The sequence below is a fragment of the Prauserella sediminis genome (genome assembly GCF_014195435.1).
Lineage (GTDB): Bacteria > Actinomycetota > Actinomycetes > Mycobacteriales > Pseudonocardiaceae > Prauserella > Prauserella salsuginis.
This window is the reverse complement of the sequence record NZ_JACIBS010000001.1, coordinates 1,638,974-1,695,318: the sequence shown is the minus strand read 5'-3', so window position 1 is coordinate 1,695,318 and position 56,345 is coordinate 1,638,974. Positions and strand designations below refer to the sequence as shown.

Here is a 56,345-nt window from a genome sequence, read left to right as displayed (position 1 = left end):
TTTCGCCATGGGTGCGCATTGCGCGAGCTCGGCGATCGATCCGTGCGTACACGGCCGATGCTCGTTCCGCCGGCAGATAGGCGGACACGGTCGCCATCGCGTCTTCGCGATGCCGCAGAGTCACTTTTCGATCAGCACGTCGTTGACGTGCGCGTGCTGCCGTGCCATCGGGGTCCACTCGGTGTACGGCTCTGTAGGCACACCGGCGGATGGAATCGGCACTGCGAACCTTGAGCTTGTCGGCGACGAGCTGGTCCACCTCTGCGGCGTTCGTGTCGGACAGCGGACGCGTTTGATGGACCACTTTGGACGCTTTACGTAGGTCGATGTCGCCGCGTGCGAGGACGCTCAACGTTTCGGGCAGACGTGAGGTCAGCTGGCGGGCCCACTCGAGCTCCCGTCGGACCACGTGTTCCGACTCTCCTAGGCCGAGCGCCAGCTCGGCGGTCACATCGACGGTGTGTTCGTGTTGTACCGAATACTCGGCGAGTGCTCTCAGGTACGCCGCCTGTGCCTGACCGATTCGACGCCAGGCGTGTACGACATCGGTGATTTCCATCGATCCCCCTCGGCTCGTGGTCGGCAACGTTACACACGAATCAAGGCAAGGGTCAAACCTTTGTTCGAATCACTCGATCGGGCGACGGGACGGCACGGGACCATCGTGGGACCCTTGGTCCTGTGCACGACGCGGCCGCGGTCGGTCATCGCGTCCGCGTCGTGCACAGTCCCGCTCCGTGTCTTCTCAGTTCAGAGTCACAGGTGGAGCGCCGTCCCGAATCCGACGCGCGCCCCGGTCAGCCGCAAGTTCGACGGATCAGTCCTGCAGCGATGCGAATCATGCGAACCGGGCGGGCTCTTATCGGCGCGATACAGGCGGGAGGTTCGGGGTGTTGTTGCGTTCATGCAGCACGCGATGCGCTTCATCGACAGAAGCACGGTGCCGCGGTCCGGCCAGTCGGGCCGACGGGGGTCGACGGTGCCGGTTACCCGAGTCGTCGGGAACGCATTTCGCCCCCGAAACGTCGTCTCGGGGGCGAAATGCGACTGGGTGCCCGCGAAATGCGGGGATCGATGCGAGGAATACCGGCTCGGTCACCCTGTGGCCGACGCGAAGCCGGTGCAGTGGATCGCGATCGTCGGGGCGTGCGAGGTTAGCGAGGAGCCATCCGAAGGGAGCCGTCGAGGCGGATGACGTCACCGTTGAGGTAGTCGTGTTCGACGATGTCGACCGCCAGCTGGCCGTACTCGTCGGGCCGACCGAGTCGCTTCGGGAACGGCACGCCCGCGGCGAGTCCGGCACGGAACTCGTCGCTCACGGTCGCCAGCATCGGCGTGTCGATGATCCCCGGTGCGATGGTCATGACGCGAATGCCCTGCGAGGCCAGGTCTCGCGCAGCCGGCACCGTCATGCCCACGACGCCGCCCTTCGACGCCGAATAGGCGATCTGGCCGATCTGCCCCTCGATCGCGGCGACCGACGCAGTGTTGATCACTACGCCGCGCTGGCCGTCCTCGAGCGGCTCGTTGCCGGCGATGGCCTCGGCCGCGAGCGTCATGACGTTGAAGGTGCCGACCAGGTTGATGTTCACGACCTTCTGGAACAAATCGAGGTCATGCGTGCCCTTCTTCGACAGGATCCGGGCCGACGGGCCGATGCCCGCGCAGTTCACGACGATGCGCAGCGGCACACCGCTGGAGGAGGCCTGGTCGACGGCCGTCCGCAGGGCTGCGCCGTCGGTGACGTCGGCCTCGACATAGGTGACACCTTCGACCTGCTCCGCCTTCTCGATCGAGGCAGGCAGGTCGAACGCGAACACACGGGCACCCTTGGCGGCCAGTGCCTTCGCGGCAGCGCCGCCGAGTCCGGAAGCACCACCCGTCACGATGGCTGCGGTGTCCTTGATCTGCATGCTCTTCCCTTCTCACACGTCTTCGAGCAAGCAGAGCGTACGTGGTCACACGGTCGATTCGTTGATGAATGTCCGCCTGCTGGTTCCCTCGGCGTTCGCCCGCAAGTCACCGGCGACTGTGACCGTGCCTTCATGAACCCTGCGCGGATCGTCGTGGTCGGAACGGGATACGTCGGACTCACCACGGGCGCCTGCCTCGCCAGCCTTGGCCATCAGGTGACGTGTGCGGATGTGGACAGAGTGAAGGTCGCCCGGCTGTCGGCCGGCCGTGTGGACATCGTCGAGCCCGGGTTGCCGGAACTGGTGCGACGCGGGCTGGCCGACGAGACGCTCGCCTTCGTCGTGAGTGCCGCGGACGCGGTGGCGAACGCGGATGCCGTGTTCTTGTGTGTACCGACCCCTATGGGTGCGGGCGGTGCCGCCGACCTACGAGCCGTGGAGGAGGTCGTCACCGAGATCGCCGACCGATTGCCGTCCGGATGTGCCGTGGTCACCAAATCGACCGTCCCGGTCGGGACGACTCGTCGGATCAGTGCCCTGCTCGGCAGGCCGGACGTACCGGTGGTGTCGAACCCGGAGTTCCTGCGCGAAGGAACCGCGGTCGACGACTTCCTGGGCCCTGACCGCATCGTCGTCGGGTCCGATACGCCGGAGGCAGCGCGGGCGGTCGTCGACCTGTACGCCGCTCTGGGGGCGCCGTCGGTGGTCACGGACGCAGCCAGTGCCGAACTGGTGAAGTACGCGGCGAACTGCTTTCTCGCCATGAAGCTGTCGTATGTCAATTCGGTCGCAGAGCTGTGCGACCGATTTGGCGCCGACATCGCGTCGGTCACCGAAGGTATGGGATACGACCGGCGCATCGGACGCTCGTTCTTGGCACCAGGTCCGGGATGGGGAGGTTCGTGCCTGCCGAAGGACACGAGTGCGTTGTTGCGGATGTCCGAGTCGGTCGGTTTCGGCTTCGATCTGCTCGGAGCGGCGATCGCCGAAAACCTCGCCCAGCGCGAGCGGGTCATCTCGAAGATCGCGCGTGCGGTCGGCGGGGACCTGTCCGGCGCTCGTATCGGTCTGCTGGGTCTCACGTTCAAGGCCGGTACGAACGATCTGCGGGATTCGCCGGCACTCGGCGTGGCGTCCGTGCTGTGCGCTCACGGGGCGGAGGTCACGGCCTACGACCCGGCAGTCGCCGAAGAGCAGCCCGGAATGCTCGTGGTCGACAGCGCGTACCGAGCCGCAAAGGGCGCCGACGCCGTTGTCGTGCTCACCGAATGGCCCGAGTTCCGACGACTGGACTGGCACGTCATGGCCGAGGCGATGCACGGTGACACCGTGTTGGACACGCGGAACCTGCTCGACCCGGGCACGGTTCTCGATGCGGGACTGAGTTGGCAGGGCATCGGCAGACCGCGTGTTGTCGAGTACGCCACGTCGGCTGTCGGATGACCACACCGTTAGTTGAGGTAACTACCTGACTGGCCGTAGGGTCGTGGCGTGTCTGCTGCGAATCCTTCCGCGTTCACCACCAGGCCCGAACTCGCCGGAACTCACGGCATGGTCGCGTCGACGCACTGGCTGGCGTCAGCGTCGGGCATGGCCGTGCTCGAGGACGGCGGAAATGCGTTCGACGCCGCAGTTGCCGCCGGGTTCGTCCTCCAGGTGGCCGAGCCGCACCTGAACGGACCCGGTGGGCAGGTGCCCGCAATCTTTGCGCCTGCCGGCGGGGGTCCGCGCGTGCTGTGCGGCCAGGGAGGGGCGCCCGCAGCGGCCACGATCGGTCATTTCGACGACCTCGGTCTGAAGTTGATCCCTGGCAGTGGTCTGCTGCCGGCCACCGTGCCGGGCGCGTGGGATGCCTGGCTGCTGCTCCTTCGTGACTACGGCACGAAGCCGCTTCGGGACGTGCTCGGGTACGCCATCTCATACGCCTGGAACGGGATCCCTGTCCTGGGCCGGATCGCTTCCACGATCGATACGGTGTCCGACCTGTTCGCCACCCATTGGCCGACATCCGCACAGCTGTGGTTGCCGGATGGTGATACGCCGACGGTGGGTTCGCTCCACTCGAATCGCGTCCTGGCCCGAACCTGGCAGCGGTTGCTCGGCGAGGCCGAAACAGTGTCGGGTCGGGAGGAACAGATCGATGCCGCCCGGCGGGCCTGGGCACAGGGGTTCGTCGCCGAGGCCGTCGACGCCTTCAGTCGTACGGCGTTCCGGGACGATTCCGGACGCGATCACGCCGGCCTGCTCACCGGAGACGATCTGGCGTCCTGGGAAGCGTCCTATGAGGACGCGATCGTCGCAGATTTCGGCGAATGGAGCCTGGTCAAATGCGGTGCGTGGACGCAGGGACCGGCCCTCGTGCAGCAGCTGCGCATCCTGGAGGAACTCGATCTGTCGTATGTGGATGGTAAGCCGACGGCGCGCACGATCCACCTCGCCACCGAGGCGGCGAAGCTGGCCTTCGCCGACCGCGAAGCCTGGTACGGCGACACCGGTGACGTTCCGATCGAGCGCCTGCTTTCGCGCGAGTATGCCGCGCAGCGCCGGGCGCTGATCGGTGATGAGGCGAGCGATCGGCTGCGCCCCGGGGGTGACGACGCCCGTATGCCGAAAATGATCGAGCGTACGCGTAATACGGCTGCGGGTTCGGGAGCGATCGGCGAACCCACCGTCGAACCACAGGGACGAACCCGTGGCGACACGGTGCACATCGACGTTGTCGACGCCGCGGGCAACATCGTGTCCGCCACGCCGTCCGGCGGCTGGCTGCAGTCCTCGCCCACGATTCCCGAGTTGGGCTTCTGTCTGGACTCGCGGGCCCAGATGTTCTGGCTCGAAGACGGTTTGCCCAACTCGCTGGCGCCGGGGAAACGGCCGCGGATCACGCTTTCACCGTCCATGGCGTTGCGCGACGGCGAACCGACGCTCGCGTTCGGCACACCCGGCGGGGATCAGCAGGACCAGTGGCAGCTCTGCTTCTGGCTTGCACATGTCGGTGCCGGGGTGAACCTGCAGGAGTCGATCGATGCACCGGCATGGCACACGACGGCGTTCCCGAGTTCGTTCTATCCGAGGGCGTGGACGCCGAAGGAGCTCGTCGTCGAATCGCGCGTGGGAGAAGGAGTGCTCGCCGAGCTGTCCGATCGTGGGCACGACGTGGTTGATGCCGGACCGTGGGCATTGGGACGTCTTTCGGCGGTGTCGCGTGATCCGAACGGCGGAATCCTTCGTGCGGCGGCGAATGCGCGCGGTATGCAGGGTTACGCCGTCGGCCGCTGACCGGTGCAAGTTGCAGATTCTTGTTCTGTCACAAGGGTTTGCATTGATAACATGAGATGATGCTCTCGTGGGGGTCGGAGCTCGTCGATTCCGGTGTAGCGGTGGTATCGCACTTTGCCGGTATCGCCGATCTGCTCGGTGCGATCGTCGGTGTGCTCAGCGGTGCCGCGTCCGCTGTGCTGTACATGCTGGCGCGGCGGAACAAGGCGCGGGTCATGGCGATTCACGTCGGCTGGCAGATCGCGCACGACGCAGGCGAGACCGGCGCGGTTGTCTACAATGGATCGAACGTGCCGTTGCAGCAACTGGTCGTCACGGTGGTCTGCGGAGCTCGCCGCCGAACGGCTCGCCGCGAGATCGCGGTACTGAGGCCGCAGGACACCCATCTGTGGCCCAGCGGTGATGTACACGACGCGCTCGTCTCCGACGAACACGAAACCGACCAGCACAAAGTCCAGGTGGTGTTCCGCAGCGGCCGCGAGTGCTGGCTCCGCGACGAACGCAGCGCCGAACGGATCCGTTCCCTCGTGCTGTGGACGGAACGGACGATGGCGGAACCACTGAAGCGGTACTTTCGCCGTGACGGCCACTTCCGCAAGAACTACTCCGTCCGAATCGAGGTCGAATCCTTCGACCGAACCGAGACCTTGGAGACAGCGTTCGGCCAGGTCGCGTCGACCGGACACCCACCGGCCGGCTACCGCATACCGGACGTCGTCGCCGGCCCGCACGACTGGCTCGGCCGCGCCGTCGCCGAGGACTGGGTCGAACAGCCACCGCCGACCGTCGAGGACCGTGCGGGTATGTCATCCGTCGCGGTGGACGCGCTCAGTCACGGCGACCCGATGTATGCGGTGCCGTACGCCATGGACAGCGTCGCGTTGATCCGCAACAACGCGCTCACCGGCACGGGGCCGATGCCCTCCACCTTCGCCGAGGCCGTCGCCGACGGCCAGAATGCGTTGCGCGCCCACGGAATTCCCGACGGAGCCGCGGTCGCGTTGCAGGTCGGCGCCCCAGACGGAGATCCGTACCACGTGTGGCCACTCCTCAGCAGCGTCGGCGCCTCGTTCTTCGGGCTCGGCCACGAGCCGGGCGGTCAGCACGGAACCTGCTGGCGCGACGATTTCGTCAACGCGTTCGAAAGGTTGGCCACCCTCGGCAGAGCGCACAGCGGCGTCCTCGACCCCGAGCTGGACCACCGCGGATCGTTGCGATTGTTCCTCGGAGGCAGGGCGCCGTACCTGATCTGCTCCGCCGTGGCGTTGCACGAAATCCGCCGGCGAAGACTGAACGTCACCGCCGCACAAGTGCCCCGGCTCGGTACGCTCCGCCCGATCACGCTCGTGTCCGTCCACGGTCTCTACCTCAACCACCGCTCCCGCAACCCGCCTGCTGCGCGCGACCTGCTCACCACCTATCAGGCGTCCCCGACCGCGGGTGAGGACCTCAACCGGATCCGCCGGATCGTGCCCGCACACGACGACGCGATGGACACACTCCGCCGCGACGATCCGCTCCTGCGGACGTACATCGACCAATGCCGAACCGGCATGCTGATGCCGTCCGGTCCCGGAATGCGCACCGCGTGGCGACTCCTCGGCCGCGCCGAGTATCAGGTCCTCGCAGGGCACGGCGATCCGCGCGCCGTGGCCGAGGCCACCGCCGACGAAGGGCATGCCCTGCTGTCAGGAGCGTGACGGACACGCCCGCAACGACCGCACGTCCGCAACACCGCACGTCCCTCGAGCGGCACGACGCCCCTGGTCACGGCGTTTCGGCGATCACCCAGTACTCGACGAACAGTCGGCCGTCGTGGCGGAGGATGTCGTGGCCGTGGAATTCGGCCGGCGTCCCGTTTCGGTGACCGCGGGCGACCCACCTCGCACTGATCAGGTCGCCCTCCGCGACGGGCCCGACGTCGACGGCGAACGACAGGTCGTCGAACAGTCCGCGACCCTCCCGGATCACGGCAGCCAACTGATCCGGGCCGGTGACCAGCGCCGGACGTCCCGGCCAATGACCGACGAAATCGTCGGTCACAACGTCCCGGGCGATCGACTCCAGAGCTGCCAGCTCGCCGTTCCACAGGTCGTCGAGCCACCGCTCGTACAGGTTCATGATCACCTCGTTGTTCGTTCCGTTCCCGGTCGTGCGTCAGCGCGTGGCTACACCGGTTCGCCGACCCGTGGCTACGACCGGCCCGCCGACGACCGACGAGACGCCTGCTGCACGAGCCACCGCTGGCCGAACGGGTCGCGAATGCGGCCGCTCCGGCCGTAACCGTCGTCGCCGATGTCGCCGAACACCTCAGCGCCGAGCGCTGTCGCCTTCGCGACCGCATCATCCACGTCGGCTACTTCGACACGGACTGCCGGCCCTCCCGACGTCACCGCGACGTGGTCGATCTCGGGGAACTCCTCGGCCATCATCAGCACGGAGTCACCGATCGCGACCTCGGCGTGCCCGACCCTGCCGTCATCCATCACGATCGGCTCGCCGTGCCGGACCGCGCCGAACGTTTCGACGTAGAACTCGATCGCACGCCGAGCATCGGCGACGACCAGGTACGGCGTCAGTGCGTGTGTCTCGGCCTCGGCCGTGGGTCCGGTCGGGTCCGCGTGGTCGTTCATGACTCCTCCTTCGGTCGGTATGCCGGACGAGTCGGGTGCCCATCATCGCCAGGGGACACCGGTTCGCGACGGCTACGATCCGGCCCGTCTCGCCCGCTGGGGTGAGGAAGTGGCTCGTTCGGCGGGCGGGAAGGAGGTGTCAACGTGCGTGTCTCGGGCCGTCCTCCCCGCCGGAGCGACGAGGTTGCCGTTCCTGCGGCCACTGCTCGGGAGGCGGCTGTCCAGGGGAGTGCTGTCCAGGGGAGCGCTGCTCGGAGGAGCGCTGTGGCGTCTGTTCCACCGGTCGCCGGCGTTGCCTCCGCGGCTGCTCCGGGTCGGGGTGTTCGGTACCCGGGCGCGCCGAGCGCCGCTGCCGGTCCGGGCGTTCGCCAGGGCCGGGCTCGGCCGGATTCGACGTTTGCGACGGCTCCCTGCGCGGGTCGACACCTGCTTGGGGCGGTCGGCCTTCGCGCGGCTGTCGATACGGGCGCGGCGGCGGCTGCGCGGGGCGACCTCGGGGAGGCTCTCCCTGGCGGTCGGGGACGGATTCCGCGCTGTGATTCCGGGCAGGTTCGGCCCGATCGGGGTGTGGTCGAGGACGGTCACCGGGGCGGTTCGGTTGGTCACCGTGTCCGTTCAACAGCGGTTCGGCGACACCGCCGCCACGTTCCGGGCGCGGTTCTGGTGCGGGCCGCCTCGGCCGATTCCGCGGTGGCAGGGGTTCCGAACGCCGGGGCTCCGAACGGGACGACTCCGAACGGGGCGGCTCCGGACGCGGGTGATCCGGACGTCGCGGCGCCGCTTCCGGACGTGGCGGTGGCAGCGGCTCCGCACGCGGCGATTCCGAACGGGGCGGCTTCGACCGGGGCGATTCCCCACGTCTGGGTGTCGAACGGACCGGCTGGGAACCTGCCGGATCGGCCGGCAACGGTGCCGAACGCGTCGGTCGGAGCGGCTCGGACCGCGTCGCATCGAACCCGTTCGCTTCGGGAGGCCTCGTCGTCGACGGACCGGGCTCGGAGGCGCCGGCCGTCGACGGACCGGCCTCGGGCGGACCGGCCTCGGGCGGAACGGCGCCTGGCGGAACGGCGCCTGGCGGAACGGCGCCTGGCGGAACGGCGCCTGGCGGAACGGCGCCTGGTCGAACAGCGCCTGGTCGAACGGTGCCGGGTGGTGGTGCCGCTGCCGGATCGGCGGGAATGCACACCGTCGACTCCCCGGCACTCGCCTCGTGGTCCGCCGCTACGTGGTCCGCGTCGCCACCGGGCTCGCCGGTGCCGGCGCCACGCGAACCGTCGGCACCGGACCCGCCTCCGGGCGCATCGGCACTACCCGTACCGGCACCGCGCTTGACCGTATTGCCCACGCGCCGGGACAGACTGCGGGCCAGTTCGTGACTCGGCCGTTCCACGCCTCGATAGCTGATCTCGACCAGTGCCGCCGTGACCAGCAGTGATATCGGCAGCGCGATGGCGAACGGAACCGTCGGGCGCAGCAGGCCGAGCGTGACGAAAATGCCGAGGCCGTGCAGCAGATAGATGGAGTACGAGCGTTCCGACATCGCCGTCCAGAAGCGGAACTGCCGCAGCTTCGGCTCGGCGAAATAGCCCATCAGGAAGAACATCACGGCGATCGACATCGCGAGGTTGTACGAGTCGTCGATGCGCCCGACGTCGATGATGTCGGCGTACACGTACAGCATCCACGCCAGCGCGCCGAACACGCCGCCCGCCCACAGCGGGATCTTCTTCGACGTCGTGGCCCAGACGATCTGGCCGATTATCAGGATCGGCAGGTACGACACGTTGACCGCGAACAGCGACCACGACTCGTTCAGCTCGCTGCGACTCGACAGCACCACGAACACGAACGTCAGCTCGATGCCGATCGCCAGCCACACCGCCCGCCGCAACACCGGCAACAGCGCCAGCAGAATGAGGTAGAACAGGACCTCGATGATCATGGTCCAGGCCACCGGCATGAGGACGACCTGCGGATACAGGATGTAGTTCACCAAGGTCCAGTTGGTGAACATCGTCCACGGCGTCAGCTCCTGCGACTGGCCCGTCGACTGCGGTTCGAGGCCGGCCCACAGCGCGGCCGACGTCAGCAGCAGTACGAACAGCAGTGGCGCGTACACGCGGATGAACCGGTTGAGCGCGAACTTCCGGTACCCCTGGCGGATCGCGATCGGCGTCACGATGAACCCGCTGACCAGGAAGAAGAACGGCACCGCGATCTGGCCGATGCCCTGCGTCGCCATGCGCATGGGTTCGCTGCTGAACGTCTCGACGAACCCGATGACCGGGGCGTTCTCGCCTTTCACCTGCACCCAGGGGTGGGCGATGTGGGAGTAGACCACCAGCAGTGCCGCGATGGCACGGCCCATGTCGACGAACGAGATGCGGGTCTTGTCGTCGCCTTCGAGCGGCTTCGGTCGAGAGCGTGACGTCTTGTCCAACGCACTCACCCCCTCAGACCGGCCGCCTGCATACCTGCCGATTCGTCCGTGACAGGCCACCCCTACGGCCTGGTAGTGCTTTGGTTCACTCCAGCGATGAATCGGGCAAACGGCAGCGTATCCGCAGTTAGCATGGCCGTGGAATCCCGTCCGCCCGATGATCTGTGACACCTGCGCATGACCGAAACGACCGCCGAGCCGTTGCCGGCGGCGCCCGCGACGCTTCGCCGGCGGGTGTGGCACGCACTCCGGCCGGTGCTGCCCGCACTGACGGCGTTCTACGCGGTCCAGGTCGTTTCGTACCTCGTCATAGGCATCGTCGCCGAGCGGGCGGGTGCCTCCTTCACGGAGCTGCTCGGCAGCTACGACGTCCACTGGTACGCCGAGATCACCGAGCACGGTTATCGCCAGGACGTCCCCCTCGACGCCGACGGCAACCCCGAACCGGTCAGCCTCGCGTTCTTCCCGCTGTTACCGGGGTTGGCCTCGGTGTTCGGACTGTTCGGCATGCCCGCGGCGGCCGCACTGCTGTTGGTGTCGCTGCTCGCGGGTGGGGTCGCCGCGTGGGGGCTGCACGAGTTCGGCACCCGCCTCGGCGGCCCGCGTGTCGGCAACCTCATGGCCGTGCTGTGGGCGGTCGCGCCCGGCGCGGTCGTGCTGCGCATGGGCTACTCGGAGTCGCTGTTCGTGGCCATCGCGGTGTGGACCCTGTTGGCGCTCGAACGGCGGCAGTGGCTGGCCGCTGGCGGGCTGACGCTGGTCGCGGGCCTGTCGCGGAGCACGGCCGCCGCCCTCATCGCGGCCGTCGGCGTGGCGGCGCTGATCGCGATCGTGCGACGCCGCGACGGCTGGCGTCCCTGGGCGGCTGCGCTGCTCGCACCGCTCGGACTGGTCGCATACCTGCTGTACGTCGGGTGGCGCGGCGGGCGTCTCGACGCGTGGTTCTGGATCCAGGACCACGCCTGGCACATGGGCTTCGACGGTGGCGAGCTCACCTGGATCACCCTCGGCAGGGTGGTCGCCGGCGACGAGCCGATGTGGTCGGTGATCCTCGCCGCGGTCGTGGTGGTGAGCGTCGGGCTGCTGGTGGCGTCGTGGTTCGTCCGGTCGATCCCGCTGCCCGCACACGTCTACACCGCGGTGATGATGGCCTCGGCCCTGGGCACGGGTGCATTCTGGAACTGCCGGGCACGGTTCCTGCTGCCCGCGATCACGCTGGCCGTCCCGGTGGCGTTCCTGCTGGCCAGGGCGCCGCGATGGGTGTCGGCCGTCGTGCTGTCACTCGCGTGTGTCGGCGGCGCCTGGTGGGGCGCGTACCTCATGGCGTACGCCGAGCTGAACCCGTAGCGACGTCGACGCGGCGTAATCGACCGCGCAGCTGACCGTCACGAACGTGTGGTCGCACGAAGCCGATCGCGGGAGGGTCACTGCGGGCGGAGCCAGAGTGTGGTGAAGCCGCGCTGGTCCATGCGGGCGTGGTGAATCAGCGTGTCGTCCGGTTCGTCGTCGGCGAGCGTGCCGTCGGCGAGCAGTTCGACCGGCTGGTATCCCCACTTGCGGTAGGCGGCCAGCACTGCGGCGGGATCGTCGCCGAACTCCTCGATCGCCTCCGGCGAGAACTCGCACAGCACGTCCGGCCGGTCCCGTTCGAGCGTCTCCTGCAGCCCGGCGAGCGCGCGGTGGTCCCGGCCCTGCAGATCGGTCTTGACCAGGCCCACCGGCTGCCGCAGCACGTCGGTGCTGCCGTCGAGCCGCACGGACTGCACCATCAGGGCCGCCGTGCCGTCCGGTTCGCGCACCCGGTGGTCACCGCTGTTGCGCTCGTCGGTGTGCGCGAGCACGAGGTTGCCGTCGGTGTCCCACGCCGCCGCTTCCAGCACGCTGACGAGCCCGGAGCGTTCCGTCGGCAGGTTCACGGTCAGGTTGCGGCGCAGGAACTCCGCGTTCGTCGGGTCGGCTTCTACGGCCACGACGTTCGTGACGGCCGACGACGACCGCAGCAGGTTCAGCGTGTGGTAGCCGACGTGCGCGCCGAGGTCGAGGAACGCACCCGGCCGCCGCTGCGCCAACTGCGTCAGCAGCTGTGCCTCGTCCTGTTCCCACGACCGGTGGTGACGGATCCACGGCAGCATCACGTCGTCGACGGGCAGCAGCAGTACGCCCGCGTCGCACACCACGACGTCCCCGCCCTCGGGGATCGGCGCGTGCACGAGCCGCGCGGCCTCCAGTACGGCCTCCAAGTCGCGGCCGAGTCGCTGGATGGCGTGCTCGTCATTGTCGAACCGCTGGTCACGGGCCTGGATGAGCTCGTGCACCGCCTCCTGACGCCGTTCGACATCGGATGCCACGTGTGCGAGCCGGTCGGCGACCTTGCGGATGTCGGCCCTGCTGCTGCGGAACTCCTCGACGCTGACGCTGTCGGTCTGGCGCAGTTCGTCCACCGTGCGGCGCAGCTGGTCGGCCCGCTTCTCCTGCCTGCGGGCGGCTTCGCGCGCCGCAGCGGCCTCGCTCGACGTCGTTTCGACGGACCGTTCGAGCGCTTCGATCCGCCCGAGCAGCCGCTGCATGGTCGCCTCGGACCCGCCCTGCAGGGCGCCGAGCACCTTGCGCTGGTGGACGTCGTAGTGGTCGAGCAACCGCAGTACGGCCTTGCGCAGTGCGGGCGCGATCGGCGAGCGTGCCGCGGCGCCGGTCTCGGGCCGCCACCGCAGTGCTTCGCGGGACTCGCGCATCGGCGTCAACGGGTCCTCGGGAGCGGGTGCCTGTTCGGCGGCCCTGCGGCGGTCGAGCCACGTACGGTGCGCGCGTTCCAACTCGGTGCGCAGCCACGTCGACGCGGCTTCCATCGACCGCGTGCGCAGGATGTGCTCCCGCGCGGCCCGCCCCCGGCGTGCGGCTTCCGCGGGCACGTCGGCGATCTGGCGCATCGCGTCGGCCGCGGCCTCGACGTCGGGTTCGGCCCACAGCGCACCCGGGTGGTACGGCTCGCAGCCGTCACCGACGGGCACCATGCGGTACGGGACAGGCCAGCCGGTGTCGGCGTCGAGGAACTCCGTGGTGCTGGAGTACGCGGTGCTGATCACCGGCATGCCGCGCGCCATCGCCTCGGCGATCGTCAACCCGAAGCCCTCGCTGCGGTGCAGCGAGACGTAGCAGTCGGCGGAGGCGTACAAGTCGGCCAGCTCGGCGGTGCTGACATACCCCTCGACGAGTTCGATGCGGGCGTCGTCGGCGACCATCGTGCGCAGGCGTTCGGCGGCCTGCGGGTGCAGATCGCCGTTGATCGTCTTCAGGACGAGTCGCGCATCGGTGCGGCCCTCGAACGCGATCCGGAACGCCTCGACCGCACCCCACGGGTTCTTGCGTTCGCCGACGCTGTTGAAGTCGAACGCGAACAGGAACCGCGTCGGATCGCCGGCCTTCCGCACGCGCGCGGTCGGCCCGGGGTCGCGCACGGGCACAGGGATCGTCTTCACCGGTACCGGCGAGTGGGCGGCGAACGCGGCGCGGCAGAAGTCGCTGACGGTCCACACCTCGTCGACCATGCCGAACGCCTCGTGCTGCCACTCCGGGAAGTCCTCGAGCTCCCACGCCCACAGCCCGATGCGGTACCGGTCCCGGACGACGTCGGGGTGCGTCGACGCGGCCAGGCGCGTCTGGTCGGCGTTGACGGCGACGATGCTGAGCGGGAACCGCGGATCGCCCGTGGTGGCGGGCCGTTCGACGCCGGTGCGGTTCGACACCGCCTTCTCCTCGACCACCGACGCCACCTCGACGCCCGCGTCGACGATCGCGTCGTGGATGACCCTGCCCATCTCGCCGAGTCCCAGTTCGGCGGTCAGATAGCCGAGGAGGTTGACACCGAAATCCTCGTCCGGTTCGCGCGGCTCCGGCTGCCGGTGCGGCAGCGCCCACTCCGGCAGCACGCCCTCGCCGAGGCCCGAGCTGGTGCACCACGTGCGGAAACCCTCGGCGTCGGCGCCGGTCGGATGCGGGAACGCGAGCTGCAGGTCCGTCCGTTCCCGCCAGACGGCCATGGCCATGCGGTTCAGTCCGGCGGCGGTCTGCGCGTGGTCGGCGGGCGCCGACAGCCACGCGCGCAGCGCCTCGCCGCCGTCCTCACCGTAGGCGTGGGGCGGCATCGGTTCACGGCGGCCGGCGCCCCGGGCGGTCTCGTCGGGCGTCTCGGCCGCGATCCAGCCGTCGCGGAACAGCCGTCGGCAGCCCGCGGGCAGCGGGGTGCCGTCACCGAACGTGGCGAAGCCGTAGGGGATGGCGTCCAGCGTCTCGGCGTACCCGGACGACTTGAGTGCCGCGCCGTAGGCCTCGCACAGGGCGCGCAGGTCGGGGTTGTCCGACAGCAGCACGCGCGGGTTGCGGGCGCAGTGGAACGTCAGCAGCCACGGCTTCTCGGGGCGATAGCCGGAGAAGTGGAAGAACCGCAACGTGTGACCGCCCGCGGTGAGAGTGTCGTCGTGGGCGCGTTCGACGGGGCGTTCGTGCAGGTTCCAGTACGCGACGTTGAAGCCGGGGTCGGTGAGCACCACGTGCCGGAACAGCGCCGGCACCTGATCGACCCAGCGCTGGTCGGTGAACAGTTGCGCCTCGGGCGCCACGATCGCGTCCTGGCGCAGCCTGCCTGCCCAGAACTCGAGGAACTCCTCCGATCCGGGTCCGACGCCGACGAATCCGAGGTTGAAGATGCCGGTGCCCATGATGACCGCGTCGTCGGGTTCCTTGCCGTCACGCGGCAGCGGTGCGGTGAAGTGCGGGGTCAGCACGATGCTGTGGTCGAGTGCCAGCTCGGCGACCTCGGGCATCGGCGAGAACACCTGGATGTCCGGGTCGAGGTAGATCACCACCGACGAACTCGCGCGCAGCTCGCGCAGCAGGTACGGCTTGACCGCCGTCGCCAGCTCGGTGATCGAGTACGCCGTCGCCATGCGCAGGTACGTCTCGGCGTCGATCCCGAACGCCGACGGCCCGACGATGCGCATGCCGTCGATGACCGTCTCGTCGTCACCGGGATCCTCGGCGCCGATGCCGCGATCGCTGTCGATGACGCCGACGACGAACTGGTGCTCCGGATGGTGCTTGAGGTACGACGCCGCGAGCACCCGCGCCGCGGGCAGGTAGTTGCGGGCGACGATGGTGCAGGCGGTGACCACCGTCAGATCACCGCTGGCCTGGCTCGGCTCACTCATCGGCGGGCAGGTTCTCGAGCTGGGTCGTCAACGTCGTCTCGAACTTGTCGCGGATGCCGTCCAGCTTCATCTCCCCGGACACACCCTCGATGCGCACCAGCACGTCGCCGGACAGGTAGTGGCCACGCATCGTCGCGTTCTGGGTGACCTTGCCCTTGTCCTTCTTCTGCTGGATCTCGGTGACCTGCACCGAACCGGGCACACCGTTGATCGACGTGTTCTTCTGGCCGTTCTTGAGCTGGATGTCGCGCAGTTCGCCCACCGCCGCCGATGCGGCGTCCTGGTCGGCCACCTTGACCATGAGCACGACCGTCTTCACCTTCCCGCCGTCGTGCCGGTACACGGCGTACTCGGCCTCGCCGGGTGCGGTGCCCTGGTAGGCGGAGAGTTCGTCGTCGTTGAGCAGGTTGATGTTGGCGATGTCGTCCCACGACTTGAGCGACGCGCTGCTTTCGACCTGGCCCTGCTGGCCGTCGAGCGGCATGTCGTCCTTCGGCTCCGGTGCCTGGCTGCTGCTGTTGCCGCCACCGCCTTGCTGGCCCTGGTTGCCGCCTTCCGCTGTCGGCTCACCGTCACCGGAGCCGAACAGGAAGAACGCGCCCGTGGCGATGCCTGCCAGCAGCACGACCGCGGCGATGATCGCGAAGATCTTGCCCTTGCCGCCCTTCGACTCGTTGTCGAACGAGTCCTCGGGGCCCTGGCCCCATTCGGCGGAGTCGCCGGGGGAGACGGGCGGGAACTCGCCGCCCCACGGCGGGCTCTGGTCGACGTCGGGAGCGTTCCACGGCTGCTGCTGCGCCTGCGCGGGCTGGGGGAAGCCGGCGGCGGGGGAGGCCTGCGGCTGGTACGGCGGCTGCGGCGGCGCCACCGGCTGCACGGCCTGGGTGGCCTCGGCGTCGCCAGGGCGGACGGCCTGCGTCGCCTCCGGGTCGGAAGGCCGCACCGCTTGCGTGGCCTCGGGGTCGCCGCCCGGCTGCGCCGGTTGCGGAGGCGTCTGCGCGCTTCCAGCAGGGGGCTGACCAGTTTGGCCGGTCTGGCCGGGAGGCGGGCCCACCGCGGCGATGACCTGCGTCGAGTTGCCGTCGCCGCCCTGGTTCTGGGGCGGCTGCTGGCCCTGCGGCGGTGGCGGCTGTTGCGGGTTCTGCGACTGCTGGGGCTGCGGCGGCTGCTGCGCCTGCTGGGGCTGCGGCGGCTGCTGCGCCTGCGGCTGGGGCTGAGGAGCCTGCTGCGGCTGAGGCTGACCCTGCTGCTGGGGCTGACCCTGCTGAGGCTGCTGACCCTGCTGGGGCTGGGCGCCGGCCTGCTGGGCGGGGTCCGGCTGGCCGGGCTGCTGGGGCTGAGCAGGTGCCTGTCCGGGCGCCTGCGCCTGCGCCTGTGCGCCCGCGGCCTCGTCACCGTGCGTGACAGCTGACGACAGCACCTGGTCGCGTCGGACGCGGTAGTCGTCCGCGGAGAGTCTGCCCGCTGCAAGCTCCTCGTCCAGCTTGCGCAACTCTTCCTGCCAGGACACCACGTACCCCCTGCTCGATCAGCGCCGCCTGCTCCGGCGACCGCTTCCTGCGATGTGTTCGAACTGCGCTCATTCTGCACGGTGTGCAGGCCGTGAGAAGGCGTGGGTCGTTTTGTGACCTCCCCGATTCCTGCCGGTCACCGAGAAGCTCTCGCGAACCACCGACCGGCGGGTGCGGGTCGCGAAACCGTGGTCGGCCGCCACGCGAGGTGCTGTGTTTCAGCACGTGGGGAGGGGCTTCAGGACGCGGGGAGTGCGTCCTGCATCGAGGTGAGCGTTTCCTCGAGGCGGCGGATCAGTTCCTGCTCGTCACCGCCGTTCGGCTGGGACACGCCGATGCCGACGGCGTGATTGCCCGAGGCGTACCAGACGATGCTCACCCGGCCGCCGGACTGCTGCCCGGTGAACGCGATGAAGCGGGGGTCGTCACGCAGGCGTTCGTTGGCGAACCCTTCCTTGACCAGGGTCGTGTTCATCGCGCGCTGCAGGCCGACGGCCTTCTGCCCGCTCGGCGTGCGCGCCACGACGAGGCTGTGGCCCTCGTTGCCGTTCTCGCCTGCCGCGGAGGCGCGGTAGACGAGGTCGGCGACGCCGAACTTGCGCATCGACTCCGCGTCGACATCGGTGATGAACCCGAGGTCGAGGGCGCGGTCGATCGACATCGTCGAGTTGTCCGGGCTCGGCTCGCCGGGCAGTTCGGGCAGGCGGTCCCCGAGCGGGGCTTCTTCGTCGCCGGGGTTGCCGGACCCGCCGTCGGGGTCGGCCAGCGTGCCTGACGTCGGGGTGGGTGCGGCCTCGTCGTCGCCGGAGCCGCCGCCGAGCCACCATGCGCCGCCGATCACGCCGCCCAGCACGACGAGGATCACCAGCGGCACGACGATCCAGGCCACCTTGCGCTTCTTCGGTGGCGTCGAGAAGTCGGGATAGGCGCTCGCCTGGGCCGCCGCGGAGATGTCGTCCGTCGACGAGGCGTCGACCGCCGGTGCGGTGCCGCCCGAGCCGAACCCGCCGGTGGAACCGTTCGCGGGAACCTGCGGCACGAACAGTGGTGCGGGCGCGCGCCGGGCCGTTGACGGGGCGTGGCTGAGCGGCGTCGGAGCCGGCTTCGTCGACGCGGGCTGCGCTGCGGAGGGTGTGGTGGAGGGTGTGAACGTGCCGGGCTGGACGTCGGCGGCGTCGTTGCCGGCCGACAGCTGTGCCTCGGCGGCGGGGTTGGCGGCCGCCCACGTCGGCCCGTCCTGCTGCGTCGGCCGAGTCGCAGGGGTCGTCGCTGCCGGGCTCGTCGCCGACCCGGCGGCGCTCTGCTCGCGGGAGTCGTCTTGCCTGCCGGAGCCGGAGCCGGAGCCGGAGCCGGAGCCGGAGCCGGAGCCGGAGTCGTCGCCGGAGCCGGAGGTGTCGGTACCGGCGGTGCCGGTGTCACCGGAGGTGTCGGTGTCGCCGACGTAGCCGCCGTCGCCGGAAGCCTCGGCGAGTACCTCGTCACGCTTGCGCCGGTGCTCGGCCTCGGTGAGCGCACCGGCGGTGAGCTGGGCGTCGAGACGTCTCAGCTCTTCTTGCCAGCTCATGACGGGCTCCCCTGTGGTTCTGCCTGCTCGGGTGGGCGGTGGTGCCTGCGCGCCGTCGCCACGCCTTGCACGTACGACGAGCACAGTACTGGCAGATGCGGGGTCGTTATCACGGGTCGGAAGGAGAATGTGTCGCCTACCATGGCCGTATGTCGCTTTTCGGTCGAGACAAGACGCGCCGGGTGTCGGCGGACGAGGCCCTGCCGGGCCGCTCCGAACCGCTGGTGACTCCGGAGCTGCACGCCGTGCATCCGGACCGGCGCATCAAGCCGCCGTTCCCGGAAGGCATGCGCACCGCGGTGTTCGGCCTCGGCTGTTTCTGGGGTGCGGAGCGGTTGTTCTGGATGACCGACGGCGTGTACTCGACGGCCGTCGGCTACGCGGGTGGGCACACTCCGAACCCGACGTACGAAGAGGTGTGCACCGCCCTGACCGGCCACACCGAGGCGGTCCTCGTCGTCTACGACCCGCAGCGGGTGAGCTACGAACAGCTGCTCAAGGTGTTCTGGGAAGGCCACGACCCGACGCAGGGCATGCGCCAGGGCAACGACGTCGGTACCCAGTACCGCTCCGCGATCTACTACGACGGTGACGCGCAGCGGGCCGTCGCCGAGTCGTCGTGGGAGGCGTTCCAGCAGGCGCTGCGCGCGGCGGGTCAGGGCGAGATCACCACGGAGCTCGCGCCGCTCGGCGAGTTCTACTACGCCGAGGACTACCACCAGCAGTACCTGTACAAGGTGCCGAACGGCTATTGCGGGTTGGGTGGAACCGGGGTGTCGTGTCCGGTGGGTCTGGGCGTCGAGAAGTAGGTCGGCCAGTCGGGGTTTCGTCGTGTGCTGCCACCACCGCTGGACGAGGTGAGTTCGTGTTGCGACTAGGAGCGGTTGACTGCGGGCTTGGTGGCAGCAGCGGCGCCACGTAAGAAGTCCTGGACGACATGGATGATCTGGTCACATTGCTTCCCCACAGCCATTAGATCCCGGTGTCGGCGGTTGCGGCGACCACTCCCGGATGGGTCGATGAGGTCGAGCTCGTGGCTGATGTGGTTGCGCGCCACGAAGAAGTCGGCCAGCTCTTCGAGATGTGAGTCGGCCAGACTCTCAACCTTCAGTCCGAGCCCATCTCGGACCCGCATGAGGTCTTTCGGGCTCTGGAGGCTGGCGCCCGTGAGGTCTAGCACGTAGAGCTCGATTAACCGGGTTCGCGGATCGGGATCAGTGATCGCCTCTTTTGTCGCTTTCGACAGCTCGCCCTTGAGCCGGTTTTGTACCAGGTCGCCTTTGAACTTTCCGTCCGCCTGACCCCCGGCGCGGATCAACGTGGGGAGTGCGTCACGGAGGAGCCGACGAAGACATGCGTCTAATCCAGCAGAGGTGAACACGATGGCAGCTCGTACCTGATCCAGTTGATCCTCCGACAAGCGGCCACGCGGATCGCCTTCGATTGCAGCCTTCTGCCGTAAGACATGAAGTGTGTCGAACAGGCCGCTGACAGCCTTGTGAGTGGCCTTCAACTGCGCCCAGCTGGGTACGATCTCAGCTGGGCACGAACGCGGCATTCTGCCGAGTGCGGTCAACTCGACCTTGACGAGCTTGGATTGCCGTTCGACTGGATCGGACATCGTGTCGGCTGCCTCCCTCCTCTTCGATCCTAAAGATTTGCTGGCACGGTTGTCGTCGCTTCCGATGCCACGAGCGTTAGGTGCCCGAAGTTAGTGATTCCCGTCGTGGAGAACCGGCGGATTTCACCAGGGAGGAAGTCGACGCGCCACCTCGTCGTCGAGCGACCTCATCCCGTCACCTATGACGTTGGCGGGGACCTCAAGCTTGCAAGACGCCCAGCTTCCAGCGGGGCTGGAGTCGCAGGGCGTGCTGCCGATGATCCAGTCGTTTGGCACCGTGCCTACGCCATCGATCGTGAGATCGTCGGATAGGCGCACGGTAACCAGGGTCCATCGGGGGTCCCGCAGCATCACGTTGTACTCGTGTCGCGACAGATAGGCGGTGAAGCGGCCGCGCCGCGTTGTGCTTTTTACCTCCAGGTGAGCGTTTACGAGGCCCCTCGAGAAGGCGATGTCGTAGCCAAATCCGTCAGACCAGGTCGACACATGGTCAACACGGCTGCCGCTGATGTCTCGAAGCAAGTTGACCAGTGCCTCCTCGCCAGCAGCGCCCACCCTCTCGCGCGCGGCTGTGTCAACCTTTCCCCAGCTGGAGACGAGCTGTCCGAACACAGCGTCGGGATCCATGCCCAGAGCTTCTCCGGCTGCCACGACGTCGGACGGAAGCTCATCGGGGGACTGAACTAGCTCATCGGCATCTCGAACCCATGGCGGAGCGGCCTTCTCGAAGATCGCGATTAAGACTTGGTTGGCTGCCGGGACCAACGCACTCGCACCTTCCAGAAGCCCGACGTCGCGCAGCCATGTGAGTGCGGCCGCGTACTGGGTCGGCGTCAGGTCGCTGTACTGCGGATGGGTTGTCAGCAGAGCCTGTGCACGAGGGACCCCACCACTAGACGGGAGGGTTTCCAGCCACCGCTTGGCGGCCAGCAGGACTGGCTCAGGTGGAAGGCGCATGCAGGTGGCCCATCAGTGACTTCAAGTCGCCCTGGTCGAGGCCTCCGCCGACGGCCGGTTCTTCGTCGAGATCAGCGAGCTGTTGCACCGCCGGGTCATCGAGGATTCCCCCCATGAACGCCAGCTTGTTCGCGAGCCGAGCTGCCACGACTTCGTCGATGGTGCCTTCCGAGGCAAGGACAGTGATTCGAGTTTGGACGTCGTGGCTGAGTCCGAGTCGGTGAATACGGTCGAGACTCTGCAGGAAGCGGCCCGCAGCGAAGTCTCGATCGACGTACACGGCGTCGTGACATTCGTGGTGCAGACTGATCCCTTCACCGAGCGTTGCTGGGTTGGACAGCAAGACCATGCAGTCGGGGTCAGTCTGGAATCTCTTGATCTGATCCTCTCGGTCCTGTGTTCCCCCGTGAACCATGGCGGGCCCGAACTGCGACAGCATGCGTTGCAGGGTATTGAGACTTCGGATGAACGTGGACCACACGAGAGTCTTGCGACCTTGCGCCGCATTCTCGCGGATGATCGCCAGAACTTCCTGGTACTTCGGCGACATTTCGTACGCAGGCATGTCCTGCATCAACTTGTACAGCGACGACTCCTCCGGCACCGCAAGTGGCGGAACTTGGTAGGCGAGCGGTTCATATCGAGTCGTGCCGACAGCCAGTAGGGCGGGACTCGTGGCCGCCATCAGCATGTAGACCAAAATCCGGCCGAGGGCCTGGAAGTCGCCCTCATATCCGGCAGCCCTGGCGGAGAACTGGCCCACGAGAGCCTTGTAGACCTCCGAGTGAAGCGGTGGAAGTGGGAGGGTGCGAAGGTTCGTCTCCACCGGCGGAAGGTCCAGCTCACCTTTGGTGGTTCGGGTGAAGAGTGGCCGGAGCGCGTGGCTGGCCTGGGCGAGGTCACCGCCGTTTACCGCCCGGAGCACGTTCTGACGACCTGTCCCAGGCCATACAAAGCCAAAGAGGTTCTCGAGGTCTTTGACGCCGTTCGGTGCAGGGGTGCCGGTCAGGATGAGCCGCCGTCGGGCGCGTGGGCCGAGCGCAAGGCAAGCTGCACCGTACGCCCCGTTCGCTCCGAGCTTCATCCGGTGCGCCTCATCAAGAATGATCATGGAAGGCCGCTCCGTGAGCCACCGGCCGAGCGTGTCGACCATGTTTGGCAGGCGCTCGTAGTTGACGACGACTGCGTCAGACGTAGCCGCCGGCGCACCGTCAGCGATCTCCATGGTGAGCGCCGGACGCAGGCACTCTGCGTTTTCATACTGCCAGGCGCTGAAGCACGACTTGGGGCCGACAATAAGAAGCCGTTCGATTCCTTCCGTGTACCGCAGGGCTTGGAACACAGCGAGCCCTACTCGCGTCTTGCCGGCACCGGGCACCGAGAAGTTTGCTCCGTGCCTGAGCGACAGCAGCTTGGCGATGTCTCGGCGCTGAAAGGCGGTGAGATCGCCAGACCATTCGGGTCCCAGGCGTTCGTGGATCGCTTGGGGCTCTGTGGCTGTTGGTGCATTTTCCAGCCGACTAGAAACACTTGCCGCATCGTGGAGTGAGTCGACCACAAGCGCCCGCAGCTGTGGGTCCCAGACAACATCGCCATCCGACTTGTACGGCCACGTGTTGAGGGCATCAAGGTTCATGAGGAGCTCGTCGAGTTGCACCTCGATGCTGCTCTGGGTCCTCTGTGTGGTCGACTGGAACCTGACTGCGAGCCGACGGAGATCAGCTTCTAAACCGGGCCGCGCGGTGAGCCGTGTTCGCGTGACGTCGGGTGCCAGGCCGATCGTGAGGCTCGGGTTTTCTTCCGCTGCCGTCATTTGGTCCGGACAGCCTCAAGAAGCCAGGCGACACCTTCCCCAGGCGCCGTGAACGTGCGGCCCGCCTGACGGGCGAGGCTGTCAAGGCTCTCACGGAGCACCAGGAGAGCGTCGTCGAATGCCTCTTCGTCGAGCGCTCGCTTGGCCTTCGCTTCGGCGAACTCATTGGCACACTGCGTGACGTAGTCGGCGGCGTCGGTGAGACGTTCGGGCACAGCGGTTTGCCGTTTGACGAGCTCTGCGTTCTGGCCGGCGAGCTTTACGGCGACGTCAAACGTCTCACGTGCCTTTTTCATTATCGCGGATGCTTCTGCAGCTTGTCCGGCAGTTGTGCGTGTGCCGTCTGTAGCCACAGCCTTTGCGCGAAGTAGCTGGTTCGCCAGAGCTTCGGTGGTGGCTACGTCGTTGCTCTGGCCCGGCAGGGTCGTCCCAGGAATGCCGGGCACGGAGGCTGGCTCCGAAGCGGTTACCTCGGGCTTGAGCTCCTCTGGGAGGCGGCTTTCAAGGTAGCGCTTGTGGAAATCCTCTGCGGCAAGCCGCAACGATGTCTTCGGGTAGTCGAGCAGCACCATGGCGAGCCGCGAATGCATAAGGCGGTTGGCAGCGTCGGGGTCTGATGTCGCGAGCTTGGTGTAGTCGCGGTGGAGTTCGCGGAGCTTCTCCTGATGCTGTTCGAAGTCGATCAGCCGCAGCGACGTGCCGTCGTCTGTCTTGCTGCGGTCAATCGCGTCGAGGATAAGCCGGTAGACCCATCGGTCACGCTGCAAGGTCGCGAGCTTGATGTTGAAGTCCTTAGCTACATCGGCCTCCGAACGCCCAGCACCGAGTTCCTCGTCGATAGCGATCAGCCTGTTGATGTAGGAGTAGTCGCGTCGGCGGTCCTTCCGGAGCTGGAGTGACAGTTCAACATTGTTGATGTCCCGGCGCGAGGTGTCATCCGGCAGTACGCCGACCCTGATGTTCTCTTCGCCTAGGTCGATCAGTGCTGCCGCACGGGTGTTGCCGTCGACCAGGATTCCATGTGGGCTCACGATGCCGGGCTCACGCTGACCGACATCGTCCAGCTCGTCCATGAGGGCTGTGTAGTCCGGGTCGGTCTGGTCCGGGTTCGCCGGCCGCTTCCTCAGCAGGTCGTGGAGGTATTTTTGGGCTTCCTGCCCCCACGGGTCCTGCTCGATGGCCTTGTTCCGCTCAGGGTCAAGAGTCCTCTGAGCACGGATCCGGTGGGTATCTGGGTTGAAGTAGAGCATCTCGACCGGCATCGAGATCACATAGAGATGGCGCGGCTGGTCTCTCCACGTAATCGTGACCTTTGCTCCATCCTCTGCCATCGCCTGCCTCAGGCGCTGGTGGACGATGGCCTTGATCTCCTCCCCCTTGGGGGGAAGGCCGAAGCCGGACATGTGCTGCTCCTCTTGGACGGAATGCAAGCTGTTACGTGTGCGTGTGCATCATTGCAAATGGCCACGACAGTTCGCTGTGGATCAGTAGGGTGACCACGGATCGCGAGGGAGGAGAGTCAACGTGGAACAGCCTGCCTGGGACGACCCTGAGCTGAAAGCGGGGACGATGGTTCGAGGAGCTCTCTGGCTGCTCCAGGTGGTTGGCGAGGGCAACACCTTTACGAAGAACCAGCTCCGGGACGCTTTCCCTGGGGTTTCGCAGGTGGATCGCCGTATCCGCGACCTCCGTGACTATGGGTGGGTTGTGTACTCAAGCGTCGAGGACGCTTCTTTGCTTGCGGAGGACCAGCGCTTCGTCAGGGCGGGTGCCGCAGTCTGGGACCCGAAGGAACGCCGTAAGGCGAAGCAAGGGACAGTTTCGAGCAGGGATCGTCAGGCCACGCTTGCGCGGGACGGCTACATGTGCACGCTTTGCGGCATCGCCGGTGGCGAGGAGTATCCCGACGACGCAGTAATGACTGCAGTACTTGCCGTCTCTCGGCGAACCGTCCTCGGCGCCGATGGGCACGCGACGAATGCGTTGGTTACAGAATGTAAGCGCTGTAAGGCGGGCCGTGATGACGAGCCGGCTAACGTCACTGATGCCATCGCCGCCGCCAAGCGCCTCGGGGACAGCGACCGCCGTCGTCTCACGCGCTGGGTCGAGCGAGGACGGCGCGGCTCTACGGAACTCGACCGCGCTTGGACAGCGTATCTCCGGGTGCCACCTGAACAGCGAAGCGAGGTTGCTGACCGGCTCAAGGAGATTGATTAGACACGGGCGCAAGCTCTATTGCGTTACAGCAGCGACGTGGTGGTGCTCGACGTTGTCTGGTCGGGTGACGACGTCGAGCACGCTGCTGCCCGGCCTGTGACGGCGTCTGAGACTCGTTGAAGCGCTTCGTCGGGGGGTTCGTGCTCCCAGACGCGAACCACGGCCCAGTCGGCCTCGGCAAGCATCCGGTCCGCGCGCCGGTCCCTTTCGACGTTCCGCCGGAGCTTGGGGGTCCAGTACCAATCGTTGGACGTCGGCGTGCGGCCGTGCTCAGGGCAGACATGCCAGAAGCAGGAGTCGACGAAGACCGCTACCTTCCGGCGCGTGAAAACGACATCCGGCCGCACCCGCCCGCCTGGAAGGTCCAGCCGGTAGTCCTTCCGGAACCGGAAGCCCAGGGCGTGCAAGCGCTGCCGGAGCCTGATCTCGGGTTTCGTGTCCGTGCGCTTGATTGCGCGCATGTTGCGTGATCGGCCTTCGGATGTGGGGTGAGGGTGGCGTCCCGATGCTCGTGCTCGCTCTCGGGCCACTGCCGCCTTGTCGTCAGTCACACGTCTCCTTGCCGGTGCGGTGCCGCAAGTCTGTCGGCCAGCTATGGTCTTATTCTCCTGTCATCGTCTAGAGCCGAGCTTCTACCATCGCTAAGGGACCGCTGACTTGACCGCTTACAGATCCGTCGAGGTGTGCGCCGGGGCCGGTGGCCAGGCTCTCGGGCTCGAGAAGGCTGGGTTCGAGCATGCGGCATGCGTTGAGATGGACCCCGCGGCATGCCTCACTCTGCGCGCGAATCGGCCTAGGTGGAACGTTATCGAGGCTGACCTGCGGGAATGGCAGCCATCGCAGGATGTGCTTGGCGTCGATCTCCTCGCGGGAGGGGTCCCGTGCCCGCCGTTCAGCATTGCTGGCCAGCAACTTGGCAAGCACGACGAGCGTGATCTGTTCCCGGAGGTCATCCGCTTGGCGAGCGAGCTGAACCCGCGTGCACTCATGATCGAGAACGTACGCGGGCTGCTTGCCAAGAAGTTCGACGGTTACCGTGACGAGATCGTCAGGGAACTCAAGGAACTAGGCTACGAGTTTTGCGGCTGGGAGCTGCTCAACGCTGCGGACTACGGCGTACCTCAAGCACGGCTCCGTTCTGTGCTCGTCGCTATGAGGCCGGAAGCAGCGGTCCACTTCATTTGGCCTGAACCTGAGGCACGGCGAAAAACGGTTGGACAGGCACTCAAGAGACTTATGAAGGCCGACGGCTGGGATGGTGCCGACGAGTGGGCCAAGACTGCCAATGACGTAGGGCCGGCACTTGTGGGCGGCAGTAAGAAGCACGGTGGCGCTGATCTTGGCCCAACCCGCGCTAAAGCTGCGTGGAAGACGCTCGGCGTCGACGCTATGGGTGTGGCGGATGCTCCGCCCGGACAGGGCAGTTCTGGTCACCCGCGCCTGACAGTCGAGATGGCGGGCGTTGTCCAAGGGTTCCCGACGTCCTGGAAGTTCCAGGGGCGTAAGACCGCGGCATATCGTCAGGTTGGCAACGCCTTCCCGCCGCCTGTCGCTGAGGCTGTCGGTAAGGCAATCCGGAAGGCTCTGGAACAGGCAGATGCCGAGGTAGCCGACGGCGCCTGACAGTGGACAGCCTGCCCCGGTCCTTGGCCGACTACCCGGCAACCCTGGTCGTGCGCAGTTAGTACGCGGCAACCCATTCGACGCCAGTCGGCCGCTGGTTGGTCCGTAGGAACTGCTCCAGCACTGCCAGCATGTCATCCAGCGGTATTTCTGCCTTTGGTGGGAAACCTCCGGGGTGGGCGCCGCCCAGCTGGTAGTCGACGTCTTCGGCGTTGGTGCCGTGGGCCGGTACGTAGATGCTGTCGCCGGCACCGAACGCCAGGGCGCCTTTGCCGGGTTCGGCGCTGATACCGAACTCGAGCTCGATGTGGTGCTCGTGGGTGGGGTCCTCAGGTCAAGTCTCATGGGGTGAAGGTCGTCCGTGGTGCCGACGTGGCCGCTGCCCTGACTGCTCGGGAACGTGGAGGCCGTGCCGGGAAGAACGGGGATCCATATGGGGACCGGGAGGGGACATGGGGAGTTCTCCCCGGCCGTCTCCCCACTGAACATCCCCCGTATGACCAGCAGGGACACCTTTTGGGGAGTCTGGATAGCTGCACCGGGGACGGCTACGGAGACCTGTCTGGGACGGAGTCTCTAGGGGATGTCTCTGAGTCCCTCCCTACGGGCTGCGCTAACAGTCAGGGCCAGGGGTGCGATGGCTCGTAACCGGCGTGTATCTCGCGGGGCCGACCGGTGTGCTGTGGCCAGTGCAAGGACGGAGACCGCACGTGAATGGGGCCGACGCCTGGCGCAAGAGTCACCGCAGTGGAGCGAAGAGAAGTGGCAGAGAGTAGCGACCCTGCTTGGGTCAGGCTCAGTAACAGTAGGAGGAGTAATGATCTTTCCGAGGAGTCAAAAGGCTGAGGAGCGTCAGTGGGCGTCTGTCGAGGACGCCCACTGTTCGCGGGTCTGCACGTGAGTTGGCGCGTTGAGCGTCGTGCCCTACTCCTCCCTCCAGACCGGCACGAGGAGATCGGCGTTGAAACGGCCGCGGCTCCCGTTGCCCTTGCCAACGGGTAGCACTATGACGGCGTGCAGCGCTTCGCGCACGTAGGCTCGCTTCTGCGAGATATCCAGACCGCCTTCCTCTGGCGGAGTGTGCCAGCGATGCCGGACGTCGGTTGTATCCGCTGCGGCGCGTTCGGCGGCAGCAGTGTGCCGTGCTCGTTCGTTGTGCAAACCGGTCCGTTGCTGCTCGAGGTCGCGGACGTTCGAGAAGAAGAAGTCGTCCGTGACCTGGTCGTCCTTCCACTGGTCGGTGAGGGTCGCCAATTTGCTCTCGACGCGTTCGCGCTCGGCCTCCTTGGCCCACGGCCCGGAATCCTTCGCCACGGCCTGCCGTTGTTCCAGCTTGGCCAGCACCAACTCGGTGATGTATTCGTCGACTTTGTCGCCACGCCGGCCGAGACCGCCGCAGCCACCTCGCCCTTTGGTGGCGCATGCGTAAATGTGCTGCTCGCAGTCCCGTTGACGGGTGACCCTGAGCTGGGCATTGCACACCGTGCCGTCGGGCTTGGTCTTGCCGCACCGCAGGATGCCGCTGAGTAGGTAGCGGTGCTCGCGGTGGTCCACGGGCAGTGCCTCAGTCGGCTCTCCGTCCCGGTCTACACGGTGGCCCGCACGGGGGTGGAAGATCGCGTCGACCGCAAGCCACCGCTCATGAACAGCTGCGCCGACGACAAGGCAGGACATGCGATGGGTGAGATGCCGAAGCGCTCGGTCAGCGTCGCAGGGATCGTCGTCGATTCCGACGACCGTGTCCTCGTGATCCGTCGCCGCGACAACGGGCGCTTTCGCGGTTCGCGTACACGACGCGTTCGACAGCAGCCGCACACGCGCGCACGACGGGGGTGCGGCTCGTAGCGGGGTTGTAACGACCGCCAGTCGCAACACAGGCGCCGGAGCGCAGAACACGCGGTCCCGAACGCAGGACACGCGGACGCTGAGTGCAGAACACGCGGGGCTGAGTGCAGGACACGCGGACCCGACATGCGGGCCCCGGCACGCGGGGTTTATCGCTCGTGGTCGCCGACGGCGAGGGTGATCAGCATCGCGAGGCGTTTGCGTGGTTCGTCGAGGCGTAGGTCGGCGAGTTCGGACATCTTGCGCAGGCGGTTACGGATGGTGTTGGGGTGGACGTCGAGGTGGTCGGCGGCTGCGTTCAGGTCGCCCTGCGCCTCGAGCCACGCGTGGAGCGTGGGCAACAACCGGGTGCCGTGCGCGTCGTCGTGCCTGGCCAGGTGCGCGAGCGGGCCGCGTGAGGGCACCCGTCCCGCGGTGGCCGCGGTGCGGAGCCGCTGCAGCAGGATCTCGTCCCAGGCCTCGTCGTAGCAGACCGGCTCGGTGCCGGCCCGCGCCGCGTGCAGGGCGAGGCTTTCGTCGGCCTCCTGCCTGCTCGCCGGGATCTCGCCGGGTTCGGCGGGGCCGCCGACGCCCGCGGCGAGACTGGCGTGGCGGGGCAGACCCTGTCCGAGTTCGTGCAACCAGTCGAGTGCGGGCGCGGGATCGTCGTCGCAGGGAAGCACCGTGTAGACGGTGTTGCCGAACAGTGTCGTCCTGCCGGGGCGCGACCAGCCGAAGCCGGTGGTGGCTCGTTCGAACGCCAGCAGGATCGCGGCGTTGCGTTCGGCCGCCGTGTGCGCCTGCAGTGCGATGACGCGGTGCCGCCGGGGTGGAAGGCCGAGTTTCCCGATGACGGCGGCCGCATCGGGAGTGCCCTCCAGTAGCTGGATCACCAGTTCCGATTCGACCTGTCGCTCCAGATCGGCGCTCACCCGGGAACGCAGCAGGTGCAGCGCCACGGTGTGGGCGCCGTCGGCGAGCACCCGCGTGCGGACCGGATCGAGCGGGCCGTCGCACGTGACCCACAGCGATCCCAGCAGCTCACGGCCCGCGCGCACCGCGACGACGGTCCGGTCCTGCAAGCCGTGCTCCGGGGCGCCGGTGATGTGAAGCGGCTCGTCGGACATGGCCAGATGCGTGAACACGCCGCGCTCGTCGAACAGTGCCCGCACCCGCTCCGGCACCCGCCTGCCGAGGATCGTGTCGAGCCGGGCCGCGTCGGTGTCGTGCTGCACGCTCGAGTAGGCCATAACCCGGGAGAGCTGGTCCTCGATGGTCACCGGGCCGCCGACACCGGCGGCGATGCTGTCGGCGAGGGTGAACAGGTCGCTCGGTCCCCGGCCGGCTTCCGTCTCCCGGCCCTCCAGCACCAGGCCGTACACGACGCCGGCCACCTGGCTCCAGGACACTTCCGCGGGCACCAGCAACAAGCAGATCTCGGCGGCCCGTGCCGCTGCGACGACGCCCTCGTCGAGGTCACAGTCGGCCCTGATCAGTACGGCCCTGGCCTGCGCGGCGCGTCCCAGCTCGAGCGCACGGGCGGTGTCGGGGACACCGACCGCCAGCAGCGCGTCGCCCAGGACCGGACCGTCGCCTGCCGGGTCGTGCATCGCCACGCTGTGCAGCTCGGCGTCCCTGTCCCGGTTGTGGCCCGAGGCACGCACGTCGTAGCCGCCCAGCACGTTGATGAGGCGATCCAGCCTGACCATCCACAACCAGCCCTGCGCGAATCCGCCGGGGCACCGCCCGGATGAGCCGATCGTACGCTGGCCGATCCGGACAATCTCGCAAGCCGAGGTTGTTGACTTCGCACAACACGGTGGCGGCCCGGTTCGGTCATGCTCACTGGAGTCGGACCAGACACGGGAAGGTACTCATGCTCAACGCCGCAGGCAGCTTCGATCACCCGCGGACGGCGGTCGTCGTCGGAGCAGGCGTGGTCGGCTTGTCGACCGCCTGGTTCCTGCAGGAACACGGGGTCGAGGTGACCGTCGTCGACCGCCGGGGCGTGGCCGCGGGGTCGTCCTGGGGCAACGCGGGCTGGCTCTCGCCCGGGTTGGCGCTGCCGCTCAACGACCCCGGCGTGCTCCGCTACGGGCTGCGCTCGTTGTTCGACCGCACCGCGCCGCTGCACGTGCCTGCCAGGGTCGATCCGGCGCTCTGGCGGTTCCTGCTCCGCTTTGCCGCACGCTGCACCACGAGCGGTTGGGACCGTGTGGCCCGTGCGAACCTGCCGCTCAACGTCGAGAGTTTGAAGGCCTACGACACGCTCGCGGCCGGCGGTGTGGAGACCGGAGCGGTGCAGGCTCCGATCACCGCCGCGTTCGAGAACCATGACCAGGCCGCCGCGCTGATCGACGAGTTCGACCGGCTCGGCGACGCCGGCCAGGATGTCTCGTACGAGCGGCTGAGCGTCGGCGAGCTGCGGGACCGGCTGCCGCAGGCGTCCGACCGGCTCGGCGAAGGCATCCGCCTCGACGGCCAGCGCTACCTCGACCCCGGGGAGTTCGCCGGCAGGCTCGCCGACGCGGTGCGCGAGCGGGGCGGTGTCATCCGCGACGGCTTCGACGTGATCGACGTGCGGCCCCACGATCACGCCGTGACGCTGGCGTCGACGTCGTCGGCCACGGTGTCGGCGCACGTCGCGGTCCTGGCGGGCGGCGCATGGTTCAACCGGCTCGGCCGCCGGTTCGGGATCCGGGTGCCGGTCCGCGCCGGTCGTGGTTATTCGTTCACCGTGCCCACCGACGAGCCGGTGACCGGTCCCGTGTACCTGCCGGGGATCCGCGTGGCCTGCACGCCTTATCAGGGTGCGCTGCGCGTCGCGGGGACCATGGAGTTCCGTAGTGCCGACGATGCGCTCGACCCCGCGCGGATCGACGCCGTCGTCGAATCCGCGCGCCCGCTGCTGGCCGGGGTCCGCTGGGAGGAGCGCCGCGACGAATGGGTGGGCGCCCGTCCGGTCACCCACGACGGCAAACCGATCATCGGCGCGACGAACGCACCGGGCGTGTACGCCGCGGGAGGCCACGGCATGTGGGGCCTGACACAGGGCCCCGCGACCGGGCGTCTGCTCGCGGAGCAGATCGTCACCGGCAAACGGCCGGACGTACTCCACGAGTTCGATCCGCTGCGCTGAACACCGCCGAGAGCTGCAGCCATGACCGAGCACGGGGGCCAGCACTCCGGCGGGCCACATCCGAACGACGACGAACGCGCCGAACTGGAATGGCTGCGCGTCGAGAACCAGCTGTTGCGCACCCAGCGCGACGTCCTCGAACGCATCGCCACCGGATTCGCCGAGGACCTGGGCATCGCTTGGCCCGGCGCCGCCGCCCGGCCCGACGGCTCACCCCGCGGGGACACGCGATGACCGCGGGAGGGACCGGCTCGACGCGCAACCGGCTCCACGGCCCGCTCGCGAACCTCTCAGGGCGGTGTCCAGTCCAGCGTGGCGTCGAACGCGCGGAGTGCCAGGGCGTCCGGGACGGCACCGACGAGCGCGTTCCGGACCGTGGTCGTCGTGCGGCCGCGCATCCCCGCCGCCCTTCCTGCGCTGCGGGAGCGGCGCGCCAGCCGATGCACGCGGGGTAGCCGTCGACGGTCGTAGACCCGCAGCCGCTGGGCGATGTCGCGATCGGCTCCGGCGGCGAGGGCACTGGCGAGCTCGACGGAATCCTCGAGGGCCTGGCACGCGCCCTGGCCGAGATTCGGGGCCATGGCGTGCGCGGCGTCGCCGACCAGGACGGCTCGCCCGTGGACCAGGGTGCGCAGCGGGGCGAGGTCGGCGAGTTCGTTGACCAGCAGCTGCGACGGTTCGACGCTCGCGAGCAGCTGCGGCAGCGGGTCGTGCCAGGAGGCGAACCGGTGACGCAGCCACGGCAGCGCCTCGCCGGGCCCGGACGGGACGCCCGAGGCCACGGGCACGACCAGGAAGACGTAGAGCCGCCCGTCGGGCAACGGCGCGATTCCGGCGTAGTCGCCGCGTCCCCAGCTTTCGCCGCCCTCCACGTCGCCGGGGTCGGCGAGTCGGCCGATGAACCGGGCGGCGAGCATGCCGGTCGAGCGAACCCTGGCGCGTGGCCACAGCGACCCGCGCACCGCGCTCCCCACACCGTCGGCACCGATCACCACGTCGCCTCGCACGGATTCGCCGTTGCCGAGGGTCACGGCCGTATCCGGGTCGGCGGTGTCCGCGTCGACGCCGCGTACCTCCGCCGAGGTGCGAACCCGGACGTCGCGGCAGGCGTCCCGCAGCGTCGCCAGGAGTTCCCCGCGTTCGACGACCACCATGCCGTCGCCGAACCGGGCGGCCAGCGCGTCGGAATCGGTGCGGGCGAGCCACCGGCCGCGACTGTCGCGGATCCCGCCCGAACCCTGCACCAGCCCGAGACCGCGGATCCGCTCGCCGAGGCCGAGTGCGTCGAGCGCCCGCAGCGCGTTGGGCCACAGCGTGATCCCGGCACCGACCTCGGAGATCGACGGTTTCCGCTCCAGCACGGTCACCTGCCACGAGCGGCGCTGCAGCGCGACAGCCGTGGCCAGCCCGGCGATTCCGCCACCCACCACGACCGCGCGTTCCGACATGGGTTCATCATGCCCCGCGCTCGCTTACCCTCCGCGCGGTACCGCCCGAACCCGCTTCGCGCCGCTGCCTACGCCCGCCCGTCTCCCGCCACCGCCCAACCGGACACGCTGCGCGTGACTGCCTAGGGCCCGCCCGTCTCCCACCGCCGCCCAACCGGACACGCTGCGCGTGACTGCCTAGGGCCCGCCCGTCTCCCGCCACCGCCCAACCGGACACGCTTCGCGTGACTGCCTACGATCGGGGCATGCCGGATACGCAGTATGAGAACTTGCTTCAGCACGTGCTGGAGGGCGGTGCCCGCAAGGCGGACCGCACCGGCACGGGCACACGGTCGATCTTCGGTCACCAGCTGCGCTATCGGCTGTCCGACGGGTTTCCGCTGATCACGACGAAGAAGGTCCACTTCCGCTCGATCGCCTACGAACTGCTGTGGTTCCTGCGCGGCGACGCCAACGTGACGTGGCTGCGGGAGAACGGCGTCACGATCTGGGACGAGTGGGCCGCGCCGGACGGTGACCTCGGCCCGATCTACGGCGTGCAGTGGCGGTCGTGGCCGACGCCCGACGGCGAGCACATCGACCAGATCAGCGAGGTGCTGCGCACGCTGCGCGAGAATCCCGACTCCCGGCGGATCATCGTGTCGGCGTGGAACGTGGCCGACATCCCGCAGATGGCGTTGCCGCCGTGCCACGCGTTCTTCCAGTTCTACGTCGCCGACGGCGAGCTGTCCTGCCAGCTGTACCAACGCAGCGCGGACCTGTTCCTCGGCGTGCCGTTCAACATCGCCAGCTACGCGCTGCTGACACACATGATCGCCGACCAGGTGGGCCTGCGGGTCGGCGACTTCGTCTGGACCGGCGGTGACTGCCACATCTACGACAACCACGTTGACCAGGTCCGCACCCAGCTCTCCCGCGAGGCGCGGCCGTTCCCGACACTCAGCCTGAAGCCCGCCGACAGCCTGTTCGACTACACCTACGAGCACTTCGACGTCGACGGCTACGACCCGCACCCCGGCATCAAGGCACCGGTGGCGGTGTGATCGGGCTGATCTGGGCGCAGTCCGCGAACGGCGTCATCGGCCGCGACGGCACCATGCCGTGGCATCTACCGGAGGACCTCAAACACTTCCGTTCGGTGACCGACGGCGCGACCGTGCTCATGGGCAGGCGTACGTGGGAGTCGTTGCCGCCCCGGTTCCGGCCGCTACCCGGTCGGCGCAACCTCGTGTTGTCGCGTACCCGGCAGGAGGGCGCGGAGACGTTCGCGGACCTGTCGGAGGCACTCGACGCGGCGTCGGGAGACGTGTGGGTCATGGGCGGCGCGGCCGTCTACCGGGCGGCGTTGCCGATCGCCGACCGCGTCGTGGTCACCGAGATCAGCGAACACTTCGACGGCGACACGACGGCGCCGGACGTCGGCAGACCGCCGGACTCCGCAGGACCGTGGCTCGAGTCGTCCACCGGACTGCACTATCGGATCCTCGAATGGGAAGGGCCTGGCCGGGGCTGATCCGCAGTGGCCGACGGGAGGAGAGCGATGCAGCCGGGGCAGGTGAGGAGTCCGGCTCACCCCGCGCGGCCGGACGACTGCGTCGCCGGGCCCGCCATCGCCATGACCGGACTCGCGGCGGATCAGGTCGCGTTCGCGGCACCCGTGATGTTGCGGGCCATGCCGCCGAACACGATGTCGTGGAAGGGCGAGATGGCGCGCCAGTACAGCTGGCCGGCAAGCCCGTGGGGTTCGAACAGGGCTCGTTGCCGGTAGCGTGCGCCGTCGCCGTCCGGCTCGACGGCGAGTTCGAGCCACGCGCGGCCCGGCAGCTTCATCTCGGCGCGGAGCCGGAGCAGGTGTGGCCGTTCGATGGCTTCGACGCGCCACCAGTCGAGTGCTTCGCCGAGGTGCAGCTCGTGGGGGTCGCGGCGACCGCGTCGCAGGCCGACGCCACCGGCGATCCGGTCGGCCCAGCCGCGGACCGACCATGCCAGCGGGAACGAGTACCAACCGTGTTCGCCGCCGATGGCTTCGACGACCTCCCACAGTTGTTCGGGCGTGGCGTCGGTGCGGCGCTCGCGGACGTCCCGGTACATGGTCCCGCCGGACCAGTCGGGGTCGGTGGGCAACGGGTCGGACGGCGCGGCCGGCCACGTCGCGTCGGACCACCGAGTCGGGACCTCGCGGTCGCGGATACGGGTGAGCGCGAGTTCGAGCGCCCGTTCGTAATGCAACAGGCCCTCGGCGGGCGGAGCGATGTAGGCGTCGATGTCGTGTTCACGGCGAACGACTTCGTGGACGAGCGATTCGATCAGCGGGATGCCGATGCTGCGCGGTACCGGGGTCACGAGGTTCACCCACTGGGCGGACAACCATGGAGTCAGCACGGGGACAGGGAGCACGACCCGCCGGGGCAGACCGGACACGACCGCGTAGCGGCGCATCATCTCGAGGTACGTCAGCACGTCGGGTCCGCCGATGTCGAACCGGCGGTGGACGTCGGCGGGAAGTTCGGCCGCACGGGTGAGGTAGTGCAGTACGTCCCGCACGGCGATCGGCTGGATGCGGTTGTGGACCCATCGCGGCGTCACCATCACCGGGAGCCGCTCGGTGAGATACCGCAGCATTTCGAAACTGGCCGAGCCGGATCCGATGATCACCGCCGCCTGCAGCGCCACGGTGGGCACACCCGAGTCGAGCAGGATCTGCCCGACCTCGTCCCGCGAAGCCAGGTGCTCGGACAACGGCTCGTCCCCAGCGGGAGTGATGCCGCCGAGGTAGACCAACCTGGACAGACCCGCCTCGCGCGCGGCCGCAGCCACGTTCTCGGCGGCGGCCCGGTCGACCCGCACGAAATCGGACCGATGCAGTGCGTGCACGAGGTAATAGGCCACCTGACTGTCCGCCAACGCGGCGGCCATGTCGGACGGATCGGTGACGTCGCCGCGCACGAGCTCGACCTCGTCTCGCCACGGCACTTCGTCGAGTTTCTCGGGACTGCGGGCCACGACGCGCACCTCGTGTCCCGCCTCGAGCAGTTCGGGCACGAGCCTGCCGCCGATGTACCCCGTCGCACCGAGCACCACACAGCGCATTCATCGACTCCCTTCACAGGCGATGCGATAGCCCTCGCGATAGGTCGGGTAGGCGAACGTGAAGCCGCTCGCGCGAAGCCGCCGACCGTCGCAGCGTTTGCCGGGCCCCCGCGCGGACTGCTCGTCGATGACCGGGGGCTCCGCGACGCCCAGCTCCGCGGCGATGAAACGCAGCACGGCGCCCCGTTCGGCCGGTTCGTGGTCTACCCCGAGGTAGAGCGGATCGGGCCGGGCCACGCGGCTGGTCAGGTGCACGATCGCGGCGGCGGCGTCGTCGCGGTGGATGCGGTTGGTGTACACGGGCCGGGAGTGGACGGTCGCGGTGCCGTCGCGCACCGAGGCGACGAGACGCCCGGGGCCCGGCCCGTAGAGGCCGGCCAGTCGCAGCACGATCGCATCCGGCCGCCACTCGTGTAGGCGTTGTTCGGCGACGCGTAGTTGTTCGCCGGTAGCGGTGTCGGGGTCGGCGGGGGTGTGCTCGTCGACCAGCGTCCCGTCTCCCGCCCTGTAGACCGCGGTCGACGACACCAGCAGCACCCGTGGGCTGCCGGGCACGTCCCGGTCGATCGCCGCGAGCACGTTCTCCACACCGTTGACGTAGGTGTCGCGATAGGCGTCGGCCGTGCGGTCGTCGGCGGTCAGGGCCACGACGACCACGCCGGTGTCGCTGGGCAGGCGGGGTTGCTCCGTCCGCAGGTCGACGGCCTGGCCTTCGACGGTGGCCGGTAGCAGGTCCGGGTGGCGACGCAAGCCGAGTACCCGGTAGCCGTCGCCGGCGAGCCGCACCGCGACGCGGGTGCCGAGGTCTCCGCAGCCCGCGAGCACGGCGGTCGGCGCAGGGCGTGCCGACCCGGACGGGTTCGGTGTCTCGTTCGGTCGGTCCGTCGGCACGGTCAGTCCTCCCGGTCCTGGTCGATGCCGGCGGCGTCGAGGCAGTGACGCCAGGCGCGCCGGACGGCTCGGGGGTCGTCACCACGGCCCGGCAGATAGTGGTCCGGTCGCGGTCTGCGGTCGTGCCAGAACCGGCCGGACGGCGGTGCGGGATGTGTGGCCGCCAGCCACACCGCGGTGTCGGCGCCTTCGGCCGGGCTGCGCAGCAGCGGCGCCATGACGCGCTGGAAACCCGGGAGCGAACCGGTGACACCGGGGGTGTCCACCCAACCGGGATGCAAGGAGTGCACGCCGATCCTCTCGGCGGCGTAGCGCTGGGACAGCAGTGGTGTGAACGCGACCTGGAGTCGTTTGGTGCGGGAGTAGGCCACGGCACCGCGGTAGCGGCCGTGCCGGTATTCCAGATCGTCGGCGGGTATCGACTGGGTGTACATGCCGCCGGAGGAGACGAGCAGTACGCGCGCATCCGTGGACCGGGCGAGGGCGGGTCGCAGCCGCTCGGTCAGCCGCAGTGGCCCCAGCACATGCGTGGCCAGCGTGCTCTCGTGGGATTGCGGCGTCTCGGTGCGTTCCTGCGGCAACACCCCGGCGTTGTGCACCAGTACGTCGATCACCGGGTGATCGCGCCGCACCTGTCCGGCGCACCGGTCCACGTCGTCGAGGTCGGCCACGTCGCACCGGGCGACGTGAACGTCGGCCTGCGGAACGGTCTGCAGGACGGCGTCGCGGGCACGCTCGCCCCGCGACTCGTCGCGCACGAGCAGCAGCACCGTCGCGCCGAGCCGTGCGAGTCCGATCGCGGTGGCCCGGCCGAGTCCGGCGCTCGCCCCGGTCGCGACCGCGGTCCGGCCTGCCAGTGCGTCGGGCGCCGGATCGGCGGGCCAGTGTCGTTGCCGGAGCCGGTAGCCGAGCCGGCTGTAGCCGGGCAGCACGGTGCGGTCGGCGAGTACGTCCGCGAGACGGCTCAACCGATCAGTGCCGGACATGTGACACCACTCCCGAAGTGTGGGGCCTGCGGTTCGGTGCCGCAGTGAACCGCGTCCCTGAACCAGGCCCACTGCTAGAAATTCTAGCTATACCGCCACGCTAGCTGCACATAGCTAGTTTTTCTAGCTATCATGCTGATCGTGGTGGACGAACGGACCGGGCGAGCGGTGGGTCTCGAGCTGCGGCGGGTCCTGCAGGCCGGGCGCGAGATGCAGGCCGCCCTGGCGCGGCGACTCGGCGTGCGGGTGACCGACGTGCAGGCCATGGATCACGTGGCCGCCAGGGACGAACCCGTCGGCACCGTCGAACTCGGTGACCGCCTCGGCATGCGGTCTGCCTCGGCGGCTGCGCTGGTGGGACGGCTCATCGAGGCCGGGCACGTCGTCCGAGAGCCCCACCCTGCGGACCGCCGGCGGGTCGTCCTGACACCGACCGTTCACGGCCGGGCGGAGGTGCGCGATCAGCTCGCACCGATGTTGGACGAGCTGACCGCCGTCATCAGCAGGCTCGACGATTCCGAGGCGGCCACGGTGCTGTGGTTCCTTCAGCAGGCCGGTGCCGTGATGCGGTCCTACGCCGCACTGGACACCGACGAGGCGGATCGCGGGGACTGAGCCGCAGTCGCCCGCCGTCTCACCGTCCGTTGCTCGACAGCGCCACAGGCCGGCAGGCGACACCGGCCTCGAACGTCGCAGGCCGGCAACGGTACGGCCTGAGGTACGGGCCGGAAACGTTCGGACGAAGGAGAGCGCGATGACCACACCCTGCCCGGCCAGGCCCGTGCTGCGTGACGTCGGCGGTGCGGTGGCCTTCCTGGTTTGCGTGGCGATCGTCGCCGCGGTCGGATCCGTGGCGGCGAGCTCGTCGAGTCAGCAGTACGCGGCGCTGACCACGCCGCCGTGGGCGCCGCCGCCGTGGCTGTTCGGTCCGGTGTGGACCGTGCTGTACCTGATCATCGCACTGTCCGGCTGGTTGGTGTGGCGGCGAGCGGGTTCCATCCGCGCCGCGCGTGTCCCGCTCGGGGTCTACGCCGTGCAACTGGTGCTGAACATGGCCTGGACGCCGTTGTTCTTCGGTGCGGGCCGCTACGGAATCGCCTTCGCCGAGATCATCCTGCTCGTGGTGGCCGTCGGTTGCACCATCGGGGTCTTCGCCCGGATACACCGGGCGGCTGCGTGGCTGCTCGTGCCGTACGCGGTCTGGACGCTGTTCGCCGCGGCCCTCAACGGCACCATCTGGCTGCTCAACACGTAGCCCGGAGTCGACACCCGCGCGGTCCGGACTCTCGCGAACGTCGACCTGGAGCGGTGGTTCCGGCTGCGATGAGGTCTCCGCTGGGCGGTGAGGGCTCAGCGGGGCGGTTCGCGCAGGTCGGGGCCCGTGTAGTCGGCAAGCACGGAGCGTGGGACCGGCCCCTTGATCCTGGTTCCGCTCTGCCGCTCCTCCCAGGCATGGGCCAGGATCCCGACCGATCGCGACAGCACGAACAGTCCTCTCGCCAGCTCCGGCGTGAAGCCGAGTTCGCCGTAGATGACCGCCGTCGCCCCGTCGATGTTCATGGGAATGGGCTTGTTCGACTTCCGCGCCAGCTGCCGTTCCAGTTCCACCGCGGCGGCGAGGTGCTCACCGGCCACGACGCCGTCGTCGCGCGCCTGTTCGACGAGTCCGAGCAGCGGGTCGCGGCGCGGATCGCGCGGGTGGAAGCGGTGTCCGAAACCGGGCACGTAGCGGTGCTCGGCCAGTACGCGCTCGACGGCCGTCTCGAGCGATCCCGCCGCGGGGACACGGTCGCGGACGGTCTGCAGCACCTCCATGCACTGCTGGCCCGCGCCGCCGTGCACGTCGCCGAGTAGGTTCACGCCCGTGGCCATCGCGTTGTTCAGGCCGACACCACAGGTGGCTGCCATCCGCGCCGCGGCGATCGACGGCGCCTGCGGGCCGTGGTCCACCGCCGCGGTCAGCGCCGCCTCCAGCAGTCGCGACTCCGGCTGCGTCGGCAGCTGGCCCCGCACCATCAACCACGCGATGTCGACGAAGGAGAACCTGCCGATCAGGTCCTCGATCGGGTAGCCGCGCAGCGCGATCTCGCCTGGCTGGATGCGCACCAGGTTCGTCGCCCAGTAGGCCGCCGCCTCGTGGCGTTCGCCGTCGACCGTCATGGTCACACCACTCCAGAGCTGCGTAGTTCGGTGATCTCGTCGGTGTCGTAGCCGAGGTCGGCCAGCAGTTCGTCCGTGTGCTCACCGAGCAGTGGCGGCGCACTGTCCGGGGCGGCTGCCTGCCCGTTCACCTGCACCCCGCTGCCCAGCACGCGCACGGTGCCGGAGTCGCCGCCGGGGAACGGCAGTTCGTGCACCAGTTCGCGCTCGTGGACCTGGTCCAGTTCGAGGACCTCCGGTACGCCGAGCACCCGTGCCGCCGGAATCCCGGCGGCGGACAACGCCTGCTCCCAGTACTCCGCGGGTTTCGTCCGCAGGCCACGCTCGACCTCCTCGCGGAGCACCTCGCGGTTGGCCTTGCGGTCCTCGCGTGCGGCGAATCTCGGGTCGGCGCTCAGTTCCGGACGGCCGATCTCGACGCACAACGCCTCGAACTGCTCCTGTTTGTTCGCGGCGATGTTCAGGAATCCGTCGGCGGTCCCGAACGTGCCGGACGGCGCTGCGGTGGCGTTCTCGTTTCCCATCGGCCGTGGCTCGACACCGGCGATCAGATAGTTCGACATCGCCCAGCCCATCGCGGTCATCGCGGTGTCCATCATGGACAGATCGAGGCACGTCCCTTCGCCGGTGCGTTCCGCGTTCGAGAGCGCGGCACACACCGCGAACGCCGCCGTCATCCCGCCGAGGGTGTCCGAGATGGGGTATCCGGCACGCAGCGGCGCGGTGTCGGTGGTGCCCGTGGTGCTCATCATTCCGGACAGCCCCTGGATGATCTGGTCGTAGGCGGGGCGGTCGGCCATCGGGCCGTGCTGGCCGAAGCCGGAGATGGCGCAGTAGACGAGCCGCGGGTTGAGTTCACGCAGCCGGTCCCAGTCGAATCCGAGCCGCGCGAGGACGCCGGGCCGGAAGTTCTCCAGTACCACCGCGCTGCCCCGGACGAGGTCGGCGAAGATCTCCTTGCCCTCGGCGCTCTTGAGATTCAGCGTCAGTGACCGCTTTCCGCCGTTCTGGGCGAGGAACGACGTGCCCAGGCGCGCCTGGTTCAGTTCGGCGTCCGCTCCGAGCTGCCGCGCCAGATCGCCGCTGCCCGGCGTCTCGACCTTGACGACGTCCGCCCCGAAGAGGGCGAGCTGGTAGCTGGCGTACGGCCCCGCGAGCACGTTCGTCAGGTCCAGTACCCGCACGCCGTGCAACAGTCCGCCGGTCATGCCCGTCCTCCGATGCCGATCCGCGAGATGCGGCTCGCCGCGTCCCGAACCTTCCCCTCGAAGTCCGCGACCGCCTCGGCAGTGAAGCGCGGCGTGGGCCCTCCGAGCGCCAGTGCGGCGAGGACGGCACCGTCGTCGCCGACGACCGGGGCGGCCAGCCCGGAGGCCCCGACCTCCCGCTCGCCGTGGCTGACGGCGCTGCCGCGGGCCGCAACCTCGGCGAGCTCGGCCCGGAGTTGGTCGATCGTCCGCCCGTGGGGGTCGAGCGCGAGGACCGCCGCGAGCGACCGCTCGTCCGCCCCGCTCAGCAACACCTTGCTCGCCGCCCCGCCCCACAGCGGCAGCTCGTCACCGACACGCACGATGTGCCGGACGCTGCGTCTGCCCTCCTGTTGCTCCACGCAGATCCTGGTCGTACCGGAACGCACGTAGAGGTTCACGGTCTCACCGCAGGCGTCGGACAGTTCGCGCATCACGTGGCGCGCCTGTTCCGGTACCCGCCATGCGGTCTGCGCGAGGCTGGCCCAGCGCAGCAGGCCAGGACCCGCCGAGATCCGCCCCTGTTCGCCGGACCAGAGCAGGCCCCGTTGCTGCAGGGTGTCGACGAGCCGGAGCACCGTGGTCTTGGCCAGGCCGCTCGTCTCGGTCAGTTCCCGCACGGTCCAGGTGGCGTGGTCCTCGGTGAACAGCGCAAGCAGATCCAGCGCGCGCACCACACTGCGGACCGGCGAGGCCTGTGCATTGTCTCCTGCGGCGCCGCCGGCCGGGGGGTCGTCGGTGGTGGGCACGCGAAATCAACTCCTGCACGGACATTGTCGCGGACGTGGTCGGGCTCTATAGTAGCGCACGGTCCGCACTGTGGTCATAAAAGACCGTCTAGTGGACCACGGAAGATGGACCGCGAAAAACGGTCCGCGGACTGGACCGCTGACGCGCCCGACGACGTACGCGAAGGAGCACCATGACCGCGAGTGCCTCCCCGGAGAGCGCGAAACCCGAGCGGCGAGCGATGAGACCACTGACTCGCGTCGTGGCGGCCGTCGCCACCGTCGCACTCGTCGGCGTTGCCGTGGTCGACGTCATGAGCAGCGCGGAGGCCGGTTCCGGACCCAGGGATCGGCTGAACATCACGGTGCCCGCCGCACCCGGTGGTGGCTGGGACAGCGTCGGCAGGGAGATCCAGTCCGTTGTGGACAGCAATGGCTACGTGAACACGACCGAGGTGCTGAACGTGCCGGGCGCGGGCGGTGCCATCGGGCTCGCTCGGGTCGTCAACCAGTCCGGCAGGGGTGACACGCTCATGATGACCGGCACGGTCATGATGGGCTCGATCGCGGCGACAGGTACTCCCCACGACCTCACCGACGTGACCCCGATCGCGCGGCTGGCCAACGACTACGGCGTCGTCGTCGTGCCCGCGAACTCGCCGATCAAGGATCTCGACGACCTCCTTCAACGCTGGCGCGACGATCCCCGATCGGTGGCGGTCGGCGGCGGCTCCGTCGGCGGAACCGATCACCTGCTCGCGGGCATGCTCATGGACGAGGCGGGGGCCGACCCCGGCGGGCTGAACTACATCCCGTACGCGGGTGGCGGCGAGGCCGTGGCGGGTCTGCTCAACGGCAGCCTCGACGTCGGCGTGTCCGGGTACGACGAGTTCGCGGCCCAGATCGAGAGCGGCGAGGTGCGTGCGCTCGGACTGTCGGCCGCCGAACCGGTGGACGGCATCGACATCCCGACGTTCCGGCAACAGAACGTCGACGTCGAGCTGGCGAACTGGCGCGGTGTCGTCGCCCCGCCCGGGCTGTCCGACGGGCAACGTCGCGAGCTGGAAACCCTGCTCGAACAGGTCCACGGGACCGAGCAGTGGCAGGACACGCTCGACACGCAGGAATGGCAGGACACGTTCCTCACCGGCGAGCCGTTCGAGCGGTTCGTCGAACGCGAGACCGCCCGCATCACCGAGATCAGCAAGGAGCTGGGGCTGGCATGACGACCTCGACAACCCAGCGGCCCGCTGCCCGCGGCCGCAAACCACGCGGTGAGTTGATCGTCGCCGGTACGGTCGCGGTCATCGGCGTCGTCGTGCTCACGCGCACGGTGACGATGGACGTCCCGGACAACGGTGCGTTCCTCGGCCCGCAGTTCTTCCCGTACGTCGTCGCCGCCCTGCTGCTGGTGCTGAGCGCACTGCTCGTCCTGCAGCACGTAAGCAGGGAGCCCGTCGACGCGGGCGACACGGATGACGGCGACATGGACGCGGGCGACACGGACGACGGTGACACGGACGACGGTGACACGGACGACGGTGACACGGAGGCCGGCGACGGTGCGGCAGAGCGGAGGCTCGGCGGTCCGTCCGAATCGGACGCGCCGCCCCCGATCGACTGGAAACCGTTCGGGATGGTGGCCGCGACACTGGTGCTGCACGTGGTGTTGCTCGAACCGCTGGGCTGGCTGATCGCCGGTGCGGGGCTGTTCTTCGGCGTCTCCTACGCGCTCGGTGGCCGCAACGTGCTGCGCGACATCGGGGTGGCGTTCGTGATGTCGGCTGTGGCCCAACTGGCGTTCTCCGCGGGACTGGGCATGGCGCTGCCCGCAGGGATTCTCGGGGCGGTGGTCTGAGTGGAAACCCTGTCACTGCTCGGTAACGGCTTCGCCGAAGCGCTCACGCCGGAGAACCTGCTGTGGTGCCTGATCGGCGTGATTCTCGGAACCGCGGTCGGAGTGCTGCCCGGCCTCGGCACCGCCATGGCGGTCGCGCTGCTCGTGCCGCTGACCTTCACGCTCGACCCCACGGGCGCGTTCATCATGTTCGCGGGTGTCTACTTCGGAGGGCAGTTCGGCGGTGCGACGACGGCGATCCTGCTGAACACCCCCGGCCAGAGCTCCTCGATGGTCACCGCTTTCGAAGGCTTCCCGATGGCCAAGAACGGCCGGGCACCGCAGGGACTCGCCGCCGCGGTGATCGGATCGTTCGTCGCCAGCATCATCGCGGTGACGCTGGTCGTGTTCTTCTCCCCGGTGATGGTGGACCTCGCGGTCAGCTTCGGTCCTGCCGACTTCTTCGCACTGGCGATCTTCGCCTTCGTCGCTACGGCGGCGATCGTTTCCGGCAACAAACTGCGCGGTCTCACCTCGCTGGGACTCGGGTTGACGATCGCGCTCGTCGGCATCGACGAACAGTCCGGTGCGGTGCGCTTCACCTTCGGTTCCCCGCAGCTGCTCGACGGCATCAGCATCGTGGTCGTGACCGTCGGCCTGCTGGCCATCGGTGAGGTGCTGCACGTGGCGTCGACCGCGGGCAGGACCCCCGCCACGCAGACGATCACGCCGGGACGGCCGTGGATGTCGCGCCGTGACTGGGGGCGCTCGTGGCGGCCGTGGTTGCGCGGAACGGCCCTCGGCGTCCCGTTCGGCATCATCCCGGCAGGCGGCTCCGAGATCCCGACGTTCCTGTCCTACGGAGCGGAGCGCAACCTCGCGAAACGCCGCGGCGACAGCGAGTTCGGCAGGGGCGCGATCGAAGGCGTCGCCGGTCCCGAAGCGGCCAACAACGCCACCACGGCCACGTCCCTGGTGCCGTTGCTCGGCCTGGGGCTGCCGACGTCGGCTACCGCCGCGATCATGCTCGGTGCCTTCCAGCAGTACGGCATGCAGCCGGGTCCGCTCCTGTTCACCGAGGAGTCGGACCTGATCTGGGCGCTGCTGGCGAGTCTGTTCATCGGCAGCGTGATCCTGCTGCTGATCAACCTGCCGTTCGCGCCGGTCTGGGCCAAGCTGTTGCGCATCCCGCGCAACTACCTCTACGCCGGCATCGTCGTGTTCGCCACGCTCGGCGTGTACACGGCGAAGAGTTCGATCGTCGACGTCGTGTTGCTGTACGTGGTCGGAGCGCTCGGTTTCCTGTTGCGGCGTTACGGATTCCCGATCGCACCCGTGTTGATCGGCGTGATCCTGGGCCCGTTGGCGGAAACCGAACTGCGTCGTGCCATGGCGATCGGACAAGGGGATGTCGGACTACTGTTCGCGAGTCCCATCGCGTTGGTGCTGTACGGGTTGCTCGTGGTGGCACTGCTCGCGGGGCCGGCGGTCAAGCGCGTGCGCAGGCGGCAGCGCGTGGCGAGTTAGTCCCCGGTGACCCGGCTGGTCGGCTGGGCGGGTGCTCGGCCCTCGTCCGTGCTCGATCCGGGCCGGCCCCGGTCAGTCCGGATTCGACGCAGCCGTCCGGAATGTCAGCTCCAGCCCCGCGGCCGCGGTGTCACGGTCGACGACCGTCGTGGTGTGCCAGCCGCGGGGACCGGTGCGCAGGGTGGCCCGCATTCGCGGCAATCGCCGCAGATGCCGGGCGAACGAGCCCTTGCGCACCACGCGGCCCCTGGCGCGCTGCCCGGCCGCCGCGTCGGCTGGCGGGCAGTCGACCCACAGGAAGTGCCGCGGCCGCCGGCTCAGCACGCCGAGCGAGACCAACCACGCGCGCGTCGGCACCCCGGTCGCCGGATCGTGAACCACGACCGCGCCCCGCCGCCGCAGGATGACGGCGCTGACCGCCAACCGGTGCACCAGGTGCACCGCCGGTCGGTAGTAGGAGTACGGCGTGCCGGCAGGCAGCAGTGCCGCGAACCGGTCGCGGGTTCTGTCCGAATCGAGCATGACGAGCGGAGTGTCCGATTCGATGCTGCGCAACAATGTGCTCTTGCCCGAACCCGGCAGTCCGGCAACGACTATCAGGGCTCTCGGTTCGATCGCCATCCGCAGCACGTGCCGTCAACGCCCCCGGGTGATCGAACGTTCCGCGGCATCGGCATTCACGAGTCCCGCACGGTACAGGGCGCCGGGGTGACGTCGATTCCGGAGCGGGGCGCCGCGATCGGGGCCGCGGTGCGTGCCGGTGGGTGGCGTTCCGATGAAGTCGTCGGCGGTGGTGCGGGGAGTAGGTGTCGGCAGTGGCGTGGAGCCGCGATCGTGCAGGCGTGGAGCCGCGACGGTCAGCGGAGCGGGTACTGCGGTCCGTGGTGGTGCTGCGTGCCGTTCGGCGGCTGTTGGTCGTACGGCGGATGCGGGGGCTGCGGTGGATGTTGGGGCTGCGACGGATGCGGGGGCTGCGGTGGATGTTGGGGCTGCGGCGGGTGCTGCGGTGACGCGGCACGCGGCGTTTGCATCGGTGACGGAGCCTGGGTGGGCGCGGGCTGCCAGTGCCCGCCCTGCGTCCGGCCGGCTCGGCGAGCCGTCACCACGGTCGTCGGGTTGAGACCGGCGGCGGCCTCGTCGAGTGTGATGCGCTTCTTCCTGGTGAACGCGGTCGCCGACCAGAATCCGCCGCCGACGACCATCGCCGCGCCACCGCCGGTGAGCAGCCAGCCGGTGAGGGTGTTCTCCTCGGACTGGGCCTCGTAGCCGCGTTCATCGGTGGTCTCGCCGTGGCGGGTCTCCTCGCAGACCTCGCCCTGTTCCATGACCTGTCCGCCGCACGTGACGTCGTCGTCGTTCAGCGCGACGAACCCGCCGGCGATCATTCCCACGCCGACGACCGCGACGCCCACGGCCTGCACGCGTTCCTTGATCACCCGTGCGTTGACGTACCGCGTGTAGCGCGCATGAGCATTCAACGCCGAATCCTTCCTCGCCGGGTCGCATGAGGCAGCGGCAGGATCGTGCGATCGGCCCGTGGTCCCGCGGTGGTTCTCCGGTGGTGCCGTCGGGGTACTCGACGACGCCCGGAGTGTCGGTGCGGGCTGTTAGGTTCGCTGTCCTTCGAACTATGGGAGCTGACATGGGCTGCGGGAGCTAATGTGGGCAAGGTCGCCTGGGGATTCACGTGTTCGATCGACGGGTTCATCGCAGGGCCCGGACACGACATGAGCTGGATGTCGGCCGCGGAACCGCTGGCCGAGGGTGCGGTCGAACGGATGGCGGGCGAGGTCGCCGTGATCATCTCCGGCCGCGACGGTTACGACGCCGCACAGGCTCAGCGAGGCGAACGGGACGAGCTCACGTCCGAGCCCTACGGCGGCGCGTGGTCCGGCACCGAGTTCGTCCTCACCCACCGGCCGGAGGAGCTCGCCGACGACCCGAACGTCACCGCCATGAACTGCGACGTCGTGGAGGCGATCCGCAGGGCGCAGGAGATCGCGGGCGAGGCCGACATCCAGATCATCAGTGCCGACATCGCCAGGCAGGCACTGGAGCACGACCTCGTCGACGAGCTGCAGGTCTTCGTGGCGCCGGTGTTCCTCGGTGACGGCGTGCGGATCTTCGACGTACCCGGCGGCCGCAGGGTCGACTGGGAACTCGTCGACGTCCACGACGACAGCCCGCGTAGCTTCGGCCGCGTCTACCGCCCGAAACGCCCGTCGGCCGGGTCGTGACGCGGGCTCACGTGGCGGCCCTCTCGGGCCCGAGGAACGGCAGCAGGTCCGGGTGTGTGCCGCGGGCTTCCGGCAGCGTGTTGCGGTGCAGGTCGTTCATCTGCCGGTTCGAATGCGCGGACCTTCATGTGGCCGCCCCTCATGTCGGGCCTTCGAGTCGCTCGGCGTGGCGGGTGTTGATGTCGGTCAACGCGGCTGCGATGCGTACCAGCAGTGCGGCCTCGGCGGGCGAGAGCTCGCCGAGTGCCGCCGTCGCGTCCGCGCGGACAGCGTCCCAGGTGGAGGCGCGCAGCCGGCCGTGGCCGGTCGAGACGCGTAGTACGTAGCCGCGACGATCCGCCTCGTCGGTCTGCCGGACGACGAAGCCGCAGCGGACCAGCCGGTCGGCGACCTTGGTGATGGCCGCCGGGCTGAGCCTGCTCCGCTCGGCAAGGTGTTGCGGCCGCATCGGCCCCTCGCGCTCGAGTATCTCCAGGCAGCGCAGATCGTTGCGCCCGATTCCGTACCGCTCGGCGACCCGCTCGAGCAGCACGTCGTGCGAGGCGTGCAGGGCGCGCAGCGCATCCAGGACCGCCGGGCCCGCGACGTCCGGTTCCGACGACTGCCCTGTCGGAACGGTCCCGGCCGCTGCGCTCACCCCGCCTGTCTCGGCCGGCTCCGAGGCCGGTGCCCTCGAGTTCCGTTCCGCTGCGTCCGCCATTCCCGAAATACTACACGATGTGTAATATTCACGCCGTGAAACAACTGAGGTGGTCGGTTGTCGCCACGGGGCTGTACGTGCTCTGGGGTGTGCTCCACGTCGGTCTCGGAGTGTCGATGCTGGCCGGAGCCGGTCTCCTCGCGCCGGCCGCGGAGGCGGCTGCCGAGAGTGCGATGTTCTTCGCGTGCGCCGTCGTGCTCGGCTGTCAGGCCATCGCGGTCGCGATCACGATGAACCGGACGAACAGCCGACGGGGGTACTGGCTGAACCTGCTCGTACTCGGGGCCGTCGACGCGATCTTCATTCCGGTCATGGTCGTCCCGGGGCACGTCGATCCGCTGGGAGGTCTGTCCGGTCCGCTCGTGTGGCTGGCTGCCGCCGCCGCGTCGACCGTTGCACTGCTGCGCGAGCCGATCACCCGCTGAGGGTCACCTGTTTTGGGCTTCCAGCTCGGGTGGTCATTTGCCGTAGTGGTAGCGACAGGCGGCGATGCGGATCTCGTCGCCGATGACCTTGTAGACGAGGCGGTGTTCATCGGTGATACGTCGCGACCAGTATCCCTGGAAGCCGTGTTTCAAGGCTTCCGGTTTGCCGATTCCCTCGTTTCCGTTGCGCGCGATGTCTTGGATGAGCGTATTGATTCGCTTGAGGACCTTGCGGTCCTCGGTTTGCCACCACAGGTAGTCCGCCCATGCGGACTCGTCCCATACGAACTTCATTCGACGAGGTCGTGCGGCTCGCCGCCGCCGGACTCGAGTCGCTCGATGGCCGTGACCAGCCTGCGGGCATTCTCCGGGCTTCGGAGCAGGTAAGCGGTCTCCTTCAGCGACTCGTAGTCGTCGAGCGACACCATCACGACAGGCTCGTGGCCTGCGCGTGTGATGACGACCTCCTCGCGGTCGTCGACCACGGAGTCGAGAGTCTCGGCGTACTTCGCTCGAGACTCGGAGTAGCTCATCGTTCGCATCGGTAACCTCCCGAACCTGTACGGAAAATTGTACGCCTGTCGGCCGGGTGGTCAACCTCGGAGGCGGCAGTCTTTCGCTAACCTCGGCGTAGACGACGGCAGGTGGAGGTTCGGCGGCTCATGAGTGGTGATCGGCTCGCGGCGTTCGGGTACGAACTCGGCGTGCTCAAGCGCATCCGCCGTGCCGGTTGGTGGCAGGCGGGTGTGCGGGACCCGGAGTCCGTCGCCGAGCACACGATGCGCGTCGCCCAGCTCGCGGGCCTGCTCGCCACGGAGGAGGGTGCGAACCCGGAACGTGCCGCCTACCTCGCACTGTGGCACGACACGCAGGAGACCCGCACCGGCGACCTGCCCCACTCGGCGAAACCGTACGTCGACAAGCCGGACCCGCGGCGGATCACCGCCGACCAGACGTCCGCACTGCCGCAGCCCGCCCGTGACAGCGTGCGCGGCGCCGTCGACGAGTACGAGAACGCGGCCAGCGCCGAAGCCCGTTGCGCCCGCGACGCCGACAAGCTCGAAATGTTGCTCCAGGCCGTCGAATACCGTCACATCGGTGTCGCAGGCACCGGCGAGTGGATCGACAGTGCCCAGCGGACCCTGACCACGACCACAGCCCGCCGGGTCGCCGAAGCCGCGCTCACCCTGTCGCCGCTGGCGTGGCGCGAGTGACGAGCCCGCGGGCCGCCCGCGAAACCTGAGTAGTTTCACTCGCCCCGATCGCGGGGTTTCCCTGAAGCCCGGGCGCCCGTGGTCGCGACATCGTGGACGCATGGTCACAGCGCAGCGCCCGGCACGATCCCGACGCCGACACGGTGGGCGGTCGCTTCGCTGAATCCGTGGCCCGGTTCGAGGGGGAATCACGAGGGGGAGGAACCGGGCCGCGGGGACCGGAGGGGAACAGAGGGGGAGCAGTGGAAGAGGCCTCGTGCGCCGCACGGGGCCTCTTCTCATTGTCCTTCACATCGATGTCCTCCACGTCGATCACGGGGTGTCTTCGAGCGAACCGGTACTCCCCGCGCTCGCCGTCGGACCCGGGACCAGGGCTTCCAACTGCGCCCGAAGTGTCGCCCGGATGACATCCGGCCCGAACTCGCTGTGCGGGGTGACCGCCTCGACGGTCATGCCGCTGATCAGTGCCGCCAATCGGGCGCTCTCCGTTCCGGGAGCACGCACACCGAGCGCCTGCAATGCCATCTGCAGTACATCGGCGAGGTCCGTTCCCATGCGTTCCGCCATCTCGTGGAACACAGGTCTGGTCCGGGACGCCATCACGAGTTCGACCACGACGATCGTTTCGTCGCGCCGCTGCTCGTCGAGTGGCAGTACCTCTTCGATGAGCGCCTGAACCGCATCGAGGGCATCGGAGCCTCGCAACTCCCCGAGCTGTTCGACCGGATGTTTCGCGAGCCGTCGGGCCATCCGGTCGCCTGCCTCCTGTGCGGCCGCGGCGAGCAGGTCGAGGTGCCCGTCGAAGTAGTGGCGGACCGAACCGATGTTGAGCCCGGCCTCCTCGGCGACCTTGCGCAGCGACAACCCTTCCAGCCCGGCCGCGACGACGATGCGGAACGCGGCCTCGATCACCTGTCGGCGCCTGTGTTCGGGCTCGATCCGTGGCGGCATGGTCAGGTCCCTTTCCGTTCGGCTGTCGGCTCGTCCCAGACGGCAGCCACGCTTTCGCCGACCGTCCCGTCGGAACCGAAGACGAGGAAACGATCGAAGTCGCGGGCGAACCAGCGGTCATGGGTCACGGCGATCACCGTGCCTGCGAACGCGTCCAGCGCCTGCTGCAGCGCTTCGGCCGAAACGAGATCGAGATTGTCCGTCGGCTCGTCCAGCAGCAGCATCGTCGCCCCGCCCAGTTCGAGCAGCAGGATCTGGACCCTGGCCTGCTGGCCTCCCGAAAGCGCGTCGAAGCGCTGCTCGGCAGCCCTGGCGAGTTCGTAGCGGGCGAGCGCTCTGGCCGCGTCCTCCCGTGGCATTCCCGCACGGTGTTCGTCACCGCGATGCAGAATGTCGAGCAGGCTCCGCCCCACGAGATCCGGCCGCCCCCGGTTCTGCGCGAACCAGCCGGGCCGGACGCGCGCGCCCAGCCGTGCCGAACCGCTGTGTTGCACCGGATCGATCGCCATGCCGCTCACCGGCGCATGCCCCGGCTCCGGGTTGGTGCCGCCCGCGGCGAGTAGCCGGAGGAAGTGCGACTTGCCGGAGCCGTTCGAACCGAGCGCCGCGACACGGTCGCCGTACCGGACCTCCACGTCGAACGGACGCGTCAGACCGGTCAGCTCCAGGCTTTCGCATACGAGCGCCCGTTTTCCGGTCCGGCCGCCGCGCAACCGCATTGCCAGCTGCTGCTCCCGAGGATTCTGCTGAGGTGGTCCGGCCTGCTCGAACCGTTCCAACCGCGTCTGCGCCGCCCGGTACCGGGAGGCCATGTCCGAGTTGTAGGCGGCCTTCTGCTTGTACAACCGCACCAGGGAGCGCAGCTTCTCCCGCTCCTCGTCCCAGCGCCGCCGGAGTTCCTCCAGGCGTTCGAAACGGTTCGCGCGGGCCCGGTGATAGTCGGTGAAGCCGCTCCCGTGCAGCCAGGTCGTGTTGCCTGCTGTACCGAGCTCGAGCGTCACGATGCCGGTGGCGGTCCGTGCCAGCAGCTCGCGGTCGTGGCTGACGAAGAGCACGCCCTTGTCGGTCTCGGACAGTCGTTGTTCGAGCCACCGCTTACCCGGCACGTCGAGCGAGTTGTCGGGCTCGTCGAGCAGCAGCAGTTCGTCGGGCCCTCTGAGCAGCGCTTCCAGGACGAGCCGTTTCTGCTCCCCACCGGAGAGCGTGTCCACCGGTCGATCCCGGGCCTCGTCGAACGACAGTCCGAGCGCTGTCGTCGTGCAGACGTCCCACAACACCTCGGAGTCGTAGCCGCCCGCATCGCCCCAGGTGGTGAGCGCCGACGCGAATGTCAGCTGGGTGTCCGTGGTGTCCCGTTCGGTCATCCTGGCTTCGGCGCGCGCCAGCCGCTCGGACGCGTGTCTGATCGAGGGTGGGGAGACGGACAGCAACAGCTCCCGCACGGTCGTTCCGGTCACGAACTGGCGCATCACGCCGAGCCGGCCTTCGCGGGCGACCGCTCCGGTATCAGGGGCGAGCTCGCCAGTGATGATCTTTAGCAGCGTGCTCTTGCCCGCTCCGTTCGCCCCGATCAGCGCGATCCGCTCGCCGGAGCCGAGATGCAGCGTGGCATCGCTCAGTAGCGGCCTGCCGTCGGGGAGCGAGTAGCCCACGGCTGCGACGTCGAGATGAGCCATGACTCGAAATTATCACAGCTGTGATAAATGCAGGTCGCACGCGGGTGATGTGACGGGCGGTGCCGGAAACCGGGGTGAACGAAGGTCCGGAGACGTGAATCAGCCCGGGTGAAACGAGGCTCACATCGGAAGAGTTCGGCACGAGAGGGTCCGGCTACGGGGAGGTCCCGCACGTGGAGGTTCGAGCACGAGAAGAGGCCCCCGTGCACTGCACGAGGGCCTCTTCGGTGGAGCGGACGACGGGACTCGAACCCGCGACCCTCACCTTGGCAAGGTGATGCGCTACCAGCTGCGCTACGTCCGCATGTGTGGAGTCCGCATGTGGACTTGTCCACTTGATGAAGTTCTCGGTGTATTCGGTTCCGGCGTGCCTTCCCCGTTACGCCCCAGAACTTTACACGTTGGCGTCAGGGGGTTGGCAGAGGGGTGACGTAACGGCTCCACTCTCCGTATCGTGTTCAACATTCAACTGGTGCCTGCGCGTGGCGAGGGGGTCCGGGCAGGCCTTAGGGGGTGGCTGGCTGAATGGAACGCACGGTGTCCGCGACCGACGAGGCGATGCTGCTCGAGCGGCTACGACAAGGTGAGGAAGACGCGTTCGGGGAGTTGTTCGAACTCCATGTGGCTTCGGTCCGGCGGCTCGCCCGCGGGCTGGCACGGGACGGGTCCGAGGCCGAGGACATCACCGCGGAGACGTTCTTCCGGGTGCTGCAGGCGGTCCGCCGTGGCAACGGCCCGAAGGACAACGTCCGTGCATACCTGCTGACCGTCGCGCGCCGCGTGACGTGGGAGTGGCAGGCCGCGCGCCGCGACGTCCCGGTCAGCGACGACGAGCTGACGACCCGCGTCGGCGCGGGTGCGGACACGCAGAGCTCCACCGCCGAGGCGTCACTGATCACGCGTGCGTTCTCGAGCCTGCCCGAGCGGTGGCGCACGGTGCTGTGGCAGACCGAGGTCGAAGGGGTGCAGCCGGCGAACGTCGCGCCCGAGTTCGGTCTCAGCCCCAACGCGACGGCCGCGCTCGCCCGCCGCGCGCGGATCGGGCTGCGCGCCGCGTACCTGCAAGCCCACCTCGCGACCGGGCGCAGCGACAACGGCTGCCGCACGATCGTCGAGAAGCTCGGCGGATACACCGCGGGCAGCGTCACCGGCGCCGAGGCGCGCAAGGTCAAGACACACCTGGCGGCGTGCTCGTCGTGCCGCGCGACGCACGACGAGCTGCGCGACGTGTGCTCCTCGCTGCGTTCGCACGCCGGCGTGCTGGTACTGCTCGTGCCAGCGGCCGGGGTCGTCGCTAACTGGGGCGGCACCGGAGCGGCCTCGGGGGCCGTGTCCTCGGTGGCGGGGTCCGCGGCCGGAGCCGGGTCGACGGCGGGCGCGGTATCCGGCACCGCAGGCGGTCTCGCTGCGCTGAGCGGCCACGTGAAGGTCGGGCTCGCGGTTGCCTCGACGGTCGCGGTCGGCGCGGCGGGAGTTGCCGGCGTCGCCGGGCTTCCCGAAGGGGACGAACGCCAGGTGATCGGACTGCACGGTGGGTCACGCGGCGGCCTGCAGCTCGTCGAACCCGCACCGGCCGCCCCCGACGTCGACCGCATGGCCGAGCACGACGGCGCTGCGAACCGTGGTCCTGCGAACCGTGGCGCTGCCGAACCTGACGCTGCCGAACGTGACGGCGCTGCGCACCGTGGCGAGTTCGGATCCGGGGCCGACCGCGAACGTGCGCCGATGGCCGACACCGACTACACCGTGCCCGCAGCCGATTCCGGGGACTCACCGCGGAGCCGCGACGCTGCGCAGCCCCGGCGTCCGGCGCAGTCCGGGCCCCGCGGCGACCGTGGGAACGAACCGCAGGGGCGCAGCGGTGCATCCAAGGACAGCGGCCGACCCGGGGGCAACGGCGCATCCGAGGGGGCCGCCCGTTCCGACGGCGAGGCGAACACCGCCGACCGGGCCGGAGGCGACACCGCGCGCTCCGACCTGGGCGTGCGCGCAAAAGCCGACCGGGACCGCGCCGACCGGGGCCGCAACGCCGGCCCACCTCGGAAGCAGGCCAGGTCCGGCGGTAACGCTCCGGTGGCGAAGCGGCTGGCGCAGGCGTGGGCCGAGAAGGTCAAGGAGTCTCAGCGGGACCGTGGCGTCGGGTTCGGCCGGCCGACCGAACGTCCAGGAGTCCGCAGCGCCCAGGAGCCCGCGCCGCGCGCCGACCGCGGCAACACCGACCGCGCCAACACAGACCACGGCAACACCGACCGCGGTGACGCTGGCCGTGGCAATGCCGGCAACCACGTCGACAGCCGAGCCGACAACAGTGCGGGCAACAGTGCCGGCAACCGCGCCGACCGCGGTGGGGACGACCGGTCAGGCGGCTTCGACCACCGGCTTTCGAAGTCGGAGCCGGACCACCAAGGCCGGAAACCGGCCGCCGCCCACTTCCGCGGAGAGTGACACTCCCGGTAACGTCTGTTACCGACAGACACCGGCGCTTCCGGAGTCCGGAACTCCCGGACTCCGGCACGTGGAGACACAGGAACTGTCACGGACAGGAACACCGGCGGGCTGCGGAGGAACGTGATGAACCGGCTGGTCCGAGGAAACGACGGCCGGGAATGGGTCATCCGGGCGCACATGGAGTGGCGTCAACCGGCGACCGCCGACGACTTCGAACACGACGCCGCCGCCAACTACACGCCGGGCGTCATGATGGCGGGCGTGGCATTCGCGCTGGCGGGAGCACTGCTGCTGACGATGCCGGACCGCCTGGTCATCCCGCAGTTCGTGCCGTACGGGCTGTTGCTGGTCGCACTGTTCTTCCCGCTCCGATGGGTGCTGCGCAGGCCGTGGACGGTCGTTGCCGAAACCGACGGCGACCCGGCCGGTGACCACCCGTCCGAACGCTGGGTCGGCACGGTCAGCGGCGTGTTCAACATCGGCGGCGAGGTGAAGCGCATCGCCAAGTCGATCTCCCAATACGACCTACCGGACTTCGAGGGTCCGCTGCATCCCGTGGAGTAGCCGCCGTGCCCGAGTTACCCGAGGTCGAAGCGCTCGCACACCATCTGCGCGAGCACGCGGTCGGCCGCGCGGTGACTCGGATCGACGTGGTGTCGCTGAGCGTGCTCAAAACCGTCACGCCCGCCTACACGGATCTGCGGGGACGTGAGGTCACCGGTGCGGGGCGCCACGGTAAGCACCTCGACCTCGAGTGCGGCGACCTGCACCTGATCGTCCACCTCGCCCGCGCGGGCTGGCTGCGGTGGTCCGACGACCTTCCGGCGAAGCCGCCCCGGCCGAGTGGCAAGAACCCGCTGGCCCTGCGCACGCACCTGTCCGCCGACGAGTCCGGCGGCGAGTCGAACGCCGCGCCGAGGCACGTGGGATTCGACCTCACCGAGGCGGGCACCAAGAAGGGCCTCGCCGCGTGGATCGTCGCCGACCCTGCCGACGTGCCGAGCATCGCCGCGCTCGGGCCCGACGCGCTGGAGCTGGACCG

General features: G+C 68.8%; 52 protein-coding genes and 1 tRNA gene (2 of these 53 running past the window's edge). 22 read left to right on the top strand and 31 right to left on the bottom strand.

Annotated features, from left to right (window positions below; translation table 11 throughout):
* Window positions 1-559: the beginning of an HNH endonuclease signature motif containing protein gene (locus FB384_RS07645; protein WP_183780770.1), read on the bottom strand. 761 nt of this gene lie to the left of the window's left edge; only the first 559 of its 1,320 coding nucleotides appear in the window; the start codon lies at window positions 557-559; its stop codon lies beyond the left edge, outside the window.
* Between the two features lie 595 nt (window positions 560-1,154).
* The gene (locus FB384_RS07640; RefSeq protein WP_183780766.1) at window positions 1,155-1,913 is read right to left on the bottom strand and encodes an SDR family NAD(P)-dependent oxidoreductase; all 759 of its coding nucleotides are present in this window, start codon (window positions 1,911-1,913) and stop codon (window positions 1,155-1,157) included.
* A gap of 132 nt (window positions 1,914-2,045) precedes the next feature.
* On the opposite strand from FB384_RS07640, the gene FB384_RS07635 reads away from it, so the two are divergent.
* The 3 genes from FB384_RS07635 (at window position 2,046) to FB384_RS07625 (ending at window position 6,892) form a co-directional block, all read left to right on the top strand.
* Entirely contained in the window at window positions 2,046-3,356 is a 1,311-nt protein-coding gene (locus tag FB384_RS07635; RefSeq protein WP_183780763.1) for a UDP-glucose dehydrogenase family protein, read from the top strand.
* A gap of 108 nt (window positions 3,357-3,464) precedes the next feature.
* The gene (locus FB384_RS07630) at window positions 3,465-5,192 is read left to right on the top strand and encodes a gamma-glutamyltransferase family protein (RefSeq protein ID WP_183785130.1); all 1,728 of its coding nucleotides are present in this window, start codon (window positions 3,465-3,467) and stop codon (window positions 5,190-5,192) included.
* Window positions 5,193-5,251: 59 nt separating this feature from the next.
* A complete protein-coding gene (locus FB384_RS07625) occupies window positions 5,252-6,892 on the top strand; it encodes a sugar ABC transporter substrate-binding protein (RefSeq protein ID WP_183780760.1) in 1,641 nt (546 codons plus the stop codon).
* Window positions 6,893-6,959: 67 nt separating this feature from the next.
* Here FB384_RS07625 and FB384_RS07620 read toward each other — a convergent pair whose 3' ends face one another.
* From FB384_RS07620 to FB384_RS26470, 3 genes are all read right to left on the bottom strand, one after another.
* A complete protein-coding gene (locus FB384_RS07620; protein ID WP_183780757.1) occupies window positions 6,960-7,313 on the bottom strand; it encodes an ester cyclase in 354 nt (117 codons plus the stop codon).
* 71 nt (window positions 7,314-7,384) lie between these two features.
* Window positions 7,385-7,825, bottom strand: coding sequence for a VOC family protein (locus FB384_RS07615; protein ID WP_183780754.1), 441 nt, complete (start codon window positions 7,823-7,825; stop codon window positions 7,385-7,387).
* Between the two features lie 139 nt (window positions 7,826-7,964).
* On the bottom strand, window positions 7,965-10,265 hold the full coding sequence (locus FB384_RS26470) for an acyltransferase family protein (protein ID WP_228725980.1): 2,301 nt from the start codon (window positions 10,263-10,265) through the stop codon (window positions 7,965-7,967).
* A gap of 177 nt (window positions 10,266-10,442) precedes the next feature.
* On the opposite strand from FB384_RS26470, the gene FB384_RS07605 reads away from it, so the two are divergent.
* Window positions 10,443-11,612 carry a hypothetical protein gene (locus FB384_RS07605; protein ID WP_183780752.1) on the top strand — a complete coding sequence of 390 codons (1,170 nt, stop codon included), beginning with the start codon at window positions 10,443-10,445 and terminating at the stop codon, window positions 11,610-11,612.
* A 77-nt stretch (window positions 11,613-11,689) separates the two neighbouring features.
* Here FB384_RS07605 and FB384_RS07600 read toward each other — a convergent pair whose 3' ends face one another.
* From FB384_RS07600 to FB384_RS07590, 3 genes are all read right to left on the bottom strand, one after another.
* Window positions 11,690-15,469: an FkbM family methyltransferase gene (locus tag FB384_RS07600; RefSeq protein ID WP_183780750.1), complete on the bottom strand. Its 3,780-nt coding sequence runs from the start codon at window positions 15,467-15,469 to the stop codon at window positions 11,690-11,692.
* Complete coding sequence (locus FB384_RS07595) at window positions 15,462-16,979, bottom strand: flagellar basal body protein FliL (RefSeq protein WP_183780747.1); 1,518 nt, start codon at window positions 16,977-16,979, stop codon at window positions 15,462-15,464. The genes FB384_RS07600 and FB384_RS07595 overlap by 8 nt, the downstream gene beginning before the upstream one ends.
* 239 nt (window positions 16,980-17,218) lie before the next feature.
* Window positions 17,219-18,544 (bottom strand): hypothetical protein, encoded by a 1,326-nt coding sequence (locus FB384_RS07590; protein WP_183780744.1) that lies wholly within the window; start codon window positions 18,542-18,544, stop codon window positions 17,219-17,221.
* 149 nt (window positions 18,545-18,693) lie between these two features.
* Between FB384_RS07590 and msrA the strand changes: the two genes are divergently transcribed.
* Window positions 18,694-19,353, top strand: a complete 660-nt coding sequence (gene msrA, locus FB384_RS07585) for a peptide-methionine (S)-S-oxide reductase MsrA (RefSeq protein WP_183780742.1) — start codon at window positions 18,694-18,696, stop codon at window positions 19,351-19,353.
* Between the two features lie 65 nt (window positions 19,354-19,418).
* On the opposite strand, the gene FB384_RS07580 is transcribed toward msrA, so the two are convergent.
* The 4 genes from FB384_RS07580 to FB384_RS07565 all read right to left on the bottom strand — a co-directional run bounded on the left by FB384_RS07580 (window position 19,419) and on the right by FB384_RS07565 (window position 24,338).
* Window positions 19,419-20,165, bottom strand: coding sequence for a hypothetical protein (locus FB384_RS07580; protein ID WP_183780739.1), 747 nt, complete (start codon window positions 20,163-20,165; stop codon window positions 19,419-19,421).
* Between the two features lie 123 nt (window positions 20,166-20,288).
* A complete protein-coding gene (locus tag FB384_RS07575; protein WP_183780736.1) occupies window positions 20,289-20,792 on the bottom strand; it encodes a protein NO VEIN domain-containing protein in 504 nt (167 codons plus the stop codon).
* 313 nt (window positions 20,793-21,105) lie between these two features.
* The gene (locus FB384_RS07570) at window positions 21,106-22,935 is read right to left on the bottom strand and encodes a DEAD/DEAH box helicase (protein ID WP_183780733.1); all 1,830 of its coding nucleotides are present in this window, start codon (window positions 22,933-22,935) and stop codon (window positions 21,106-21,108) included.
* Window positions 22,932-24,338, bottom strand: a complete 1,407-nt coding sequence (locus FB384_RS07565) for a ParB/RepB/Spo0J family partition protein (protein ID WP_183780731.1) — start codon at window positions 24,336-24,338, stop codon at window positions 22,932-22,934. Before FB384_RS07565 ends, FB384_RS07570 begins: the two co-directional genes overlap by 4 nt.
* Window positions 24,339-24,459: 121 nt before the next feature.
* On the opposite strand from FB384_RS07565, the gene FB384_RS07560 reads away from it, so the two are divergent.
* A complete protein-coding gene (locus FB384_RS07560) occupies window positions 24,460-25,152 on the top strand; it encodes a hypothetical protein (RefSeq protein WP_221212665.1) in 693 nt (230 codons plus the stop codon).
* Window positions 25,153-25,175: 23 nt separating this feature from the next.
* Here the strand turns inward: FB384_RS07560 and FB384_RS07555 are convergent, their stop codons facing one another.
* On the bottom strand, window positions 25,176-25,703 hold the full coding sequence (locus tag FB384_RS07555; protein ID WP_323985155.1) for a very short patch repair endonuclease: 528 nt from the start codon (window positions 25,701-25,703) through the stop codon (window positions 25,176-25,178).
* 106 nt (window positions 25,704-25,809) lie between these two features.
* Here FB384_RS07555 and FB384_RS07550 point away from each other — a divergent pair, with 106 nt between their 5' ends.
* Window positions 25,810-26,775, top strand: a complete 966-nt coding sequence (locus FB384_RS07550; RefSeq protein ID WP_183780728.1) for a DNA cytosine methyltransferase — start codon at window positions 25,810-25,812, stop codon at window positions 26,773-26,775.
* A gap of 58 nt (window positions 26,776-26,833) precedes the next feature.
* On the opposite strand, the gene FB384_RS27450 is transcribed toward FB384_RS07550, so the two are convergent.
* From FB384_RS27450 to FB384_RS07535, 3 genes are all read right to left on the bottom strand, one after another.
* Window positions 26,834-27,064, bottom strand: a complete 231-nt coding sequence (locus tag FB384_RS27450; protein WP_407676091.1) for an Imm1 family immunity protein — start codon at window positions 27,062-27,064, stop codon at window positions 26,834-26,836.
* Between the two features lie 635 nt (window positions 27,065-27,699).
* Window positions 27,700-28,590 carry a recombinase zinc beta ribbon domain-containing protein gene (locus FB384_RS07540; protein ID WP_183780724.1) on the bottom strand — a complete coding sequence of 297 codons (891 nt, stop codon included), beginning with the start codon at window positions 28,588-28,590 and terminating at the stop codon, window positions 27,700-27,702.
* Window positions 28,591-28,769: 179 nt separating this feature from the next.
* On the bottom strand, window positions 28,770-30,308 hold the full coding sequence (locus tag FB384_RS07535; RefSeq protein ID WP_183780722.1) for a PucR family transcriptional regulator: 1,539 nt from the start codon (window positions 30,306-30,308) through the stop codon (window positions 28,770-28,772).
* 167 nt (window positions 30,309-30,475) lie between these two features.
* Here FB384_RS07535 and FB384_RS07530 point away from each other — a divergent pair, with 167 nt between their 5' ends.
* On the top strand, window positions 30,476-31,738 hold the full coding sequence (locus FB384_RS07530; RefSeq protein WP_183780719.1) for an NAD(P)/FAD-dependent oxidoreductase: 1,263 nt from the start codon (window positions 30,476-30,478) through the stop codon (window positions 31,736-31,738).
* Window positions 31,739-31,759: 21 nt separating this feature from the next.
* Complete coding sequence (locus FB384_RS07525; RefSeq protein WP_183780716.1) at window positions 31,760-31,972, top strand: hypothetical protein; 213 nt, start codon at window positions 31,760-31,762, stop codon at window positions 31,970-31,972.
* Between the two features lie 56 nt (window positions 31,973-32,028).
* Here FB384_RS07525 and FB384_RS07520 read toward each other — a convergent pair whose 3' ends face one another.
* On the bottom strand, window positions 32,029-33,186 hold the full coding sequence (locus tag FB384_RS07520) for an FAD-dependent oxidoreductase (protein ID WP_183780713.1): 1,158 nt from the start codon (window positions 33,184-33,186) through the stop codon (window positions 32,029-32,031).
* Window positions 33,187-33,431: 245 nt separating this feature from the next.
* Here FB384_RS07520 and FB384_RS07515 point away from each other — a divergent pair, with 245 nt between their 5' ends.
* Window positions 33,432-34,229 carry a thymidylate synthase gene (locus FB384_RS07515; protein ID WP_183780710.1) on the top strand — a complete coding sequence of 266 codons (798 nt, stop codon included), beginning with the start codon at window positions 33,432-33,434 and terminating at the stop codon, window positions 34,227-34,229.
* The gene (locus tag FB384_RS07510) at window positions 34,226-34,699 is read left to right on the top strand and encodes a dihydrofolate reductase (RefSeq protein ID WP_183780707.1); all 474 of its coding nucleotides are present in this window, start codon (window positions 34,226-34,228) and stop codon (window positions 34,697-34,699) included. The genes FB384_RS07515 and FB384_RS07510 overlap by 4 nt, the downstream gene beginning before the upstream one ends.
* Window positions 34,700-34,821: 122 nt before the next feature.
* Here FB384_RS07510 and FB384_RS07505 read toward each other — a convergent pair whose 3' ends face one another.
* Genes FB384_RS07505 through FB384_RS07495 form a run of 3 tightly spaced genes read right to left on the bottom strand, consistent with a single transcriptional unit; the run spans window position 34,822 to window position 38,153 of the window.
* Window positions 34,822-36,276, bottom strand: coding sequence for an SDR family oxidoreductase (locus FB384_RS07505; RefSeq protein WP_183780704.1), 1,455 nt, complete (start codon window positions 36,274-36,276; stop codon window positions 34,822-34,824).
* Window positions 36,277-37,167 carry an NAD-dependent epimerase/dehydratase family protein gene (locus FB384_RS07500; protein ID WP_183780701.1) on the bottom strand — a complete coding sequence of 297 codons (891 nt, stop codon included), beginning with the start codon at window positions 37,165-37,167 and terminating at the stop codon, window positions 36,277-36,279. It lies immediately after the preceding gene.
* A 2-nt stretch (window positions 37,168-37,169) separates the two neighbouring features.
* The gene (locus tag FB384_RS07495) at window positions 37,170-38,153 is read right to left on the bottom strand and encodes an SDR family NAD(P)-dependent oxidoreductase (RefSeq protein ID WP_183780698.1); all 984 of its coding nucleotides are present in this window, start codon (window positions 38,151-38,153) and stop codon (window positions 37,170-37,172) included.
* 141 nt (window positions 38,154-38,294) lie between these two features.
* On the opposite strand from FB384_RS07495, the gene FB384_RS07490 reads away from it, so the two are divergent.
* Window positions 38,295-38,768 (top strand): MarR family winged helix-turn-helix transcriptional regulator, encoded by a 474-nt coding sequence (locus FB384_RS07490; protein WP_323985153.1) that lies wholly within the window; start codon window positions 38,295-38,297, stop codon window positions 38,766-38,768.
* Window positions 38,769-38,907: 139 nt separating this feature from the next.
* Window positions 38,908-39,408 carry a TspO/MBR family protein gene (locus FB384_RS07485; protein WP_183780692.1) on the top strand — a complete coding sequence of 167 codons (501 nt, stop codon included), beginning with the start codon at window positions 38,908-38,910 and terminating at the stop codon, window positions 39,406-39,408.
* A 95-nt stretch (window positions 39,409-39,503) separates the two neighbouring features.
* Here FB384_RS07485 and FB384_RS07480 read toward each other — a convergent pair whose 3' ends face one another.
* Genes FB384_RS07480 through FB384_RS27285 form a run of 3 tightly spaced genes read right to left on the bottom strand, consistent with a single transcriptional unit; the run spans window position 39,504 to window position 42,309 of the window.
* Window positions 39,504-40,313 (bottom strand): citryl-CoA lyase, encoded by an 810-nt coding sequence (locus FB384_RS07480; RefSeq protein ID WP_183780689.1) that lies wholly within the window; start codon window positions 40,311-40,313, stop codon window positions 39,504-39,506.
* A gap of 2 nt (window positions 40,314-40,315) precedes the next feature.
* Window positions 40,316-41,521, bottom strand: a complete 1,206-nt coding sequence (locus FB384_RS07475; protein ID WP_183780686.1) for a CaiB/BaiF CoA transferase family protein — start codon at window positions 41,519-41,521, stop codon at window positions 40,316-40,318.
* Window positions 41,518-42,309, bottom strand: coding sequence for an IclR family transcriptional regulator (locus FB384_RS27285; protein WP_183780682.1), 792 nt, complete (start codon window positions 42,307-42,309; stop codon window positions 41,518-41,520). Before FB384_RS27285 ends, FB384_RS07475 begins: the two co-directional genes overlap by 4 nt.
* Window positions 42,310-42,482: 173 nt before the next feature.
* Between FB384_RS27285 and FB384_RS07465 the strand changes: the two genes are divergently transcribed.
* From FB384_RS07465 to FB384_RS07455, 3 genes are read left to right on the top strand one after another with little or no spacing between them, the layout of a single operon-like run.
* Window positions 42,483-43,514 carry a Bug family tripartite tricarboxylate transporter substrate binding protein gene (locus FB384_RS07465; RefSeq protein ID WP_183780679.1) on the top strand — a complete coding sequence of 344 codons (1,032 nt, stop codon included), beginning with the start codon at window positions 42,483-42,485 and terminating at the stop codon, window positions 43,512-43,514.
* A complete protein-coding gene (locus tag FB384_RS07460) occupies window positions 43,511-44,146 on the top strand; it encodes a tripartite tricarboxylate transporter TctB family protein (protein ID WP_183780675.1) in 636 nt (211 codons plus the stop codon). Before FB384_RS07465 ends, FB384_RS07460 begins: the two co-directional genes overlap by 4 nt.
* Window positions 44,147-45,652, top strand: a complete 1,506-nt coding sequence (locus tag FB384_RS07455; RefSeq protein WP_183780671.1) for a tripartite tricarboxylate transporter permease — start codon at window positions 44,147-44,149, stop codon at window positions 45,650-45,652. It begins immediately after the preceding gene.
* A gap of 72 nt (window positions 45,653-45,724) precedes the next feature.
* Here FB384_RS07455 and FB384_RS07450 read toward each other — a convergent pair whose 3' ends face one another.
* Entirely contained in the window at window positions 45,725-46,273 is a 549-nt protein-coding gene (locus tag FB384_RS07450; protein ID WP_183780668.1) for an AAA family ATPase, read from the bottom strand.
* Window positions 46,274-46,509: 236 nt separating this feature from the next.
* Window positions 46,510-47,130 (bottom strand): hypothetical protein, encoded by a 621-nt coding sequence (locus tag FB384_RS07445; protein ID WP_183780665.1) that lies wholly within the window; start codon window positions 47,128-47,130, stop codon window positions 46,510-46,512.
* Window positions 47,131-47,313: 183 nt separating this feature from the next.
* Between FB384_RS07445 and FB384_RS07440 the strand changes: the two genes are divergently transcribed.
* A complete protein-coding gene (locus FB384_RS07440; RefSeq protein ID WP_183780663.1) occupies window positions 47,314-47,889 on the top strand; it encodes a dihydrofolate reductase family protein in 576 nt (191 codons plus the stop codon).
* 139 nt (window positions 47,890-48,028) lie between these two features.
* Here FB384_RS07440 and FB384_RS07435 read toward each other — a convergent pair whose 3' ends face one another.
* On the bottom strand, window positions 48,029-48,589 hold the full coding sequence (locus FB384_RS07435; RefSeq protein WP_183780659.1) for a MarR family winged helix-turn-helix transcriptional regulator: 561 nt from the start codon (window positions 48,587-48,589) through the stop codon (window positions 48,029-48,031).
* Window positions 48,590-48,624: 35 nt separating this feature from the next.
* On the opposite strand from FB384_RS07435, the gene FB384_RS07430 reads away from it, so the two are divergent.
* Entirely contained in the window at window positions 48,625-49,014 is a 390-nt protein-coding gene (locus FB384_RS07430) for a hypothetical protein (RefSeq protein WP_221212664.1), read from the top strand.
* Window positions 49,015-49,047: 33 nt separating this feature from the next.
* Here the strand turns inward: FB384_RS07430 and FB384_RS07425 are convergent, their stop codons facing one another.
* Complete coding sequence (locus tag FB384_RS07425) at window positions 49,048-49,308, bottom strand: Txe/YoeB family addiction module toxin (RefSeq protein WP_183780654.1); 261 nt, start codon at window positions 49,306-49,308, stop codon at window positions 49,048-49,050.
* Window positions 49,305-49,556, bottom strand: a complete 252-nt coding sequence (locus tag FB384_RS07420) for a type II toxin-antitoxin system Phd/YefM family antitoxin (RefSeq protein ID WP_183780651.1) — start codon at window positions 49,554-49,556, stop codon at window positions 49,305-49,307. The genes FB384_RS07425 and FB384_RS07420 overlap by 4 nt, the downstream gene beginning before the upstream one ends.
* 120 nt (window positions 49,557-49,676) lie before the next feature.
* Between FB384_RS07420 and FB384_RS07415 the strand changes: the two genes are divergently transcribed.
* Window positions 49,677-50,228 (top strand): HD domain-containing protein, encoded by a 552-nt coding sequence (locus FB384_RS07415; protein WP_183780648.1) that lies wholly within the window; start codon window positions 49,677-49,679, stop codon window positions 50,226-50,228.
* Between the two features lie 312 nt (window positions 50,229-50,540).
* Here FB384_RS07415 and FB384_RS07410 read toward each other — a convergent pair whose 3' ends face one another.
* From FB384_RS07410 to FB384_RS07400, 3 genes are all read right to left on the bottom strand, one after another.
* Window positions 50,541-51,179 carry a TetR/AcrR family transcriptional regulator gene (locus tag FB384_RS07410; RefSeq protein WP_183780645.1) on the bottom strand — a complete coding sequence of 213 codons (639 nt, stop codon included), beginning with the start codon at window positions 51,177-51,179 and terminating at the stop codon, window positions 50,541-50,543.
* Between the two features lie 2 nt (window positions 51,180-51,181).
* Complete coding sequence (locus tag FB384_RS07405; protein WP_183780642.1) at window positions 51,182-52,855, bottom strand: ABC-F family ATP-binding cassette domain-containing protein; 1,674 nt, start codon at window positions 52,853-52,855, stop codon at window positions 51,182-51,184.
* A gap of 228 nt (window positions 52,856-53,083) precedes the next feature.
* A tRNA-Gly gene (locus FB384_RS07400) sits at window positions 53,084-53,159 on the bottom strand.
* 221 nt (window positions 53,160-53,380) lie between these two features.
* On the opposite strand from FB384_RS07400, the gene FB384_RS07395 reads away from it, so the two are divergent.
* The 3 genes from FB384_RS07395 to FB384_RS07385 form a co-directional block, all read left to right on the top strand.
* A complete protein-coding gene (locus FB384_RS07395; protein ID WP_183780639.1) occupies window positions 53,381-55,300 on the top strand; it encodes a sigma-70 family RNA polymerase sigma factor in 1,920 nt (639 codons plus the stop codon).
* Window positions 55,301-55,426: 126 nt separating this feature from the next.
* A complete protein-coding gene (locus tag FB384_RS07390; RefSeq protein ID WP_183780636.1) occupies window positions 55,427-55,867 on the top strand; it encodes a DUF983 domain-containing protein in 441 nt (146 codons plus the stop codon).
* A 5-nt stretch (window positions 55,868-55,872) separates the two neighbouring features.
* Window positions 55,873-56,345, top strand: partial view of an Fpg/Nei family DNA glycosylase gene (locus FB384_RS07385; RefSeq protein ID WP_183780632.1) — the 5' portion only. The gene runs 421 nt beyond the window's last position; 473 of the gene's 894 nt are visible here — the first part of the coding sequence; the start codon lies at window positions 55,873-55,875; its stop codon lies off the right edge, out of view.

What these genes read in the sequence shown, in the direction of transcription:
- FB384_RS07615 (WP_183780754.1), bottom strand. Translation starts at nt 7,825, where the DNA reads ATGAACGACCACGCGGACCCGACCGGACCCACGGCCGAGGCCGAGACA.
- FB384_RS07535 (WP_183780722.1), bottom strand. Translation starts at nt 30,308, where the DNA reads ATGGTCAGGCTGGATCGCCTCATCAACGTGCTGGGCGGCTACGACGTG.
- FB384_RS07395 (WP_183780639.1), top strand. Translation starts at nt 53,381, where the DNA reads ATGGAACGCACGGTGTCCGCGACCGACGAGGCGATGCTGCTCGAGCGG.
- FB384_RS07415 (WP_183780648.1), top strand. Translation starts at nt 49,677, where the DNA reads ATGAGTGGTGATCGGCTCGCGGCGTTCGGGTACGAACTCGGCGTGCTC.
- FB384_RS07450 (WP_183780668.1), bottom strand. Translation starts at nt 46,273, where the DNA reads ATGGCGATCGAACCGAGAGCCCTGATAGTCGTTGCCGGACTGCCGGGT.
- FB384_RS07435 (WP_183780659.1), bottom strand. Translation starts at nt 48,589, where the DNA reads ATGGCGGACGCAGCGGAACGGAACTCGAGGGCACCGGCCTCGGAGCCG.
- FB384_RS07580 (WP_183780739.1), bottom strand. Translation starts at nt 20,165, where the DNA reads ATGTCCGATCCAGTCGAACGGCAATCCAAGCTCGTCAAGGTCGAGTTG.
- FB384_RS07575 (WP_183780736.1), bottom strand. Translation starts at nt 20,792, where the DNA reads ATGGATCCCGACGCTGTGTTCGGACAGCTCGTCTCCAGCTGGGGAAAG.
- FB384_RS07405 (WP_183780642.1), bottom strand. Translation starts at nt 52,855, where the DNA reads ATGGCTCATCTCGACGTCGCAGCCGTGGGCTACTCGCTCCCCGACGGC.
- FB384_RS07630 (WP_183785130.1), top strand. Translation starts at nt 3,465, where the DNA reads ATGGTCGCGTCGACGCACTGGCTGGCGTCAGCGTCGGGCATGGCCGTG.
- FB384_RS07590 (WP_183780744.1), bottom strand. Translation starts at nt 18,544, where the DNA reads ATGAGCTGGCAAGAAGAGCTGAGACGTCTCGACGCCCAGCTCACCGCC.
- FB384_RS07515 (WP_183780710.1), top strand. Translation starts at nt 33,432, where the DNA reads ATGCCGGATACGCAGTATGAGAACTTGCTTCAGCACGTGCTGGAGGGC.
- FB384_RS07600 (WP_183780750.1), bottom strand. Translation starts at nt 15,469, where the DNA reads ATGAGTGAGCCGAGCCAGGCCAGCGGTGATCTGACGGTGGTCACCGCC.
- FB384_RS07565 (WP_183780731.1), bottom strand. Translation starts at nt 24,338, where the DNA reads ATGTCCGGCTTCGGCCTTCCCCCCAAGGGGGAGGAGATCAAGGCCATC.
- FB384_RS07620 (WP_183780757.1), bottom strand. Translation starts at nt 7,313, where the DNA reads ATGAACCTGTACGAGCGGTGGCTCGACGACCTGTGGAACGGCGAGCTG.
- FB384_RS07570 (WP_183780733.1), bottom strand. Translation starts at nt 22,935, where the DNA reads ATGACGGCAGCGGAAGAAAACCCGAGCCTCACGATCGGCCTGGCACCC.
- FB384_RS07635 (WP_183780763.1), top strand. Translation starts at nt 2,046, where the DNA reads ATGAACCCTGCGCGGATCGTCGTGGTCGGAACGGGATACGTCGGACTC.
- FB384_RS07640 (WP_183780766.1), bottom strand. Translation starts at nt 1,913, where the DNA reads ATGCAGATCAAGGACACCGCAGCCATCGTGACGGGTGGTGCTTCCGGA.
- FB384_RS07475 (WP_183780686.1), bottom strand. Translation starts at nt 41,521, where the DNA reads ATGACCGGCGGACTGTTGCACGGCGTGCGGGTACTGGACCTGACGAAC.
- FB384_RS07530 (WP_183780719.1), top strand. Translation starts at nt 30,476, where the DNA reads ATGCTCAACGCCGCAGGCAGCTTCGATCACCCGCGGACGGCGGTCGTC.
- FB384_RS07605 (WP_183780752.1), top strand. Translation starts at nt 10,443, where the DNA reads ATGACCGAAACGACCGCCGAGCCGTTGCCGGCGGCGCCCGCGACGCTT.
- FB384_RS07410 (WP_183780645.1), bottom strand. Translation starts at nt 51,179, where the DNA reads ATGCCGCCACGGATCGAGCCCGAACACAGGCGCCGACAGGTGATCGAG.
- msrA (WP_183780742.1), top strand. Translation starts at nt 18,694, where the DNA reads ATGTCGCTTTTCGGTCGAGACAAGACGCGCCGGGTGTCGGCGGACGAG.
- FB384_RS07485 (WP_183780692.1), top strand. Translation starts at nt 38,908, where the DNA reads ATGACCACACCCTGCCCGGCCAGGCCCGTGCTGCGTGACGTCGGCGGT.
- FB384_RS07505 (WP_183780704.1), bottom strand. Translation starts at nt 36,276, where the DNA reads ATGCGCTGTGTGGTGCTCGGTGCGACGGGGTACATCGGCGGCAGGCTC.
- FB384_RS07520 (WP_183780713.1), bottom strand. Translation starts at nt 33,186, where the DNA reads ATGTCGGAACGCGCGGTCGTGGTGGGTGGCGGAATCGCCGGGCTGGCC.
- FB384_RS07420 (WP_183780651.1), bottom strand. Translation starts at nt 49,556, where the DNA reads ATGCGAACGATGAGCTACTCCGAGTCTCGAGCGAAGTACGCCGAGACT.
- FB384_RS07460 (WP_183780675.1), top strand. Translation starts at nt 43,511, where the DNA reads ATGACGACCTCGACAACCCAGCGGCCCGCTGCCCGCGGCCGCAAACCA.
- FB384_RS07390 (WP_183780636.1), top strand. Translation starts at nt 55,427, where the DNA reads ATGAACCGGCTGGTCCGAGGAAACGACGGCCGGGAATGGGTCATCCGG.
- FB384_RS07525 (WP_183780716.1), top strand. Translation starts at nt 31,760, where the DNA reads ATGACCGAGCACGGGGGCCAGCACTCCGGCGGGCCACATCCGAACGAC.
- FB384_RS07465 (WP_183780679.1), top strand. Translation starts at nt 42,483, where the DNA reads ATGACCGCGAGTGCCTCCCCGGAGAGCGCGAAACCCGAGCGGCGAGCG.
- FB384_RS07480 (WP_183780689.1), bottom strand. Translation starts at nt 40,313, where the DNA reads ATGACGGTCGACGGCGAACGCCACGAGGCGGCGGCCTACTGGGCGACG.
- FB384_RS07425 (WP_183780654.1), bottom strand. Translation starts at nt 49,308, where the DNA reads ATGAAGTTCGTATGGGACGAGTCCGCATGGGCGGACTACCTGTGGTGG.
- FB384_RS07495 (WP_183780698.1), bottom strand. Translation starts at nt 38,153, where the DNA reads ATGTCCGGCACTGATCGGTTGAGCCGTCTCGCGGACGTACTCGCCGAC.
- FB384_RS07625 (WP_183780760.1), top strand. Translation starts at nt 5,252, where the DNA reads ATGCTCTCGTGGGGGTCGGAGCTCGTCGATTCCGGTGTAGCGGTGGTA.